47 protein-coding genes and 3 pseudogenes (1 of these 50 running past the window's edge) are annotated in these 57,671 nt (G+C 60.5%); 25 read left to right on the plus strand and 25 right to left on the minus strand.

The genetic code is table 11. From position 1 onward, the window contains the following. Positions 1–118 precede the first annotated feature (118 nt). Positions 119–910 (minus strand): substrate-binding domain-containing protein, encoded by a 792-nt coding sequence (locus AC07V9_RS25395; RefSeq protein ID WP_495018387.1) that lies wholly within the window; start codon positions 908–910, stop codon positions 119–121. A 349-nt stretch (positions 911–1,259) separates the two neighbouring features. On the opposite strand from AC07V9_RS25395, the pseudogene AC07V9_RS25400 reads away from it, so the two are divergent. Both AC07V9_RS25400 and AC07V9_RS25405 read left to right on the plus strand, forming a co-directional pair. Further along, positions 1,260–1,937: pseudogene (locus AC07V9_RS25400) on the plus strand (PAS domain-containing protein); the annotation flags it as partial. A 105-nt stretch (positions 1,938–2,042) separates the two neighbouring features. Further along, positions 2,043–2,477 (plus strand): annotated as a pseudogene (locus tag AC07V9_RS25405) (methyl-accepting chemotaxis protein); the annotation flags it as partial. A 214-nt stretch (positions 2,478–2,691) separates the two neighbouring features. On the opposite strand, the gene AC07V9_RS25410 reads toward AC07V9_RS25405, so the two are convergent. Both AC07V9_RS25410 and AC07V9_RS25415 read right to left on the minus strand, forming a co-directional pair. Continuing rightward, positions 2,692–3,555 carry a methyl-accepting chemotaxis protein gene (locus AC07V9_RS25410; protein ID WP_495018448.1) on the minus strand — a complete coding sequence of 288 codons (864 nt, stop codon included), beginning with the start codon at positions 3,553–3,555 and terminating at the stop codon, positions 2,692–2,694. 39 nt (positions 3,556–3,594) lie between these two features. Then, positions 3,595–4,614 (minus strand): annotated as a pseudogene (locus tag AC07V9_RS25415) (methyl-accepting chemotaxis protein); the annotation flags it as partial. 370 nt (positions 4,615–4,984) lie between these two features. Between AC07V9_RS25415 and AC07V9_RS25420 the strand changes: the two are divergent. After that, on the plus strand, positions 4,985–6,163 hold the full coding sequence (locus AC07V9_RS25420) for an acyltransferase family protein (RefSeq protein ID WP_495018388.1): 1,179 nt from the start codon (positions 4,985–4,987) through the stop codon (positions 6,161–6,163). A 4-nt stretch (positions 6,164–6,167) separates the two neighbouring features. Here the strand turns inward: AC07V9_RS25420 and AC07V9_RS25425 are convergent, their stop codons facing one another. Together AC07V9_RS25425 and AC07V9_RS25430 are read right to left on the minus strand one after the other, a co-directional pair. Further along, entirely contained in the window at positions 6,168–7,406 is a 1,239-nt protein-coding gene (locus tag AC07V9_RS25425) for a TIGR03862 family flavoprotein (protein WP_495018389.1), read from the minus strand. A 332-nt stretch (positions 7,407–7,738) separates the two neighbouring features. Beyond that, positions 7,739–8,656 carry a histone deacetylase family protein gene (locus AC07V9_RS25430; RefSeq protein WP_495018390.1) on the minus strand — a complete coding sequence of 306 codons (918 nt, stop codon included), beginning with the start codon at positions 8,654–8,656 and terminating at the stop codon, positions 7,739–7,741. Between the two features lie 125 nt (positions 8,657–8,781). Here AC07V9_RS25430 and AC07V9_RS25435 point away from each other — a divergent pair, with 125 nt between their 5' ends. The 3 genes from AC07V9_RS25435 (at position 8,782) to AC07V9_RS25445 (ending at position 10,933) form a co-directional block, all read left to right on the plus strand. Further along, positions 8,782–9,345 (plus strand): GNAT family N-acetyltransferase, encoded by a 564-nt coding sequence (locus AC07V9_RS25435; protein ID WP_495018391.1) that lies wholly within the window; start codon positions 8,782–8,784, stop codon positions 9,343–9,345. Between the two features lie 122 nt (positions 9,346–9,467). Continuing rightward, the gene (tesB, locus tag AC07V9_RS25440; protein ID WP_495018392.1) at positions 9,468–10,337 is read left to right on the plus strand and encodes an acyl-CoA thioesterase II; all 870 of its coding nucleotides are present in this window, start codon (positions 9,468–9,470) and stop codon (positions 10,335–10,337) included. Next, positions 10,334–10,933 carry an HAD family hydrolase gene (locus AC07V9_RS25445; protein WP_495018393.1) on the plus strand — a complete coding sequence of 200 codons (600 nt, stop codon included), beginning with the start codon at positions 10,334–10,336 and terminating at the stop codon, positions 10,931–10,933. The genes tesB and AC07V9_RS25445 overlap by 4 nt, the downstream gene beginning before the upstream one ends. A gap of 171 nt (positions 10,934–11,104) precedes the next feature. Here the strand turns inward: AC07V9_RS25445 and AC07V9_RS25450 are convergent, their stop codons facing one another. The 9 genes from AC07V9_RS25450 to ycaC form a co-directional block, all read right to left on the minus strand. After that, positions 11,105–12,094 (minus strand): alpha/beta hydrolase, encoded by a 990-nt coding sequence (locus AC07V9_RS25450; protein ID WP_495018394.1) that lies wholly within the window; start codon positions 12,092–12,094, stop codon positions 11,105–11,107. Between the two features lie 4 nt (positions 12,095–12,098). After that, the gene (gene ypfJ / locus AC07V9_RS25455) at positions 12,099–12,986 is read right to left on the minus strand and encodes a KPN_02809 family neutral zinc metallopeptidase (RefSeq protein WP_495018395.1); all 888 of its coding nucleotides are present in this window, start codon (positions 12,984–12,986) and stop codon (positions 12,099–12,101) included. A gap of 144 nt (positions 12,987–13,130) precedes the next feature. Further along, positions 13,131–13,505 carry a hypothetical protein gene (locus AC07V9_RS25460; protein ID WP_495018396.1) on the minus strand — a complete coding sequence of 125 codons (375 nt, stop codon included), beginning with the start codon at positions 13,503–13,505 and terminating at the stop codon, positions 13,131–13,133. After that, complete coding sequence (locus AC07V9_RS25465; RefSeq protein WP_495018397.1) at positions 13,502–14,473, minus strand: hypothetical protein; 972 nt, start codon at positions 14,471–14,473, stop codon at positions 13,502–13,504. The genes AC07V9_RS25460 and AC07V9_RS25465 overlap by 4 nt, the downstream gene beginning before the upstream one ends. Positions 14,474–14,592: 119 nt before the next feature. Next, the gene (locus tag AC07V9_RS25470) at positions 14,593–15,531 is read right to left on the minus strand and encodes a LysR family transcriptional regulator (protein ID WP_495018398.1); all 939 of its coding nucleotides are present in this window, start codon (positions 15,529–15,531) and stop codon (positions 14,593–14,595) included. Positions 15,532–15,602: 71 nt separating this feature from the next. Next, on the minus strand, positions 15,603–17,129 hold the full coding sequence (locus tag AC07V9_RS25475) for a tripartite tricarboxylate transporter permease (protein WP_495018399.1): 1,527 nt from the start codon (positions 17,127–17,129) through the stop codon (positions 15,603–15,605). After that, positions 17,126–17,659 carry a tripartite tricarboxylate transporter TctB family protein gene (locus tag AC07V9_RS25480; RefSeq protein WP_495018400.1) on the minus strand — a complete coding sequence of 178 codons (534 nt, stop codon included), beginning with the start codon at positions 17,657–17,659 and terminating at the stop codon, positions 17,126–17,128. Before AC07V9_RS25480 ends, AC07V9_RS25475 begins: the two co-directional genes overlap by 4 nt. Positions 17,660–17,727: 68 nt before the next feature. Then, on the minus strand, positions 17,728–18,744 hold the full coding sequence (locus AC07V9_RS25485) for a Bug family tripartite tricarboxylate transporter substrate binding protein (protein WP_495018401.1): 1,017 nt from the start codon (positions 18,742–18,744) through the stop codon (positions 17,728–17,730). A 414-nt stretch (positions 18,745–19,158) separates the two neighbouring features. After that, positions 19,159–19,785: an isochorismate family cysteine hydrolase YcaC gene (gene ycaC / locus AC07V9_RS25490; protein WP_495018402.1), complete on the minus strand. Its 627-nt coding sequence runs from the start codon at positions 19,783–19,785 to the stop codon at positions 19,159–19,161. A gap of 376 nt (positions 19,786–20,161) precedes the next feature. Here ycaC and AC07V9_RS25495 point away from each other — a divergent pair, with 376 nt between their 5' ends. From AC07V9_RS25495 to araD1, 5 genes are all read left to right on the plus strand, one after another. After that, positions 20,162–21,511: an MFS transporter gene (locus tag AC07V9_RS25495; protein ID WP_495018403.1), complete on the plus strand. Its 1,350-nt coding sequence runs from the start codon at positions 20,162–20,164 to the stop codon at positions 21,509–21,511. Continuing rightward, entirely contained in the window at positions 21,504–22,463 is a 960-nt protein-coding gene (locus AC07V9_RS25500) for an amidohydrolase family protein (protein ID WP_495018404.1), read from the plus strand. The genes AC07V9_RS25495 and AC07V9_RS25500 overlap by 8 nt, the downstream gene beginning before the upstream one ends. Then, positions 22,460–23,464 (plus strand): 4-hydroxythreonine-4-phosphate dehydrogenase PdxA, encoded by a 1,005-nt coding sequence (locus AC07V9_RS25505; RefSeq protein WP_495018405.1) that lies wholly within the window; start codon positions 22,460–22,462, stop codon positions 23,462–23,464. Before AC07V9_RS25500 ends, AC07V9_RS25505 begins: the two co-directional genes overlap by 4 nt. Before the next feature lie 553 nt (positions 23,465–24,017). Next, positions 24,018–25,193, plus strand: coding sequence for an L-rhamnonate dehydratase (locus tag AC07V9_RS25510; protein WP_495018406.1), 1,176 nt, complete (start codon positions 24,018–24,020; stop codon positions 25,191–25,193). A 180-nt stretch (positions 25,194–25,373) separates the two neighbouring features. After that, the gene (araD1, locus tag AC07V9_RS25515) at positions 25,374–26,369 is read left to right on the plus strand and encodes an AraD1 family protein (protein ID WP_495018407.1); all 996 of its coding nucleotides are present in this window, start codon (positions 25,374–25,376) and stop codon (positions 26,367–26,369) included. Between the two features lie 133 nt (positions 26,370–26,502). On the opposite strand, the gene AC07V9_RS25520 is transcribed toward araD1, so the two are convergent. From AC07V9_RS25520 to AC07V9_RS25530, 3 genes are all read right to left on the minus strand, one after another. Next, a complete protein-coding gene (locus AC07V9_RS25520; protein WP_495018408.1) occupies positions 26,503–27,795 on the minus strand; it encodes an MFS transporter in 1,293 nt (430 codons plus the stop codon). 259 nt (positions 27,796–28,054) lie between these two features. After that, positions 28,055–29,140 (minus strand): tRNA (uridine(54)-C5)-methyltransferase TrmA, encoded by a 1,086-nt coding sequence (trmA, locus tag AC07V9_RS25525; protein ID WP_495018409.1) that lies wholly within the window; start codon positions 29,138–29,140, stop codon positions 28,055–28,057. Then, positions 29,137–30,429, minus strand: coding sequence for an NCS2 family permease (locus tag AC07V9_RS25530; protein WP_495018410.1), 1,293 nt, complete (start codon positions 30,427–30,429; stop codon positions 29,137–29,139). The genes trmA and AC07V9_RS25530 overlap by 4 nt, the downstream gene beginning before the upstream one ends. A 477-nt stretch (positions 30,430–30,906) precedes the next feature. Between AC07V9_RS25530 and choX the strand changes: the two genes are divergently transcribed. The 5 genes from choX to AC07V9_RS25555 all read left to right on the plus strand — a co-directional run bounded on the left by choX (position 30,907) and on the right by AC07V9_RS25555 (position 35,856). Next, positions 30,907–31,848, plus strand: a complete 942-nt coding sequence (choX, locus tag AC07V9_RS25535) for a choline ABC transporter substrate-binding protein (protein ID WP_495018411.1) — start codon at positions 30,907–30,909, stop codon at positions 31,846–31,848. Positions 31,849–32,029: 181 nt separating this feature from the next. Next, complete coding sequence (locus tag AC07V9_RS25540; protein ID WP_495018412.1) at positions 32,030–32,965, plus strand: alpha/beta hydrolase; 936 nt, start codon at positions 32,030–32,032, stop codon at positions 32,963–32,965. A 261-nt stretch (positions 32,966–33,226) separates the two neighbouring features. After that, positions 33,227–34,666 carry a cytochrome ubiquinol oxidase subunit I gene (locus tag AC07V9_RS25545; protein ID WP_495018413.1) on the plus strand — a complete coding sequence of 480 codons (1,440 nt, stop codon included), beginning with the start codon at positions 33,227–33,229 and terminating at the stop codon, positions 34,664–34,666. 2 nt (positions 34,667–34,668) lie between these two features. Then, positions 34,669–35,676 (plus strand): cytochrome d ubiquinol oxidase subunit II, encoded by a 1,008-nt coding sequence (gene cydB, locus AC07V9_RS25550; protein WP_495018414.1) that lies wholly within the window; start codon positions 34,669–34,671, stop codon positions 35,674–35,676. Between the two features lie 12 nt (positions 35,677–35,688). Beyond that, positions 35,689–35,856 carry a DUF2474 domain-containing protein gene (locus AC07V9_RS25555; RefSeq protein WP_495018415.1) on the plus strand — a complete coding sequence of 56 codons (168 nt, stop codon included), beginning with the start codon at positions 35,689–35,691 and terminating at the stop codon, positions 35,854–35,856. A gap of 145 nt (positions 35,857–36,001) precedes the next feature. Here AC07V9_RS25555 and AC07V9_RS25560 read toward each other — a convergent pair whose 3' ends face one another. Together AC07V9_RS25560 and AC07V9_RS25565 are read right to left on the minus strand one after the other, a co-directional pair. Then, positions 36,002–37,126 (minus strand): methyltransferase, encoded by a 1,125-nt coding sequence (locus AC07V9_RS25560; protein ID WP_495018416.1) that lies wholly within the window; start codon positions 37,124–37,126, stop codon positions 36,002–36,004. Between the two features lie 158 nt (positions 37,127–37,284). Further along, positions 37,285–37,509: a helix-turn-helix domain-containing protein gene (locus tag AC07V9_RS25565; RefSeq protein ID WP_495018417.1), complete on the minus strand. Its 225-nt coding sequence runs from the start codon at positions 37,507–37,509 to the stop codon at positions 37,285–37,287. 366 nt (positions 37,510–37,875) lie between these two features. Between AC07V9_RS25565 and AC07V9_RS25570 the strand changes: the two genes are divergently transcribed. Further along, positions 37,876–38,652: a ferredoxin--NADP reductase gene (locus AC07V9_RS25570; protein WP_495018418.1), complete on the plus strand. Its 777-nt coding sequence runs from the start codon at positions 37,876–37,878 to the stop codon at positions 38,650–38,652. A 159-nt stretch (positions 38,653–38,811) separates the two neighbouring features. Here AC07V9_RS25570 and mscL read toward each other — a convergent pair whose 3' ends face one another. Next, positions 38,812–39,261 (minus strand): large-conductance mechanosensitive channel protein MscL, encoded by a 450-nt coding sequence (mscL, locus tag AC07V9_RS25575; RefSeq protein ID WP_495018419.1) that lies wholly within the window; start codon positions 39,259–39,261, stop codon positions 38,812–38,814. Between the two features lie 269 nt (positions 39,262–39,530). On the opposite strand from mscL, the gene AC07V9_RS25580 reads away from it, so the two are divergent. Further along, complete coding sequence (locus AC07V9_RS25580) at positions 39,531–41,072, plus strand: catalase (protein ID WP_495018420.1); 1,542 nt, start codon at positions 39,531–39,533, stop codon at positions 41,070–41,072. Between the two features lie 93 nt (positions 41,073–41,165). Next, positions 41,166–42,536, plus strand: coding sequence for a DNA repair protein RadA (gene radA / locus AC07V9_RS25585; protein ID WP_495018421.1), 1,371 nt, complete (start codon positions 41,166–41,168; stop codon positions 42,534–42,536). A gap of 155 nt (positions 42,537–42,691) precedes the next feature. On the opposite strand, the gene AC07V9_RS25590 is transcribed toward radA, so the two are convergent. After that, positions 42,692–43,060 carry a PilZ domain-containing protein gene (locus tag AC07V9_RS25590; RefSeq protein WP_495018422.1) on the minus strand — a complete coding sequence of 123 codons (369 nt, stop codon included), beginning with the start codon at positions 43,058–43,060 and terminating at the stop codon, positions 42,692–42,694. Between the two features lie 148 nt (positions 43,061–43,208). Here AC07V9_RS25590 and AC07V9_RS25595 point away from each other — a divergent pair, with 148 nt between their 5' ends. The 3 genes from AC07V9_RS25595 (at position 43,209) to yjiA (ending at position 46,642) form a co-directional block, all read left to right on the plus strand. After that, a complete protein-coding gene (locus AC07V9_RS25595; RefSeq protein ID WP_495018423.1) occupies positions 43,209–45,278 on the plus strand; it encodes a carbon starvation CstA family protein in 2,070 nt (689 codons plus the stop codon). A 26-nt stretch (positions 45,279–45,304) separates the two neighbouring features. Further along, positions 45,305–45,502 (plus strand): YbdD/YjiX family protein, encoded by a 198-nt coding sequence (locus tag AC07V9_RS25600; protein ID WP_495018424.1) that lies wholly within the window; start codon positions 45,305–45,307, stop codon positions 45,500–45,502. Positions 45,503–45,670: 168 nt separating this feature from the next. Next, the gene (gene yjiA, locus AC07V9_RS25605; RefSeq protein ID WP_495018425.1) at positions 45,671–46,642 is read left to right on the plus strand and encodes a GTPase; all 972 of its coding nucleotides are present in this window, start codon (positions 45,671–45,673) and stop codon (positions 46,640–46,642) included. Positions 46,643–46,862: 220 nt separating this feature from the next. On the opposite strand, the gene glyA is transcribed toward yjiA, so the two are convergent. Both glyA and AC07V9_RS25615 read right to left on the minus strand, forming a co-directional pair. Further along, the gene (glyA, locus tag AC07V9_RS25610) at positions 46,863–48,116 is read right to left on the minus strand and encodes a serine hydroxymethyltransferase (RefSeq protein ID WP_495018426.1); all 1,254 of its coding nucleotides are present in this window, start codon (positions 48,114–48,116) and stop codon (positions 46,863–46,865) included. A 257-nt stretch (positions 48,117–48,373) separates the two neighbouring features. After that, positions 48,374–52,213, minus strand: a complete 3,840-nt coding sequence (locus AC07V9_RS25615; protein ID WP_495018427.1) for a sensor domain-containing protein — start codon at positions 52,211–52,213, stop codon at positions 48,374–48,376. Positions 52,214–52,610: 397 nt separating this feature from the next. On the opposite strand from AC07V9_RS25615, the gene ettA reads away from it, so the two are divergent. Beyond that, positions 52,611–54,275: an energy-dependent translational throttle protein EttA gene (gene ettA, locus AC07V9_RS25620; protein ID WP_495018428.1), complete on the plus strand. Its 1,665-nt coding sequence runs from the start codon at positions 52,611–52,613 to the stop codon at positions 54,273–54,275. 253 nt (positions 54,276–54,528) lie between these two features. Here the strand turns inward: ettA and AC07V9_RS25625 are convergent, their stop codons facing one another. Further along, entirely contained in the window at positions 54,529–55,026 is a 498-nt protein-coding gene (locus AC07V9_RS25625; protein WP_495018429.1) for a GreA/GreB family elongation factor, read from the minus strand. A 121-nt stretch (positions 55,027–55,147) separates the two neighbouring features. Next, positions 55,148–55,507: a hypothetical protein gene (locus AC07V9_RS25630; RefSeq protein WP_495018430.1), complete on the minus strand. Its 360-nt coding sequence runs from the start codon at positions 55,505–55,507 to the stop codon at positions 55,148–55,150. 229 nt (positions 55,508–55,736) lie between these two features. Between AC07V9_RS25630 and AC07V9_RS25635 the strand changes: the two genes are divergently transcribed. Then, positions 55,737–56,945, plus strand: a complete 1,209-nt coding sequence (locus AC07V9_RS25635) for a multidrug effflux MFS transporter (RefSeq protein ID WP_495018431.1) — start codon at positions 55,737–55,739, stop codon at positions 56,943–56,945. Positions 56,946–57,583: 638 nt separating this feature from the next. Continuing rightward, on the plus strand, positions 57,584–57,671 hold the 5' portion of the coding sequence (locus AC07V9_RS25640; protein ID WP_495018432.1) for an ArsR/SmtB family transcription factor. The gene runs 605 nt beyond the window's last position; the window shows 88 of its 693 coding nt (coding positions 1–88); its start codon is at positions 57,584–57,586; its stop codon lies off the right edge, out of view.

Here is a 57,671-nt window from a genome sequence, read left to right on the forward strand (position 1 = left end):
GATTTTGCTGAAGGAAGCGCTTGGCTATGAACCTGCGCAACAATTAACGCAGACATAGCCAATGAATTCGCTCCCACAGGGGATATCACTTAAATGTTGAAAACGTTCTCGCGCTCAATCACTTCGCAATCGGGTCCAGCCCGCTGGCCTTGATGGCAGGCGCTGCCGCTGAAGAACTCAAGAATTCCAGAAACTGCTTGGCCTGCTCCGGATGCTTGCTCTTGGAGACCACGCCCGCCGAGTACAGGGTCATCTGCTGCGCCTGATCGGGGATCAGGCCGATGATGTCGATGCCGTCCACCGGCTTGAGTTCGCTCAGCTGTTGAAAGCCGATATCAGCGTCGCCACGGGCCACCACTTCACCCACCGGCTCGGCCGGAATCATGCGGCTTTTGCCCTGAATGCGCTCGGCGATGTGCATCTGATTGAACAGCACGCGGGACAGGTACACGCCGCTGGCGCTGTCGGAGTAGGCGATGCTCCTGGCGTCGAGCAGGGTCTGTTTGAAGGCGTCCATGGTGCTGATGTCCGGGTGCGGCGCGCCGTGTTTGACGGCCATGGCGATGTAGGACTTGCCCAGGTCGACGCGGGTTTTCGGATCGACCTTGCCCTCTTTGATCAGCTTGTCCAACGCCGCGCCGACCATCAGCACCACGTCAGCAGGTTCCTGCCGAGCGAGGCGGTTGGGGATGGCTTGCGGGGTCGCGCCCATGGACGGCGCGACTTCGCCTTGCAGTTTGACGCCTGCGCGTTGTTCGTAATCGGGGGTGACGGCCTTGAAGGCCCCCATGATGCCCCCGGAGCTCAACACGATCAGTTGCACAGGGGCTGCGGGTGTGGCGGCGTGGACAAATGCCGCAGGAATGAAGGTGATGGCGGCGCTCAGCAGATAAGGCAGAATTTTCTTCATGAAGATAAACCTTGGCTTGATTGAAAATGACACTGACGAAATAAAAAATGGCGCGGGCAGTATGTGGCAATTGTCGGGGGAGTAAATCCCTTTGTTGCAACCGCTGATTCACAGACGGCATTTTGCAGTGTCCGGTTCCCCGCCAGTCGGGCGGTCGAGTGAGAGGGCTCGGTGCCGCGCCGCTCAAGAAAAAACCTGCCGCGCCGATGTTCAGGGTGATCCCCTTCACCTCTCTGGAAGTTCGTCGTTCATGTTCAATAAACGTCTCAAACAAGAGTTGGCTGCCCTGCGCGAAGAGCTTTCGTCCGTAGAGCAGGTGAGGAGCAGTCTGGACAGCGAAATGCTGTGCATGCGCCTGGACGCGCAGGGTCGTATCGAGTCGGTCAACGGCAACTTTGAAAAGGAAATGCATTACCGAAGTGGTGATTTGGTAGGCCGTTCGATCGAAGAGCTGGTGCCAGCCCACGTGAAGAACCTGGATTTCCACCACCGCATGAAGGCGGCGATCAGCCGCGGCGAGCACCTGAGCGGCGCGCTGCGCCTGTTGCGCGGCAACGGCCAGGAAGCCTGGCTGCGTTCGATCGTGCAACCGGTGCGTGACAGCGGCGGGCGCGTGAAGTACTTCACCATTCACGCCAGCGATCTGACGCGCACCATCGAAAATTCCCGCGAGCACGAGAACCTGATCGAAGCGCTGCAGCGCTCCACCGCAGTGATCGAGTTCAGCCTCGATGGCCAGGTGCTGACCGCCAACGAGCGTTTCCTCAGCTCCATGGGCTATACGCTGGCGCAGATTCAGGGTCAGCACCACCGCATGTTCTGCGATCCGCAGGAAGTCTCTTCGCCGCAATACGTGGCGTTCTGGGACAAGCTGCGTCGCGGCGAATACGTGGCCGCGCGTTTCAAGCGAGTGGACAGCCGGGGCCGCGAGGTCTGGCTCGAAGCGTCCTATAACCCGATCACCGATGCCCACGATCGCCTCTACAAAGTGGTCAAATTCGCGACCATCATCACCGATCAGGTCAACCGCGAAAACGCAGTGGCAGAAGCGGCAAACATCGCCTTCAGCACCTCCCAACAGACCGACGGCAGTGCGCAAAAGGGAGCGGCTGTGGTTCAGCAGACTGTCGAGGTCATGCGCGAACTGGCCGGGCACATGGAGCAGGCCGCCGAAAGCATTACTGCGCTGGACAAGCAATCCCAGCTGATCGGCTCGATCATCCAGAGCATCAGCAGCATCGCCGACCAGACCAACCTGTTGGCGCTCAACGCCGCCATTGAAGCCGCACGCGCCGGTGAGCAGGGGCGTGGTTTTGCTGTGGTCGCCGACGAAGTTCGTCAACTCGCCTCGCGCACCAGCAAAGCCACCGAAGAAATCGTCGGTGTGGTCCAGCAGAACCAGCAACTGGCCGAACAGGCGGTGAACGTGATCATCAGCGGCAAGCAACAGGCTCAACAAGGCCTTGAACTCGCGGGCGAGGCGGGGATGGTGATCGTCGAGATCCAGGACGGCGCCCAGCGCGTGGTCAGCGCGGTGGGGCAGTTTGCCAACCAGCTTTCGAGCTGATCGAGGGCCCGTTAGAGCATTCTCGTTTAGCCCTTTGTGGGAGCGAATTTATTCGCGAAGGATCGTGCGAACCATAGAGCTGTGTCGGCCCCACGGACGCCTCGCGAATGAATTCGCTCCCGCAGGGTGGTATCAGCGCCACGTTTTCTGAGTCATTAAAAAAGCCGCGTCAGGCGCTGATCCCGACGCGGCTTTTTAATGGGTGCCAGTGCGTTTAAACCCGGAAATGGCTGACCAGCATCTGCAACTGGTTGCCCAGACGCGCCAGTTCGACGCTCGACGCGGCGGTTTCTTCGCTGGCGGCGGCGGTTTGTTCCGAGACGTCGCGCACGTTGAGGATGCTGCGGCTGATCTCCTCGGCCACCGAGCTTTGCTGTTCGGCAGCGGCGGCGATCTGCTGGTTCATCGCCTGGATGTTGGAGACGGTGTTGGTAATGCTTTCCAGCGAGGTGCCCGCCTTGCGAGTCAGGGCGACGCTGCTGTCGGTGAGGTTGCGGCTGCTGAGCATGATGTCCGAGACCTGACGGGTGCCGTTCTGCAGGGCGGCGACCAGCCCTTCGATTTCTTCGGTCGACTGCTGGGTACGTTGAGCCAGGCCACGTACTTCATCGGCCACCACGGCAAAACCACGACCGGCTTCACCGGCGCGGGCGGCCTCGATCGCAGCGTTGAGGGCCAGCAGGTTGGTCTGCTCGGCTACGGCCTTGATCACGTCCATCACCTTGCCAATCTTGTCGCTTTCCTGTTCCAGCACGCTCATGGCGTCGGTGGAACGCACCACTTCGCTGGCCAGTCTTTCGATTTGCGCGATCGCTTCGCCCACGACCTTGTCGCCGTCGCGCGCCTGCTTGTCGGCATCGGACGCCGCGACCGAGGCTTGTTCGGCGTTGCGGGCGACTTCGTGCACCGTCGCGGACATTTCGTGCATGGCGGTGGCGACCTGATCGGTCTCGACTTTCTGGCTGTTGACGCCAGCGCTGGTCTGTTCGGTGACGGCAGACAGCTCTTCGGCCGCGCTGGCGATCTGCGTGACGCTGTCGCGAATCCCGCCGATCAGGTCGCGCAGGGTCGCGCCCATGCGCTGAATACCGTTTTGCAGCACGCCCAACTCGTCCTTGCGAGTGACGATCAGGTCGTGGGTCAGATCGCCTGAGGCAATACGGTCGACCACGGCCAGGGTTTCCTGTAGCGGGCGGGTGATCTGGCGGGTAATGATCAGCGCCGCAAGCGCGCCGAAAATCAGGGCCAGCAGAGTGCCGCCGATCTGCAGGGTGCGGGCCTGACGGGTGTCGTCGGCGCCCAGCGAAGTCTGCAGGTCGATCAACTGCTGGTTCAGTTTGACGATTGCTGCGCCTTCATCGGTCATCTCCGCACGGGCGGCGTTGATGTTGTCGTTGGCGGTCTTGAACCCTTGAACCGAGGCACGATAGCCGATCAACGACGTTTCCAGCTGCTTGAGACGATCAGCCTGGGTGCCGCCGAAGGTGGCGTTGAGCTGCTCCAGACCGCTGATGGCGCTGGACAGCTGGCGGGTTGCAGCCTCTTCGGTCTTGGCGGTGACGTTACCGGTGTAGCCGCGCACTTCATAGCGCACCAGCATCACGTCTTCCTTGGCCTTGATGATGGTCTGGTACTGGGCGAAACGGCGCTCGTCGGTCGGGTCCAGCTTCATCACGTCGTCGTTGATGGCGGCGATGAGTTCGGCGGCCTTCACGGCGTCGACGCCCATGTCCGCGCGCACTTGGGCGCTGGTCCGATAGGCATCACGCATTTTGGCCAGCGAGCGTTCGTAGGCTGCGATCTGCTCGCCCAGCGCCTTGATCGGCGGCACGTTCACGGGGTTGCTGAAGGTTTTCTGCAAGAACTGTTGTTGCGCCTTGAACGCGTCGAGCGCGGTTTGCACCGTTTGCGCAGCGGCTTCATCGCCATTGCTGAGCATGTACTGCAGACGGGTGATGCGCAGGTCGGTCAGTTTGTTGCTGAGTTTGGTAATGTCCGCCACGCGGTCGCTGCGAAACGTCATGTTGCCCAGGCTGGTCCAGCCAATGAGCGCAAGCAAGGCAGTAAAAACAAGTACAACGCCGAACCCTAAGGCCAGCTTCATATTGACGCTGATGTTGGCAAACCAGCTCTTCATCGCAATTCTCCAGAATGTCCATTTTTTGAAGTCGTCAGCTGGAGAGTTGTTGTTATGAAGGCCAGCGAAACACTCAAAGGTACGAGTGCATCGGCCGAGATCCGCAAAAATTAAAAAAAATGTCAGGAAAACGCTGGAGTCCAAGAACAAGCCGCGCAAGGGCTAGCCAAATTTCTGGCGGCTATAGACTAAAAAGTCGACCTGTGACTGCTAGGTCATGAGGGGCCTTCGATGGCGTCAAAATTTGCGCCTGTCTATGTATCAGGGATGAAATATTTCAACTATCGACGGGGGAACGAACGCCCTACCTTGTACTGGCTCCAGCCTCGGCCCCGGTGGCGATTTCATAAACCAGTACGGAAGTTGCGTTATGAAACCTGTTCAGCGATTCACCACTCTCGACAGTTTCAGAGGGATTTGCGCTCTGTTGGTGGTTTTTTTCCACTTGCATGTCGTCGACTCTTTCATCACGCAACCCTTCTTTCGACGAGACGAGGTGCTGCTCAATTTCTTCTTCGTGCTCAGCGGCTTTGTTTTGGCGCACACCTACGGCATGAAGCCCAACCTCTCGTTCAAATCCTTCTTTATCTCCCGTGTGTTCCGCCTCTACCCCCTGCACCTGGTCATGCTGACGGTGTTTATCCTGTTCGAAACCGTGCGCTGGATGGCCTATAAGAAAGGCTTCTACCTGAATAACGAACCCTTCACCGGGCTGTTCGCACCCAAGGAAATCCTGCCCAACCTGTTTTTGGTGCAGGCCTGGACCACCCTGACCGAAACCATGTCGTTCAACTACCCGTCGTGGACCATCAGCATCGAGTTCTACATCTACATTCTGTTTGGCAGCTTGTGCATGCTGTCGATGAGAAACCGCTTCCTGATGTTCGCGGCTATTTCCCTGGTGGCGTTCGCGCTGATCTTTTCGGAGAACGAGCCACTGGTCGAGCGCGCCATGCTGGGGTTGTCCTGCTTCTTCGCGGGCAACATCACCTACTTGGTGTACCTGCTGATCCGCGACAAATGGGCGATGAAGCCATGGCTGATGACGGTGCTTGAGTGCGCAATGATGTACGCCACCTGGTGGATCGTGATGAACGACTTCGATTACCGCTCGCCCATCGGCAGCCTGACGTTCTGTGCGCTGGTGCTGCTCTTCGCTTTCGAGGGCGGGCTGGTCTCGACGCTGCTCAAGACCGGCGTGTTCATGCTGTTGGGCAAGCTGTCGTATTCGATCTACATGACTCACGCGGCCTTGCTGTTCTGCCTGTCGACGGTCTTCATCGTGGCGCAGAAAGTCACCGGGCTTGAGCTGGCGCCAATGATCGCCGGTCAGCGCTTCATGGACACCGGCTCGCTGCTGGGCAACAACCTTCTGGTTATCGCGGTGGCTGTGGGGTGCGTGGGGCTTGCGGCGTTGGCCCACAGGTTCATCGAGATGAAAGGCTACGAACTGGGCAAGCGCGTATTGGGTGGGTCGGGTAAGGCCAAGGCGCCCGCGGACATGGAAACCGTGCCTTCCATGAAACCTCAGATTGACCGTGTCGCCTGAGTCGTCAGGCTCGGCGCAACCACTGCGCCAAGCCCAGCCCGGCAGCGCGGCCACTGGCGAAACACGCCGTCAGCAGGTAACCCCCGGTCGGCGCTTCCCAGTCGAGCATCTCGCCTGCGCAGAATACGCCGGGCAGAGACTTGAGCATCAGGTGCTCGTCCATGGCCTCGAACGTCACGCCGCCCGCCGTGCTGATCGCTTCTTCAAGCGGGCGCGGTCTGATAAGAGGCAGCTGCAGGCATTTGACCGTGCTGGCCAGCAGATTCGGGTCGTTGAACGCCTCGGCCGGAGCCAGTTCGCGCAACAACGCCGCCTTGACCCCGTCGATCCCCAACTGGCTGTGCAGATGCTTGGACATCGAGCGTGAGCCGCGCGGTTTGGCGAGGGCTTTTTGCATGTCCGCCAGACGTTTGCCCGGCAGCAGATCAATGTCCACCGTGGCCGAGCCTTGTTGATTGATCGCCTCACGAATCTGCGCCGACAGGGCGTAAATCAGGCTGCCTTCAACGCCGGTCTTCGTCAGTACGCATTCGCCCAAGCGGGGCGTCTGGCCGTGCAGGCCAATGGCGATGTTCTTCAGTGGCGCGCCGGAGAACTTGTCGCGCAGCAGGTCGCTCCAGGCCGAGACTTCAAACCCGCAGTTGGCCGCTTGCAGGGGCGCAACGCTAACGCCACGTTGCTCCAGCAACGGCAGCCAGGCGCCATCGGAACCCAGACGCGACCAACTGGCGCCGCCCAGCGCCAGCAAGGTGGCGGCCGATTTGATTGCCCGCTCGCCTTCGGGGTGGGCGATGCGCAGGCTGTCGTCGGCATTCCAGCCCAGCCAGCGATGGCGGGTGTGGATAACCACGCCACTGTCGCGCAGGCGCTTGAGCCAAGCGCGCAGCAGCGGCGCGGCTTTCATGTCGGTGGGGAAGACGCGGCCGGAGCTGCCGACAAAGGTGTCGATGCCCAAGCCATGAATCCATTCACACAACGCCTCGGCGCCAAAGCCGCGCAGCAGCGGGGCGATCACTGGCGCGCGCTCGGCGTAGCGCGACAGAAACGCCGGGTAAGCTTCGGAATGGGTAATGTTCATGCCGCCGACGCCCGCCAGCAAAAACTTGCGCCCCACCGACGGCATGCCGTCATAGACATCGACCTTGAAACCCGCCTTGCTCAACACCTCGGCGGCCATCAGGCCTGCGGGGCCGCCTCCGATGATGGCGACTGAAGGGGCGGCGGCGCAGGTGTCTGAAGTCATGGGCAATGGCGGATCAATGAAGTGGGTCGCGCATTCTACCCGAGGCCTGTGTCAAACGAGCAGACTGTGGACAACTATTGAGCAAAAAACGTACAGGTGCCTGCGCACCTTATGGGATATGGGGTCGACAGCCTTGCACTCAGGTTATCCACAGGCCGCTCCACAGCGGATGTGGGTAAGTGAGAGATAGCGGTCTGTGGCATTACACCATTCTCTGTGGGAGCGAATTCATTCGCGAGAGGCCGGTACATCTGACATAAATCTTTCATCTGTACCGACGCATCGCGAATGAATTCGTTCCCACAGGAAGATGCACCGTGCCAGTGAATGGGCTACAGACCTTCGGACATCCACACCCGCTGCGCACTGTGATGCAAAATCCCGTGGCGCCGCGCCAGCGCCTCACGATCCTTGCTGTACCCGCCGCCGATCACCCCCATCACCGGAATGTCTCGGCCCAGGCAATGGCGCATTACCGCTTCATCCCGTCGCGCCACGCCGTCATCGGTCAATTGCAGATAACCCAACGCGTCATCCTTGTGCACATCCACACCTGCGTCGTAGAGCACCAGGTCGGGCCGATACAGCGGCAGCAGGTAATTGAGCGTGTCATCGACTACCTTCAGGTAATCGTCGTCCCCCATGCCCATCGGCAGCGGAATGTCCCAATCACTGCGGGCCTTGCGCGCGGGGAAGTTTTTTTCGCAATGCAGCGAAACGGTGATCGCGTCTTCGATGTGTTCGAGAATGCGCGCCGTGCCGTCACCCTGGTGGACATCGCAATCGAAGATCAGTACGCGGTCGACACGGCCGCTCTGCAACAGGAAATGGCTGATGATGGCCAGGTCATTGAAGATGCAGAAACCCGCGGGGTAGTCGTAATGGGCGTGATGAGTGCCGCCCGCCAGATGGCAGGCCAGGCCATGTTGCAGGGCGTGCTCAGCGGTCAGCAGCGAGCCGCCGACGGCGCGCACGGTGCGCCGGGCCAGGTCTTCGCTCCAGGGCAGGCCCAGGCGGCGTTGGTCTTCGCGGGACAACTCGCCGTCCATGTAGCGACGGATGTACGCCGGGTCGTGGGCGAGCGCAAGAATGTCGTCCGGGCAGACCTCTGGGCGCAAAAGTTGAGCATCCGTGGTCAGGCCGCTGTCGATAAGGTGGTCGCGCAGCAGCCGGAATTTGTCCATCGGGAAGCGATGGTCGGGCGGGAACGCCGGGCTGTAATCTTCGTGGTAGATAAGCGGCAGAGACATAGTGCATACGCATAGGATTTGAGGGGCAATCTTGCCAGTTATGACGTTCAGCGCACAGCCAAAGGCTGGCGTGGGCGCCGATACACGGGTGAGTCATTCGAGTGGCGGGGCAGGGGAGATGTTCGATGCAGCCGATACTTGAGCTCAACAGCGCACGCTTGTTGATGCGTCAATGGCGAGATGATGATTTGCCAGCCTTCGCGCAGATGTGCGCTGATCCACAGGTGATGCGTTACTTTCCGCAGACATTGACGCGCCTGGAAAGCGCCAAGATGATCGGCCGCATTCGGGGCCATTTCGCCGAATACGGCTTCGGCCTGTGGGCGCTGGAGCGCAAGGACACCGGCGAATTCGTCGGTTTCACCGGTTTGAATGTGGTGGGTTTTGAAGCTGCCTTCACTCCCGCCGTCGAGATCGGCTGGCGTCTGGCGCGCGAGCACTGGGGCCTGGGTTACGCCAGTGAGGCGGCCTGGACCGTGCTCGGCTGCGGCTTCGAGCACGTTGAACTGGACGAGATCGTCTCTTTCACTGCCGTCAGCAACCTGTCTTCGCAAAAGGTCATGCAGGCCATCGGCATGCAGAACAATCCCACCGACGATTTCGAGCACCCCAACCTGCCTGTCGGCCACCCACTGCGGTCCCACGTGCTGTACCGCATCAACCGCCAGCAGTGGCTGGCGACGTTGTGACGGATGTGAAGGACGCGAACCACACGGCAAAGATCTGTATCATTTCGCTCAACCTCCACGTTCGCCGCCATTGGCGACCGTGGCCGGATTTGCCTGTGATGACTGTCTGTGAGGAGCCCTGAATGAGCCACGTGCTGGATGATCTGGTGTCGCTGTTGAGCCTGGAGCCCATCGAAGAAAATCTCTTCCGTGGCCGTAGCCAGGACCTGGGCTTTCGCCAGCTGTTTGGCGGGCAAGTGCTCGGGCAGTCGCTGTCGGCGGCGAGCAAGACCGTTGAAGACGAGCGCCACGTTCATTCGCTGCACGGTTATTTTCTACGTCCGGGCGATGCGCATTTGCCGGTGGTCTATCAGGTCGACCGCGTACGCGATGGCGGCAGCTTCAGCACTCGCCGCGTGACGGCGATCCAGAAGGGCAATCCGATCTTCACCTGCAGCGCGTCCTTCCAGTACGACGAGGAAGGCTTCGAGCACCAGAGCCAGATGCCGCAAGTGGTGGGCCCGGAAAACCTGGCCTCGGAGCTTGAGCTGATGCGCCAGCGCGAGCACCTGATTCCCGATCACATGAAAGACAAGCTGCTGTGCCCGAAACCGATCGAGTTTCGCCCGGTGACGGAGTCCGACCCCTACAACCCCAAGCCGAGCGATCCGGTGAAGTACGTGTGGTTTCGCGCCGACGGCACCCTGCCGGACATCCCGGCGCTGCACAAATACATGCTCGCCTACGCCTCGGACTTCAACCTGCTGACCACCTCGCTGCTGCCCCATGGCAAGACGGTCTGGCAGAAGGACATGCAGATCGCCAGCCTCGATCACTCGTTGTGGTTCCACGGCGAACTGCGCGCTGACGACTGGCTGCTCTACGCCATGGACAGCCCATGGGCCGGCAACTCCCGCGGCTTCTCGCGGGGCAGCGTGTACAACCGCGCAGGTAAGCTGGTGGCCTCGGTCAGCCAGGAAGGCCTGATTCGCCATCGCAAGGATTGGGCATGAGCCTTTCGCAACTGCGTCACTGGGTGTTCGACATGGACGGCACCCTGACCATCGCCGTGCATGATTTTCCGGCGATCAAGCGCGCGCTGAGCATTCCACAGGAAGACGACATCCTCGGCCATCTGGCGGCGCTGCCCGCTGATGTCGCAGCGGCCAAACATGCGTGGTTGCTGGAGCATGAGCGCGAACTGGCGGTGGCGTCCAGGCCCGCCGCCGGTGCGGTTGAACTGGTGCGTGAGTTGGCAGGCAGGGGTTATCGGCTTGGCATCCTCACGCGCAACGCCCGCGAACTGGCCCATGTGACGCTGGAGGCCATCGGCATCGCCGACTGCTTTCATGTCGATGACGTGCTGGGCCGCGACGAAGCGCCGCCCAAGCCTGATCCGGGCGGGCTGCTGAAACTGGCTCAGGCCTGGAATGTCGAGCCGTCGCAGATGGTGATGGTGGGCGATTACCAGTTCGATCTGGCGTGTGGCAAGGCGGCGGGCGCGCACACCGTGCTGGTCAACCTGCCCGAGAATCCATGGCCGGAGTTGACCGATTGGCATGCCGATGATTGTGTGGCGCTGCGAGAAATGCTGGCTTCCCACCTGTAGGAACGCAGTTCGTCCTGTAGGAGACGTCGGAGGTTACGACGGCAGCGAATGCGGTATGCCAGGCGACAAATTCGTCAGAGACAGACCGCATCTTTCTGTAGCAGCACGGCTTGCCGGCGGTGGCGTCTATGAAATCGCCACCGCCGGCAAGCCGGACTGCTACAGGAGTTTTCAATTGCCCTTGAACAACGCCGCCTGCCCTTCAGGCGAGGTAAACATCGCATTGCCGTTGTGGCCCACACCCTTCACCTCGATCAGACGCTGATTCAACCCTTCCGGATGGCGCTTGGTCAGGTAATCGAAGTAGTTGTGGCCACGCACCAGCCGGAACGGCCCCTGCGCTTCGGCGCCGCAATCCTTGTCCAGAGCCGGGTGGTTCGGGTCGGTGTCCTGATCGCCCAGCAGGTACGTGACATCACGCTTCACGTAAGCCGCTTCCAGTTCCGCCGGGGTGTCCTTGCCTGCGTAAGGCGGCAGTTTGTTCATGCCGTACTTCCAGGTGTCGAACGTCGGGCAGGTCGCCGCCGTTACCGGCAATGGCCGGGTCGCGTCGAAATAGCCGTAAGACGACGGGTTGGCGATCACGTAACGCAGCTTGATGCCTTCCTTCTTCAGCAGCGCGTCTTCCTTGCCGCCGATCATCGCGTAGCGTTGCACCACCTGGGCGCCGCCGGAGTGGCCGGCGATCACGATTTCTTTCAGGTTGGGGAACAGCTTGCTGTCGGAAAGGCGCTTGAGGATGTGATCGATGACCACGAACGAGCTGATCGGCTTGGCCCCCAGGGATTTTTCCCCCGCCATCCAGTCATTGCTGTGCCAGCGCAGGATGTTCTCCGGCAGATGGTGCGCAGTGATGTCCTTCTCATCGAGGAACTGCGGCGCAATCAGCAACGTTTTGGAGCGCTGCTTGGACTGGTTCGCGGCGCGCTCGACGCTTCGCAGGTAGGTCTGGGCATTGCGCAGACGGCCGTGGAAGACGATGACCACCCGCTGGATCTGCGGGCTGGGGCGAACCCAGTTCTGGCTCAGGCCCAGCGTGGCCTGGGACGTCCCGTTGATCAGCAGCCGGTCGGGGCTGATGGATTTGACCGCCTGATCCGCAGCATGAGCGGTAACGCTCATCAGGGTGCCCAACAACAGGATCGAAAGCGGTTTCATCATGTGATCAGAGGCTCTTGGCGGCGAACGTATCGCATTGGTTGATTTGTCCCTGGGCAAAACCTGTCTTGAACCAGCGAACCCGCTGGGCAGACGTCCCGTGAGTGAACGAGTCAGGCACTACACGCCCTTGGCTTTGTTGTTGCAAACGGTCATCGCCAATGGCGTTGGCCGCAGTCAGCGCCTCTTCAATATCACCGGGTTCGAGCCAGTTCAAACGCTTTTGTGCGTTAAAGGCCCAAACACCGGCGAGGCAGTCAGCCTGCAGCTCCTGGCGCACCAGCAGACCGCTGTCACCCTCCATGCGCATTCCACGCTGGCGAGCGGCGTCAACTTTAGCTGAAACCCCCAATAAGGTCTGCACATGATGGCCAACTTCATGTGCAATCACGTACGCCTGCGCGAAATCCCCGGCGGCCTTGAAGCGCTGGCTCATCTCGCGGAAGAACTCCATGTCCAGATAAACCCGCTGATCCGCCGGGCAATAGAATGGGCCGCTCGCCGATGAAGCGAAGCCGCAGGCCGACTGCACCTGGCCGCGAAACAGGATCAGCGTGGGATTTTTGTACTGCCGACCGGCTTGCTGGAAGATCTGGCCCCAGGTGTCTTCGGTGTCGCCCAGAATCGCCCGCACGAAATCAGCCTGTTCGTCGTTGGCCGGCGGCGCCTGGCGCGTTTGCGGGTTAACCGCCGTGGTCTGCTGGGTGCCCATTTGCCCGGCGATCTGCCCGAGAATCTGCATCGGGTCCTGCCCGGTCAGCAGGCCGATCGCGACAATGATCACTATCCCGCCAAGCCCCAGGCCCTTGCCGCCGATGCGCATCCCGCCACCACCCCCGGTGTCGTCGCGCGCGTCGACGACGTTGTCACTGCGACGTCCTTTTTTCCAGAGCATGGTGGGAACCCTCTTTTAGTCGTTCAGGAAGTGTAGACGGCGGGGGAGGCCGGTCGTCTGGTTAGCCGGGAGTTAAGAGGGGGGGAGGTGAGGAATGGTTCAGGGATCTCGAGCAGTTGCCGAGCATCCCCTGACAGGAAAACGTTATCGCGCGTCTTTTATGAGGTAACACAAAACAGCCATTGCGCCTCCATTTGTGACAAGCCACCCATGAAGGCACCAGATCCACCATTTCAGGTGGTGAGGGATATTCAGCTGAGCGTCTTTCGTAATGTCGCCACGGCGGAAAAAAAATCCTGGCATATAGGTCACCATGAACACCATGTTCAGGCGCATATGCCGGCCCACTACTCCGCCTTGCCAAATGGTTCTGGTGTCAGAAACACATCGGCAGTCGGACAAACAATCCTCTAGAAAATCGAGATTTTTGTAGGTGAACCACATCAACGTGATGAGGTTGAGCCACGTAGAAACTCCTAACAGCAAGCCCCAGTGTCCGTAAGACCAAGTCTGCATCATGGCCTCCATTCGTAAATCAATTCACCAACGCTTTCACCATATATTTCCCCTGCCACACCTCCTGCATATCCGCCTATTGCCGCAGCGGCGATGCCGCAGCCGATTGCGCCCACGCCTGCGGTTGCAACTCCGAATACGATCAGGCACAGGGGGATTAACGCCGCCGAACCGATTGCGCCACCTGCCATGCCGCCGCCAACCCCTAAAACCAACTTTGTACCCTCAACATATTTCGCCTTCCTGCAGACCTCCTCCCGCCCTGTCATGCACGCCTCTTTGATCTCCAGATGCGTCGAGTAAGCGTTCAACGCAATGCCGATCGGCGTCCCTGCCTTCAACAATTTCGACGCTTTGGCAATATGATTCAAACGGTCCGTATACCCCCGAAGCTCTTGCGTATGCAGGTAACTCTTGGTCGATATCCCCAGCATCTTCTTGATCGACCCCTTGTTGTGCATCCCAGTACCCCAGCGGGCAATACCTTCCAGTTGGGTGTCGAGTTTGGCAAAAAGCACATGGCGCTGGTTGATGAACTCTTGGCGGGCGATGGGCGTGCCCCGTTTGAGCGAGAGCTGGTAGAGCCGTGCGATGTCTTTCAGCGTGTTCTCCACACTCCTGAGGTGTGCGTCCCAGCTGCCCGCGACAGAACCGATGCCTAGAGACCCGTACCCCAACATCTGCTGCAGCAAATCGTAGTTTTTGACGATTTCCCCTTCGGCCCTGGCCAGATTCTGGGTCAGGGAATGGTAGGTGCCGTAGGCCAACCGCACCATTTCGGCTTCTTGCGGCGATGTGATTCGGGTCGATTCGTCACCGACCACGATGAGCTGTCCGGGCATCACCATCCTGTTACGAATGTGCGCATTGAGCGCATCGAATTTCGCGCCACCGTTCACTTGCGACCGGATAGCTGGATAGCCCTGCGTCTGATCGTTGATGAACACATAGGCTTTGTCATTCGCTGCCATTTCCCTGTTCCTGAAAACCGTCGAGCGGGCGAGGATAGGGAAGGGGCGGCAGTCTTACGATGACGGGTAGGGTAGTTTTGAGAAATTCAGAAGAGCCCTACTCAAAGGGCTCAAAGTTCCTACAAGCCTGGTTGCTCAGCCTTCACCGACTGGATGAACGCCTGCATCGCCGAGGACTGGATGCGGTGGCGGCGGGTAATCAGCCCGTAAGGCGGCAGGCGCGCTTCGAAATCGATGGGCAGAACCGCCAGCAGGTCGCGGCCGGGGTAGTCCTCGACCACCGAAACCGGGGTCACGCCGAGCATGTCGGTCTGCTGCACCAGGGACAGCAGGGTCATGATCGAGGTGGTTTCGACGATGCTGCTGGGCACATCGACCCTGGCGTTGTGGAACACCTGATTGATGATGGCGCGCATCGGGCTTGGGTGTTGTTGCAGCACCCAGGTTTCATTCTGCAGCGTCGCCCAGCTCAGGCCTTTGGCATTGACCAGCGGGTTTTGCGCCCCGGCGATCACACACAGGGCCTCTTCACCGAGGCTGTCGAACTGCAACTCTTCAGCCCGCGCGCCACCGGGAATGCGCCCCAGCACCAAGTCGAGCTGATCCTGCAGCAGTGCCTGGACCAGTACATCGCTGGTGTCGACCTGAATGCTCATCGACAGGCGCGGATGGCTTTTCTTCAGGGTGGCGATGGTGCGGGTCAACAAGCCCGAGGCCAGCGCTGGAATTGCCCCGACCGCCACTCGCCCCAGATTGCCGGACTCCAGCGCCACCAGTTCTTCGCGCATACCGCTCAGCTCGGCGAAGACCATGCGCGCGTAATAAATGACAGTTTCGCCAAACGGGGTCGGGCGCATGCCGCGGGGGAGGCGCTCGAACAGCTCGACGCCGAGCAGGTCCTCGGCCTCGTGCAGCATTTTGGTCGCCGCCGGTTGCGTCATGCCGATGTTGTCGGCCGCCCGGCGCAGCGAGCCGAACTCCTGCAGGGCCAGCATCAGCCGCAACTGGCGCAGGCGCAGGCGGCTGTGGATAACACTGGCGTCGGGAATTCGGGTCATGTGGCTCGCTCGCATTGTTGTTTGCGACGAGCCTGACAAGAACGGCAGGGCATTGCCAGCGTTGCGTGTCATCACAGGGTTTTCACCTTGATCGAATGACGCGCGCGCCAGCCGAACGCAGCCTTGATGCCGCCCGAGATCATCGGCCAGAACAGCATCAGCAGCGCGGCGGTGGTCAGGCTGCCCACCAGCGGGTTGGACCAGAAGATTCCGAGTTGGCCATCCGAAAACAGCATCGACTGACGAAACGCATCTTCGGCCTTGTCCCCCAGCACGGCAGCCAGCACCAGCGGCGCAATCGGGTAGCCGAGCTTCTTGAACAGATACCCCAGCGCGCCGAAGCCCAGCATCAACATCACGTCGAACATCGAGTTATGCACCGAGTACGCGCCAATGGCGCAGACCATAATGATGATCGGCGCAATGATCGAGAACGGGATGCGCAGGATCGAGGCGAACAGCGGCACGGTCGCCAGCACTACCAGCAGGCTGACGACATTGCCCAAATACATGCTGGCGATCAGGCCCCAGACGAAATCATGCTGCTCGGCGAACAGCGTCGGGCCGGGGTGCAGGCCCCAGATCATCAGGCCGCCGAGCATCACCGCAGCGGTCGCCGAACCCGGAATGCCCAGGGTCAGCATCGGCAGCAGGGCGCTGGTCCCGGCGGCGTGGTCGGCGGTTTCCGGGGCGATTACGCCTTCGATCTCGCCTTTGCCGAAGTTGTCGCGATTCTTCGAGAAGCGTCGCGCGATGCTGTAGCTCATAAAAGAAGCGGCGGTCGGGCCCCCCGGCGTCACGCCCATCCAGCAGCCGACGATGGTGCTGCGCAGAAGGGTGAACCAGTAGCGCGGCAGTTTCGCCCAAGTGCGCAGAATGACCATCGGCGTGATGCGCGCGTGCTCGCCGCGAAACACCAGGCCCTCTTCGACGGTGCACAGAATCTCACCGATGCCGAACAGGCCGATCACCGCCACCTCGAAGCTGATGCCGGTCATCAGCGCCGGTTGGTCGAAGGTCAGGCGCAGGTTGCCGGAAACAGTGTCCATGCCGACCGCCGCCATGGCGAAGCCGATCATCATCGCCACCACGGTTTTCAGCGGCGGGTTCTTGCTCATGCCGATGAAGGTGCAGAAGGCCAACAGGTAGACCGCGAAGAACTCCGGTGAGCTGAAAGTCATGGCGAATTCGGCGATGCGCGTCGACAGGAACGTCAGCAACAGCACGCCCGCCAGGGCGCCGATCAATGCCGAGCTGAACGCAGCGGTCAGCGCTTCGGCGGCGCGGCCGTCGCGGGCCATCGGGTAGCCATCGAAGGTCGTCGCCACCGATGACGGCTCGCCGGGGATGTTGAACAGGATCGAAGTGATCGACCCACCGAACAGCGCCCCCCAATACATGCACGAGAGCAGGATGATTGCCGAGACCGGCGACATGGTGAAGGTGATCGGCAGCAGCAAGGCCACGCCGTTGGGAGCTCCCAGGCCCGGCAGCACGCCCACCAGAATGCCGAGCAACACGCCCACCACCATCAGTCCGATATGACCGGGCGTGAGGATCAGGTTCATGCCCTGCAGCAGAGACTCGAATTCGCTCATTTCAGCGATCTCCAGGCCGTGGTAATCCAGTTGCCCAACGGGCCTGCGTCCAGCGGCACCTTGAACCACAGATCGAAGATTAAATAGCTGGCCAGCACCGCGCCGATGGAAATGCTGGCGATCATCAACAGCCCGTAGGGTTTGGCGCGCACCTTGTCACGCCACATGAACCAGGCGATGAATACTGTCGAGGCCAGATAAATGCCGGTGAAGGGCATGGCGCAGACGAACAGCGCAATCGGGATGAACACCGACAGCACCTGACGGAATTCGCCCCGGCTGACGAAACTGATGCTCAGGAGTTTCCAGCGGATGATCGTCAGCACGCCATTGGCCAGGCTTGCGCTCGCCAGCAACAGGCCGATGTAGAACGGAAAATAGCCTGGCTCAGGGCCTGCGTCGCCCCAACCGATGCCTTGCTCGACACTGCCAGACATCACCACCGCGCCGAGCACCAGGGTAAAAAGGGCCAGGCCGAGCTCCACCCAGCGGGTGCCGATCAGCGAAGTCGAATGGGAAGAATTGGACATCACACACCTCCAGCGAGTGACTGCCGCCGACGGCCGTTTCACGTGTGAACGGCGGGCAGCAGGGCGGATCAGTTGCGCAGCCAGCCGGCTTCCTTGAACACCGGGGTCACGCGGGCGGTGTCTTTTTCAATGTAGGCGGCCAGTTGATCACCTTCCAGGAAGGTCGGCACCAGTGCGTTCTGCGTCACGTAGGCCTTGAACTCGGGTGTCTCGGCGACTTTGCGCATCAGGTCGATGTAGAACGCGCGCTGCTCGGCGCTGACGTTGCCGGGCATGAAGATCGTGCGTGGGAAACGGTACTGATCGATGCCCAGACCTGCCTCATGGCACGTAGGCACATCGGCCCAGGATTTGTCGCCGGCGACCTTGTCGGTGTAGGCCATGCGCTCCTTGCTGAAGACGCACAGCGGCTGCACCTGATCGCCGCGCCATTGGCTGATGCTTTCGGCGGGATTGTTGACGTTGGCGGCGATGTGTTTGCCCGCCAGTTGGGTGGCGGCCTCGCTGCCGCTCTTGAACGGGATGTAGACCAGCTTGGTTTTGTTGGTCTGGTTGAGCAGCAGGGTCAGGGTCTGGTCGACGTCCTTGGACTGACTGCCACCCATGCGCATGCTCGACGGGTCGGTTTTCACGGCTTCATAAAAGCCCTTGGCGTCTTTCCACGGCGCGTCTGTGTAGGTCCAGAGGATGAAGTCGTCTTCAGCGACCGCAGCGACCGGCGTCAGCTCCTGCCATTCATAGCCGAGCTTGGACACCAACGGCAGCAGGTAAATGTTGTTGGTCGCGATCACCAGCTTGTCGGCGTCACCCTTGGAGACCTTCATGTCGAGAAAGGCTTCCGCGCCATTGCCGCCGCCCTTGTTCAGGACCACGGTGTTTACATCCAGTAACTTATGCGTGCTGATGATCGATTGAATCAGCCGACCCAACTGATCGGTGCCGCCACCGGGACCACCGGCCACGACGATTTCGACGTTCTTGTCAGGTTGCCATGCCGCGAGTGCGAGGGTAGGAAGCGCTGTGGCGCACAGAAGTGTGCAGCCGAGCAGCAAACGGGACGCGCGTCGGAAAGATGCGGTTCGCATGGTGATCCTCGTTTTTGTAGTTGTTATGAGTGGTCGGCTGGGTGATCAGCCGTGCGAGGAGTGTGGGAAAGTTGCCATGTCGCGTCTACTCAAAACATCACATACACCGATAGCCTGGGGTTATCGGTAATTTGGGGATGATTGTAGGAGCACGTTGGCCCGTGATGGGATGCGCCAGACCGCAACTCTGTGCTGGATGCACCGACCTCATCGCGAGCACGCTCACTCCTGCGGGAACGCGGTACCTGCAACGAGGCTGGCGATTGGCATATGTCGACAGGTCGTGCGTCATCGCGGGCAAGCGCGCTCCTACAAAAGCAATGCAGTCCTGTAGGAGTGAGCTTGCTCGCGATCAGATTTCGGCAGAACGCAAAAAAGGGCGGGCACAATGCCCGCCCTTCGTTTTGGGGGAAATTAGTTCTTGGCAGCTGTCAGCGCGTTGTAGCCATTCATCAGGTTGCGGTAGTTCGGAATGCGCTGGGACAGCAGGTTGCCCAGGCCTTCGATGTCGTTGCGCCAGTCGCGGTGCAGCTCACAGGCCACAGCGAACCAGTTCATCAACTGCGCACCGGCGGCCGACATGCGATTCCACGCCGCCTGCTGCACGCCTTCGTTGAACGTGCCCGACGCATCGGTCACCACGAACACATCAAACCCTTCCGCCAGCGCGCTCAGCGTCGGGAACGTCACACAGACGTCAGTCACCACGCCGGCAATGATCAGCTGCTTGCGGCCGGTCGCCTTGATCGCCTTGACGAAGTCTTCGTTGTCCCAAGCGTTGATCTGGCCTGGGCGAGCGATGTACGGCGCATCGGGGAACATCTCTTTCAACTCGGGAACCAACGGGCCGTTCGGGCCGGATTCGAAGCTGGTGGTCAGGATCGTCGGCAGGTCGAAGAACTTGCCGCAATCGGCCAGGGCCAGCACGTTGTTCTTGAACTCGTTCGGCGAGAAGTCCTGCACCAGCGAGATCAAACCAGTCTGGTGGTCAATCATCAGCAGTACGGCGTCGTTCTTGTCCAAGCGCTTGTAAGTCGTCATGTGTGCATTCCTTTATCGAGTTGAGAGAGATGTGAAATCGGCGCCGGCCTTGGCGTTGTGCTCATTGGCTGCGGCATGGGGTGAACTTTAGGGGAGGTTGGATTGGCTAACAATCCAGCAGAATTCGAACTCACTGATTCCCCATTGGAGACAATCAGTCCGCTACTGTTTCACCCGGCGCGTACCGCGTGCGATGCGTCCACAGGCGATGGTCTGCGGACCCATCACCAAACCTCGCGCTTGCTATATCCTCCAGCTATCACCGTATTTCCAGCTTTGATTAGACGGTTATCGCTCACGCCTCGATAGTGGCTGCACACCGACGCTCTCGTCTGAGCCGTCGACTATAAAAACAACAACATCGAGGTACGCACCCATGGCTCGCAGCAGCGCCGACGTGCACCTGTCCGCAACAGGTGAACCGTATGCCCCTCCCGTTTCCAGCGTTGCGCGTGTGGCCAGGGCCGGCACGGTGCGGTGGCGTATCTTCGCAATCATCTTTGTACTCACGATGGTCAACCTGATCGACCGGGTTTCGCTGTCGATCGCGATGCCGACCATTGCTAGGGAATTCACCCTGTCGCCAGCGATGCAGGGGCTGATTCTCAGCAGTTTTTTCTGGGCCTACGCGCTGTTGCAGATCCCGGGCGGCTGGATGATCGACCGGTTTGGGCCGCGTCGTGTGATCACGTGGTCCACCGGTTTGTGGGGCACGTTTCAGGTGTTGGCGGGGTTTGCCACGGGCGGTGCTTCGCTGTTGTTTGCGCGGATGTTTCTCGGTGCCGCGGAAGCGCCGTTGTTCCCGTCGGGCGGCAAGCTGATTTCGTTGTGGCTGGCGCCGAGTGAGCGCAGTCGCGGTGCGGTGATGATGGACAGCGGCAGCCCGTTGGGCGTGGCGTTGGGTGGTCTGATCATCGCCTATCTGATCGTGTCGCTGGACTCGTGGCGCTCGGCATTCGTCATCGCCGGTGTGGCGACACTGCTGCTGGGTTGGGTGTCGTGGCGCTACCTGCGTGACGACCCTTCGGTACACCCGCAGGTCAACGAAGCGGAGCTTGCCAAAATCAATGCGGGCCGTGAGACGCCTGCTGCCGAAGCGGCGCGAGCCAAGGTCAAGGGGCTGGGCATCGCGGCACGCTCCTTGGTGGGCCTTTTGATCGGTCGTTCGACTTGGGCGATGGTGTATTTCGGTCTGCTGACCTGGGGCCCGAGCTACCTGGCTCAGGCGCGGGGTTTCGACATCAAGGGCATTGGCTTTGCGACTTTCGTGATCTTCATCTGCGGCTCGCTGGGCTCGCTGACTGGCGGTTTTCTTTGCGACGGCCTGATTCGCAAAGGCGTGCGTCGTGGCGTGGCGGTCAAGGGCCTGCTGACCTTCTCTGGGGTGATCGCCCTTGGCGCGCTGTTGCTGCTGCCGAACCTGAGCGACCCGATTGCGGCCGTGGCGCTGCTGGCGATGACCGCGTTTTTCCTGATGTGGGGCAGCCTGTACTGGAGCTTCCCGGCGCTGCTGGCAGCACCGGCTCGCGTTGGTTTGATCGGCGGCGTGATGAACCTGGCGGGCAGCATTGGCGGGATTTTCGTGCCGATTCTGGTGGGCCTGATCCTGCAATTTTTCGGCGGTTTCGGCGCGGTGCTGGCGTTCTTCGCGATCTGCGCGGCGCTGTTCGTGCTCGCCACGTTGCTGATTGGCCTGGATGGCAATCAGGAGGTGGGTCATGTCTGAGGAGGTCTACAGCGGGCCGATCGTCGATGCCCATCATCACTTTTGGGACCCGCAGACCAACTACCACCCCTGGCTCGCGGAAGGCGCGAACATCCCGTTTCGTTACGGCGATTACTCGGCAATCAAACGCCGTTACCTGCCGCCTGAGTACTTCGCCGACGCAGGCGAGCACAACGTGGTGCAGACCGTTTACGTCGAGACCGAATGGGACCCGAGCGACCCCCTTGGCGAGACCCGTTTCATCGAGCAGATCGCCGCGCGTTATGGCGTACCCAATGCGGTCGTCGCGCAAGCCTGGCTCGATCATCCGGATGCCATTGCGCTGCTCGTCGAACAGGCATTGTTCGCCAGCGTGCGCAGTGTGCGGCACAAGCCGGGCGGCCCGGCTTCGCCCGAGCAGGTGGGCGAACAACGTACGTTGATGAGCGACGAACACTGGCGCCGCAGCTACGCAACCTTGCATGACATGGGCCTGCACTTCGACCTGCAGACGCCTTGGTGGAACCTGCCAGAAGCCGGGTTGCTGGCGCGGGATTTCCCGCAGACCACGCTGATTCTCAATCACGCGGGGCTGCCATCGGACCGCAGCGTCGAGGGCCTCGCTGGCTGGCATGGCGCGATGGCGAAACTGGCCGAGCAGCCCAACGTGGTGGTGAAGATTTCCGGGTTGGGCCTGCGCGGTCGACGCTGGAGTGCCCAGGACAACGCCTGGATCGTGCGCGAGATCATCGCCATGTTCGGCGCCTCGCGTGCGATGTTCGCCAGCAATTTCCCGGTCGACAGCCTGTGCGGCTCGTTCGACGACATCTACAGCGGTTTCAAACACATCGTTCGTGATCTGCCCCGCGCCGATCAGGAGCGTCTTTTCTACAGCAACGCGCAGCGTATTTACCGTTGCGAGCCGTGCGTCGTGGCGCGTCCGTGGCAGGAACAGATGAGGAGTCAGGCATGAACAAAACCCGAATTGCGATGGTACTCGGTGACCCGGCGGGCATCGGCCCGGAACTGATCGCGCGGCTGCTCAGCGATGAGAAGGTGCGCAGCCAGGCTCAGGTGATTCTGATCGCCGACGAAAGCGAGATGCGTCGGGGGATGGACATCGCCGGGCTGTCGTTTCCATATCGGCAGATCGATTCGCTGGAGTCGCTGGACTTCACCGACGACACGCCGCTGTTCTACAACTTTCGCGGCGATGCCGTGGGTGACTTTCCGCGCAGCGAAGCCAGTGCCATCGGCGGGCGTTATTGCCTCGACACGCTGAAGATCGCTGTCGAACTGACTGCTGCGAAAATCACCAATGCCGTGCTGTTCGGCCCGCTGAACAAGACCTCGCTGCACATGGCCGGCATGGCCCACAACGACGAGCTGCACTGGTTCGCCGAGCAGCTGGGTTTCGATGGGCCGTTCTGCGAATTCAACGTGATGGACAGTCTTTGGACTTCGCGCGTGACGTCCCATGTGGCGTTGTCGGCGGTGCCGGGCTTGTTGAGCCAGGAGCGGGTGATCGAGGCGATCCGGCTGATCGACACCGCCCTCAAGCGCAATGGCCTGAAGGCGCCGCGCATCGGCGTGTGCGGGTTGAATCCGCACAACGGCGACAACGGCTCGTTCGGTCGGGAGGAGCTGGACATCATCGGCCCAGCAGTGAAAACCGCGCAGGCTCAGGGCATGAATGCCGATGGGCCGTATCCGGGCGACACGATTTTTCTGAAAGTGCAGGGCGATGCCAATGCCTTCGACGCGGTGGTGACGATGTACCACGACCAGGGGCAGATCGCGATCAAGCTGATGGGCTTCTCGCGCGGCGTGACGGTGCAGGGCGGCCTTCCGATTCCGATCACCACGCCCGCCCACGGCACGGCGTTCGATATTGCCGGGCAAGGCAAGGCGAATGTCGGCGCAATTCGCCAAGCGTTCGAGATTGCCTGCCGCATGGGGCAGAGCAACGTCTGACGGTTGACCCCAACAGCGACAGCCCACGTTTTGCCGCACGGTGTGATGAGCGCCGTGCGGCTTTTTTTACCTGTATTTTCTGCATCGACACTGTCCCGCTTCTGCCGAAGGCGTAGGAGCAAGCTTGCTCGCGATCTGGCGCGAAGCGGCAGCACGTTCCGGCAACTCGGTCTGTCAGGCCCGCCACAGTTGCAGGCTTTACGACTGCTTCGCAGCCGATCGCGAGCAAGCTGCGCTCCTACGGGCTGCGCTCACAATCAAAAGCCGGTTCGATGCAGCTGTGGACACCGGTGCCCAGAATCAAACGCTGGCGCGTGTCAGCTCCTATAACCCCTGCACTGACTAAGTCTTTCTACTGATCACCTCTGGCTATCACTGGATACGCATAAGTGATTAGCCGAGCTCCGGTCGCGGCTGGCTAAATTCCCCCATCGACGCGCCCCGCAAAGCCTTTGCGTTCTGCGGCTCGGGTGTTGAAGAACAATGACAAGAAGCCCTGTTTCGGTCCTCCCGAAATCCTTGGGCATAACCCGCAGTGGCAAGGACTCTTCTCATGAAAATCAAGGCAATCCGTACCCGCGTATTCGAGTGGAAAGGCAAGGTCGTCCCACCTCAGGCGCACTTCTGCACCAACGCCAGTGACATCCTTTTCGAGCGCGGCGATGCCATGGGCTCCTTTCGTTTCCATGGCTGGCTGGTGGTGGAGGTCGAGACCGACAACGGCATCGTCGGCATTGGTAACTGTGCGCTGGCGCCGCATGTGGCCAAGGAAATCATCGACACCTACCTGGCGCCGATCGCCATCGGTGAAGACCCGTTCGACAACGAATACATCTGGCAGAAGATGTACCGCCAGAGCCACGCCTGGGGCCGCAAGGGCATCGGCATGGCCGCCATCTCTGCGATCGACATCGCCATTTGGGACATCATGGGCAAGTCCGTGAACAAGCCGGTGTTCAAGCTGCTAGGCGGGCGCACCAAGGAGAAGATCTGGACTTACGCTTCCAAGCTGTACGCCAACGACAACCTGGACCTGTTCCTGGAAGAAGCCCAGGGCTACCTGAGCCAGGGCTTCACGGCGATGAAGATGCGCTTCGGCTACGGCCCGAAAGACGGTCCGGCAGGCATGCGCCGCAACATCGAACAGGTGCGTGCGCTGCGTGAACTGGCAGGCCCGGACGTCGACATCATGCTCGAGTGCTACATGGGTTGGACCCTGGAATACGCTCGCCGCATGCTGCCAAAACTGGCGGAATTCGAGCCGCGCTGGCTGGAAGAGCCGGTGATCGCCGACGACCTGGAAGGCTACATCGAGCTGAAGAAGATGGGCATCATGCCGATCTCCGGCGGCGAGCACGAGTTCACCTCCTACGGCTTCAAGGACATGCTCGAACGTCGCGCCATCGACGTGATCCAGTACGACACCAACCGCGTGGGCGGCATCACCGCAGCGCGCAAGATCAACGCCATGGCCGAAGCCTGGTCGGTACCGGTCATCCCTCACGCAGGCCAGATGCACAACTATCACCTGACCCTGTCCACCACCGCCTCGCCGATGGCCGAGTTCTTCCCGGTGTTCGATGTTGAGGTCGGCAATGAGCTGTTTTATTACGTGTTCAAGGGCGAGCCACAACCGGTCAATGGCTACATCCAGCTGGACGACCACAAGCCGGGCCTGGGGCTGGAGATCTCCGATGAGTACCTGAGCGAGTTCAACATCATCGAGTGATGAGGGATTGGTGCCCAGCCACCCAACGCGTGGCGGGCGACCCCCTGTGGGAGCGAATTCATTCGCGAGAGGCCGGTACAGCCGATAGAGATTCATCGCCAGTAATGCCATTTCGCGAATGAATTCGCTCCCACAGGTCAGTCATGTGTGTTCCGAAATTCCGAATCACGGAGATAAACCATGCGCCTGATCCAATTCGAAACCACTCACGGACAACGCCAGGTCGGCGTCGTCGAGGGTGCTCAGGTCAATGTCGTTCGCGGCACCACCAGCACCCGCGAACTGGCCCTGGCGGCCATTCGCAGCCAGCACGGCCTGAGCGCCGAAGTCGGCAAACGCGGCACCGAGCCCGGGCCTGATTACGCGGGCCTGTTGCAGCGCGGCCATGTCCTGCCGCCGCTGGACCACGATGATCCGGCCCATTGCCTGATCAGTGGCACCGGCCTGACCCACCTGGGCAGCGCTTCGGCGCGTGACAAGATGCACCAGCACGAGGGTGAAGTCGAAGCGGGCATGACCGACACCATGAAGATCTTCAAATGGGGCATCGAGGGAGGCAAGCCAGCGCAGGGGCAGGTCGGCGCCCAGCCGGAGTGGTTCTACAAGGGTGATGGCAGCATCGTCGTGCGCCCAGGCGCGGACTTCCCGGTGCCCCCATTTGCCGAAGATGCAGGCGAAGAACCCGAGCTGACCGGCCTCTATGTGATTGGCGACGACGGCCAGCCCTATCGCCTCGGCTTCGCGCTGGGCAACGAGTTTTCCGATCACGTGATGGAGCGCCGCAACTACCTGTACCTCGCTCACTCCAAGCTGCGTTATTGCGCCTACGGCCCGGAATTGCGCGTCGGCGAGCTGCCGCGTCACCTGTCCGGCATGAGCCGCATCACGCGCAAGGGCGAAGTGATCTGGGAGAAGGAATTCCTCAGCGGCGAGGACAACATGTGTCACAGCCTGGCCAACCTCGAATTTCACCACTTCAAATACGCGCAGTTCCTGCGTCCGGGTGACGTGCACATTCACTATTTCGGCACGGCAACCCTGTCGTTTGCCGACGGCGTGAAAACCCAGCCTGGCGACCGCTTCCAGATCAGCCTCGACGCATTCGGCGCGCCGTTGGAAAACGGCATTGGCGAAGGCCCGCGCCCGGTGGCCATCGGTCAGGTCAACACCTTGTGAGGCGCGTTTGATGTCATCGAACAGGGACATGAATTGATCGCCGGGCAGCGAAAGGCGCAGGCGGGAGACGGCCGGCCAATGGTGGTGTAATCCGACAATGCATTCCACAGGTGCGTGCACCTGTGGAACAGGATCACACTCGCGTCGTTTGCTTCTCGGTCACTTCAGCCGGTGAGGCATCGGCAAAGTGATTCACCTGGCGCAACGGCTTGAATGCCCACATCCAAGTGCCCACCACGCCCAGCGTGCACAACCCGCCAATCACTGCAGCAGGCACGGCGCCGAACAGCGAGGCGCTGCTGCCTGCGCGGAACTCACCCAGCTCGTTGGACGAGCCAATGAACAGCATGTTCACGGCGTTGACCCGGCCGCGCATCTCGTCCGGGGTGGAGAACTGCACCAGCGTCGAGCGGATGTAGACGCTGACCATGTCTGCAGCGCCCGCGACCATCAAGGCCAGCAGCGACAGCCAGAACAGCGTCGACAGGGCGAACACCAGGTTGGCCATACCGAACACCGCAACGGCAATGAACATCACCAGCCCCACATGGCGATCGAACGGTCGCGCAGCCAGGTACAAACCGGTAGCTACTTCTCCCAGACTCATCGCACTGCGCAACGCCCCGAGGCCTTGTGGCCCCAGGTGCAGCACTTCGTGGGCGTAAATCGGCAGCAGCGCCACCACACCGCCCAACAGCACAGCGAACAGGTCCAGGGAGATGGTGCCAAGGATGATCGGCCGCGAGCGGATGAAGGCGATGCCAGCGGTGAAGCGTTTCCAGGCGGTGGATTCGAGAATCTGCTTCTTGCCGGCGTACAGCACCTGCACGCGGCTGAGCAGCAGCACGCCCGCGATAAAGCTGGCCATGCACACGCTGTAGGTCAGCCCGCCGCCGCCCGCGGCATACAAGCCACCGCCGACCAGAGGCCCGGCGATGGTGGCGATGCGCATGATCATGCTGTTGGTGGCAATCGCCGAGGCCAGTTTTTCGCGAGGCACCACTTGCGGCAGCAGGCTTTGCAAAGACGGGCCGGTGAAGGCGCGGGCGCAGCCGAACAGGGCGAGGGTCGCGTAGATCAGCCGGGTGTCCTGGTGATGGGTGACAGAAAACAGCATCAGCATCAGGCTGCACAGGGCCTGTACGGTCCAGCTGATGGTCAGGATCAGCTTGCGGTCGTAGCGGTCGATCAGATCCCCGGCAGGCATCAGCAACAGCAGCATCGGGATGAACTGCGCCAGGCCCACGTAGGCCAGCGAGATCGGGTCGCGGGTCATGTCATAGACTTGCCAGGCGACAACCACGGCCTGGATCTGCATGGCGAAGACGGCAGCAAGACGTGCGGTCAGAAAAGCGAAGAAGCCGGGTTGCTTGAGCGCGCTCTGTGCGGCGGACTCGGCAGATGAGGCGGGCGATTCGGAACTCAAGGCAGGACATCCATCGAAGCGAAAGACGGCCGACTGTTATACACCTACAAGGAGGTATATGCCTCTTACTGTCAGAAATTTAATGATGGGTGGTCGGAGAATGGCACACACTTTGTAGGAGCGCGCTTGCCCGCGATGCGAGCTGTCTGTGCCATATCCGGCGCCTGACACGCCGCCTCGCGGGCAAGCGCGCTCCTACAAATAAAGGCAGGTGACCGTTCCTGCGCGCAGTGGGGACGATCATGTGTAACGTGTCGGCTCAGCGTCTGACCAGCAACACACCCGACTCCATATGGTGCGTATACGGAAACTGGTCGAACAGCGCGCAGCGCTCCACCCGGTGGGTGTCGTGCAGTTGAGCGATGTTGGCGGCCAGGGTTTCCGGGTTGCAGGAGATGTACAGGATGCGCTCGAAACGCCGGGTCAGCTCGCAGGTGTCCGGGTCCATGCCCGCGCGCGGCGGGTCGACGAACACGCTACCGAAGTCGTAGCTCTTGAGGTCCACGCCGGCCAGACGACGGAACGGGCGCACCTCGTTCAGCGCTTCGGTCAGCTCCTCAGCCGACAGACGCACCAGCGAGACGTTATCGACAGCGTTGTCCGCCAGATTGCTCAGGGCGGCGTTGACCGAGGTCTTGCTGATCTCGGTGGCCAGCACTTTGCGCACACGGGTTGCCAGCGGCAGGGTGAAGTTGCCGTTGCCGCAATACAGCTCCAGCAGGTCATCCTCGCGGTCGCCCAGCGCTTCATAGGCCCAGCTCAGCATCTTCTGGTTTACCGTGCCGTTGGGCTGGGTGAACGCGCCTTCCGGCTGGCGATAGCTGAAGGTTCGCCCGGCAACGTCGAGCTGTTCGGTGACGTAGTCGCGACCGATGACCAGACGCTGGCCCTTGGAGCGCCCGATCACGCTGACCTTGAGCTCGGCCGCCAGTTGCACGGCTTCCAGCTTCCAGGCGTCGTCCAGCGGGCGGTGATAGCACAGGGTGACCATGCCGTCGCCTGCCAGGGTGGTGAGGAAGTCCACCTGGAACAGCTTGTGATTGAGCGTCTTGCTGGCTTCCCAGCGTTCACGCAGCACCGGCATCAACGCGTTGATCTGTTCACTCGCGATGGGGAAATCGTTGATCAGGATCGGCGTGTGCTTGTCGCCCGGCGTGAACATCGCGTAATGACGCCGGCCCTCTTCGCGCCACAGGCGAAATTCGGCGCGCAGGCGGTAATGCTCGCGCGGCGAATCGAAGACTTGCGGCGCAGGCGCATCGAACGGCTTGAGCAGCTCGCGCAGGCGGTCGGCCTTTTCATCGAGCTGTTGGCTGTAATTGGCGGGGTCGAACGGAGCACTCATGGGTAAAAGCCCAACTTGATCACGAACAGGATCGACAGCACCACCAGCGCCGAATTCAGCTCGCGGCCGCGGCCCGACAAGAGCTTGATCACTGTCCAGGAAATGAAGCCAAACGCGATGCCGTTGGCGATGGAATAGGTGAACGGCATCGCCAGCGCGGTCAGTACCACGGGTGCTGCTTCGGTGATGTCGTCCCAGTTGATTTCCGCCAGACCCGAGGTCATCAGCACCGCAACGAACAGCAGGGCAGGGGCCGTGGCGAAGGCCGGAACGCTACCCGCCAGCGGTGCGAAGAACAGCGCCAGCAAAAACAAGACAGCCACCACGATGGCCGTCAGACCGGTACGGCCGCCGGCGCTCACGCCTGCCGCGGACTCGATGTAGCTGGTGGTGGTCGAGGTGCCCAGCAGGGAACCGGCCATGGCGGCGGTGCTGTCGGCGACCAGGGCGCGGCCCATTTTCGGCATGTGGCCGTCCTTGCCCATCAGTCCCGCACGCTTGGCAACGCCGATCAGGGTGCCGGAGTTGTCGAACAGGTCAACGAACAGGAAAGAGAAAATCACGCTGACCAGACCGATGTTCAGTGCGCCCGGAATGTCCAGTTGCAGGAAGGTCGGCGCCAGCGAAGGCGGCATCGAGACCACGCCGCCGAACGGCGAGAAGCCCATCACGATCGAGACGATGGTCACCGCCAGAATGCCGATCAGCACCGCGCCGCGCACTTTCAGGGCTTCCAGGGCCACGATCAGGACGAAACCGAGGGTCGCAAGGATCGGTGCCGGTTTGGCCAGATCGCCCAGGCCGACCATGGTGGCCGGGTTGCTGACCACGATTTCGGCGTTGTGCAGGGCGATCAGCGCCAGGAACAGGCCGATACCGGCGGCGATGGCCGAACGCAGCGGCAGCGGGATGCTGTTGATGATCCACTCGCGGATGCGAAAGATCGACAGCAGGAAGAACATCACCGCCGAGATGAATACCGCACCCAGCGCCACTTGCCAGGTGTGGCCCATGTGCAGTACCACGGTGTACGTGAAGAAGGCGTTCAGGCCCATGCCTGGCGCGAGCGCGATCGGGTAGTTGGCGATCAGGCCCATGACCGTGGAGCCGATGGCAGCAGCCAAGCAGGTGGCGACGAAAATCGCGCCCTTGTCCATGCCGGTCTCACCGAGGATGCTCGGGTTGACGAACAGGATGTAGGCCATGGCCAGGAAGGTCGTGACCCCGGCCAGGATTTCGGTACGCACATTGGTGTCATGTGCCTTAAGTTGAAACAGCCGCTCCAGCATGTGTGGCTCCCCGGTGACGCATTGCGCCATTAATGAAATCGACTAAAACAGCAAAGCACAGCAGGCGAATGAGCTCGCACAATTTCACTGCACAAATTCTGCCAGTCGCAAAAAAGCCGCGCATCATACCAGCAGCCATGCGCGATGGGGGGAGGCGCCGATGGGCAACTTTCCTGTGGGAGCGAATTCATTCGCGAGAGGCCGGTACATTCAACACATCGCTTTTGCCCGAACGATTTTTCGCGAATGAATTCGCTCCCACAGAGGGATCTCCAGCGACGCACGAAGATGATGTCAACAGGCTACTTTTGTAGATGTCGCTCCAGTGCAACCACAGGTCGCGCTGGTGCGTTTTGTCCAAAGGGCGGCTGCGTAATTTGCATCAACGCGGCAGCAATGCATTGTCGTGGGTCTTCAAGCCTTAGAAAACTGCCGAAAAGAGCTGAATAAAATAACGAGCCGACCCGAGGAGCACGCATGAAGAGATTTATTCGTCAGATCAGTTGCGGTGTGTTGATGCTGAGCAGCACCGCCTTGATGGCAGCCGAACCTGCCAAATGTCAGAGCGTACGCATGGGTGTGGTCAACTGGACTGACGTAATCGCCACCAGCGCCGTGGCCGAAGTGCTGCTGCAAAACATGGGCTACGACGTCAAGCAGACCAGCGCCGCTCAGCAGATCGTTTTCGGCGGCTTGCGCGATGATCGACTGGACGTGTTCTTGGGCTACTGGAAACCGGCGATGGACAAGAACATCGCACCGTTCGTGGCCGCCAATCAGGTCAAGGTCTTCGACACCCCGAGCATGAACGACGCCCAGGCCACCCTGGCGGTGCCTCAATACGTTGCCGATGGCGGCCTGAAAACCTTTGCCGACATCGCCAAGTTCAAGGACAAGTTGGGCGGCAAGATCTACGGCATCGAACCCGGCACCGGCGCCAACGCCAATATCAAGGGCATGATCGAGAAGAACCAGTTCGGTCTGGGCGGCTTCCAGCTGGTCGAGTCGGGTGAGGCCGGCATGCTCGCCGCGGTACAGCGCGCGACCAAACGTAATGAATGGGTGGTATTCGTCGGCTGGACGCCGCACCCGATGAACATCAACATGAAAATCGCCTACCTGACCGGCAGCGAAGATGTGTTCGGACCGGGTGAGGGGGCTGCGACCGTGTCGGTGGTGACCGCGCCGGATTACGCCACCCGCTGCCCGAACGTCAACAAGCTGATGAGCAACCTCAAGTTCACCGCGGCCCAGGAAAGCCAGATGATGGTGCCGATCATGGACCGCAAGGCCCCGACCGATGTGGCCAAACAGTGGCTCAAGGATCACCCGGAAGACACCAAGCGCTGGCTTGAAGGCGTGACCACCTTTGATGGCAAGGATGCAGCGACGGCTGTGCAGGTGGCGGTGAACAAGTAAGCGGCGCCAAGGTCGCATCGATACCCTGTGGGAGCGAATTCATTCGCGATGCGGTGGTGCAGCCGATATAAATGCGTCGGATGCACTGACCCATCGCGAATGAATTCGCTCCTACAGGTTTGTGTCCGCTCCAATGATTTAGAACCCTCGATCCCGGCGTTCAGGCGGGCTGGAGCAGCAAATGCCCACTCAATACCCTCTCTCGCCCGAAATGGCGCTGTTCATCGAGAAATCCCTGAGTTTCAGCGTTGATTCATCGGAGATCGCTGTGCAGCGGCGTTCTTACTCTCGCCTGTGCGAAGCCTTTACCCCGAAGCGCCCCGCCGATCTCGAGGTCAAGGATTTCAGGCTGGCAGATGTGCCTGTTCGCAGCTATCGACCCGATCACCTTTCCCTCGAACACCCTGCGCCCTACGTGCTGTACCTGCATGGCGGTGGTTGGGTGGTCGGGGATCTGGACTCCCATGATTTCCTGACCGCGTCGCTGGCTATTGATCTCAATGCCGTGGTCATCGCCGTGGATTACCGGTTGGCCCCCGAACACCCATTCCCTGCGGGTTTCGGCGATTGTCTGGCGGTCTGGCATGCTTTGCAGATTCAGGCTCAGCGGCTGGACATCGATCCCTACCGCATTGCCATCGCCGGTGACAGCGCCGGAGGCAACCTGGCGGCGGCGGTCTGCCTGGCCCTGCGTGAAGCGGGCGAGCGGCAGCCGGTGGGGCAGGCGCTGGTCTACCCGGCCCTTGGCGGCGCCGATGATCTGCCGTCGCGCAGCGAATGTTTCGACGCACCGCTGCTCAGTACCGCAGACCTGGGGTTCTATGGGCAGTTGTATATGAAGGAAGGCGAGCGCTCGCCTTATGCGATGCCGCTCAATGCCACTGACTTTCGCGGCCTGGCCCCGGCCTTTATCGCCGTAGCGCAATTCGACCCTCTGCGCGATGACGGCGTCTGTTACGAACGCGCCTTGCGCGAAGCCGGCGTGACCACCGAGTTCTACCCAGGCAATGGGCTGGTGCACGGCAGCCTGCGCGGGAGGGGGCAGGTGCCGGAGGTGGATGCGCTGTATCAGCGCTTGGTGACGGCATTACTGGGATTCTTACGCCGCTCGCTGTAAACGCGGGTACGCGACGTTCCTACGGCCTCTGGCCAGAAATCAAGAGCGGATCGAAGCACGGCATCATTGGGCATTGCTCTGATCCGCTTTTCTCCACCTGCTCTGCATCAGAGGGTGAGGCAACTCGTCACGCGACAAAAGGCCACGCGGATCATGTGCCAAAATGGGACTACTCTTTCAACGTTGATTGATCTGTGTCAATGAACCGCTGCGCTCTGATTTACCGGTCGGCAGCCAGTGTCACCTGATAGAGGAAGACCTATGTTCGGTTTAGAGGCTCTCGATCTCGCCCGAATCCAGTTCGCGTTCACTGTTTCATTTCACATCCTGTTCCCTGCCATCACCATTGGTCTGGCGAGTTTCCTCGCTGTGCTCGAAGGCCTGTGGCTCAAGACCCACGACAACACCTACCGCGACCTCTATCACTTCTGGTCGAAGATCTTTGCCGTCAACTTCGGCATGGGGGTGGTCTCGGGGCTGGTCATGGCGTACGAGTTCGGCACCAACTGGAGCCGATTCTCCGACTTCGCCGGTGCGGTCACCGGGCCCTTGCTGACCTACGAAGTGCTCACCGCCTTCTTCCTCGAAGCAGGTTTCCTGGGTGTCATGCTGTTCGGCTGGAACCGTGTGGGCCGTGGCCTGCACTTCTTCGCGACGGTCATGGTGGCCGTTGGCACGCTGATTTCCACCTTCTGGATTCTGGCGTCCAACAGCTGGATGCAGACCCCGCAAGGTTTTGAAATCGTCGATGGCCGAGTGATTCCGGTGGACTGGCTGGCGGTGATCTTCAACCCGTCATTCCCCTACCGTCTGACGCACATGGCGATTGCCGCGTTCGTCGCCACGGCCTTCTTCGTCGGCGCCTCGGCGGCTTGGCATCTGCTGCGCGGTCGCGACAACCCGGCGATCCGTCGCATGTTGTCGATGGCCATGTGGATGGCGCTGATCGTCGCGCCGATTCAGGCGGTGGTCGGCGATGCCCATGGTTTGAACACCTTGGAGCATCAGCCTGCCAAGATCGCGGCCATCGAAGGGCACTGGGAAAACGTCGGCAACGAGCCGACCCCGCTGATCCTGTTCGGCATCCCCGACATGAAGGAAGAACGCACCAAATACGCGATCGAAATCCCGTATCTGGGCAGCCTGATCCTGACCCACAGCCTGGACAAACAGATTCCGGCGCTCAAATCGTTCCCGCCTGAGGACCGCCCCAATTCCACGATCATCTTCTGGTCGTTTCGCATCATGGTGGCGCTGGGCATGCTGATGATTTTCGTCGGCCTGTGGAGTGCCTGGCTGCGCTGGCGCGGCGGGCTGTATAGCAACCGCCTGTTCCTGAGGCTGGTCATGTGCATGGGCCCGGCGGGCCTGATCGCGATGCTGGCGGGTTGGTTTACCACGGAAATCGGGCGTCAACCCTGGGTGGTCTACGGGCTGATGCGCACGGCCAACGCGTCTTCGAACCACAGCGTGGCGCAGTTGACCATCACCCTGGTGCTGTTCGTCGTGGTGTATTTCATGCTGTTCGGCGCAGGCTTCGGCTACATGATGCGTCTGGTGCGCAAAGGGCCGAAAACCCACGAAGGCGATGACACGCCCCACGGTGGTCCCGGTCAGAAACGCACTCCAGCACGTCCTCTCTCCGCTGCCGACGAAGGCAGCGAAGAAGGCCACAAAGACAGCCTGCGTGAGGTGAACTGAGCATGGGTATCGATCTTCCACTGATCTGGGCCGTGATCATCATCTTCGGCATCATGATGTACGTCGTCATGGACGGCTTCGACCTGGGCATCGGCATTCTTTTCCCGTTCATCAAGGGTAAATCCGACCGCGACGTGATGATGAACACCGTCGCGCCGGTCTGGGACGGCAACGAAACCTGGCTGGTCCTGGGCGGCGCCGCGCTGTTCGGTGCCTTCCCGCTGGCTTACTCGGTGGTGCTGGAGGCGCTGTACCTGCCGCTGATCTTCATGCTCATCGGCCTGATCTTCCGTGGCGTGGCCTTCGAGTTCCGCTTCAAGGCCACCGACGCCAAGCGTCACCTCTGGGACAAGGCGTTCATCGGCGGTTCGCTGGTGGCGACGTTCTTCCAGGGCGTGGCACTGGGCGCGTTCATCGACGGCATTCCGGTGGTCAACCGCGCTTACGCGGGCGGCGGGCTGGACTGGCTGACGCCGTTCTCGCTGTTCTGCGGCCTGGCACTGATCGTGGCGTACGCCTTGCTCGGCTGCACCTGGCTGATCATGAAAACCGAGGGCGGCTTGCAAAAAGCCATGCACGATCTGGCACGTCCATTGGCGCTTGCGACGCTGGTGGTGATGGGGATCGTCAGCTTGTGGACACCGCTGGCGCACCCCGACATCGCCGACCGCTGGTTCAGCCCGGCCAACCTGATCTGGTTCATGCCGGTGCCGGCGCTGGTGCTGGTGACCCTGTACGGGCTGTTCAAGGCGGTGGAACGCAATGCGCATTACACGCCGTTCCTGCTGACACTGGTGCTGATCTTCCTGGGCTACAGTGGTTTGGGTATCAGCTTGTGGCCGAACATCATTCCGCCGTCGATCTCGATCTGGGATGCCGCGTCGCCGCCGCAGAGCCAGGGCTTCATTCTGGTGGGCACGCTGTTCATCATCCCGTTCATCCTGGGTTACACCTTCTGGAGCTACTACGTATTCCGCGGCAAGGTCACCCACGAAGACGGCTACCACTAAGAGGGCATGGCGATGACCGGCAAGGATTCTCTGAGCGAAGACGACGGAGCGGTGAAAAAGCCGCTCTGGCAGCGACTCGGCTGGCTGGTGGTGATCTGGTCAGGCAGCGTGCTGGCGCTGTTTGTCGTTGCCACCCTGTTGCGCATGTTCATGACTGCGGCGGGGATGAAGACTCACTGATCGTGCCTGGCAGCACGGTCCCGTTCCTGTAGGAGCCAATTCATTCTCGAAAGGCCGGTACGGATCACACATCTGTATCGGCTGAACCATTTTTCGCGAATGAATTCGCTCCCACAGGGGGGACTTCATCAGGCCTGGACGCGATTTATTTCCGAGCCTTGAGAATCACGAACTTCGGCGTCGCCGCCACCTGTTCCACGCCTCGGAACAGCCGCGCCAGCTTGGCGTGATAGCCCAGGTGCCGATTACCGACGATGTACAACGCGCCGCCCGTCACCAGTGCCGAGCGCGCCTGCTGGAACATCCGCCAGGCGAGAAAGTCTCCCACCACCTGCTGCTGATGGAACGGCGGATTGCACAGCACCACGTCCAGCGAATCCGGCTCTTGCCCGGCCAGGCCGTCTGCTGCGCGAATCTGCACGGCGCGATCGCCCAACGCCAGCTGCCAGTTTTCCTGCGCCGATTGCACGGCCATGTAGGATTCATCCACCAGCGTGTACTGCGCGTCCGGGTTGGCCAGGGCGCTGGCAATCGCCAACACGCCATTGCCGCAGCCCAGATCCGCGACCCGCGCGTTACCGAGGTTTTTCGGCAGATGAGGCAAAAACGCCCGAGTGCCGATGTCCAGGCCGTCGCGGCAGAACACGTTGGCGTGGTTGATCAGCTCAATCTTCGGCTCATCGAGGGTGTAGCGGGTGGGGAAGGGCGAGGGCTGAAAGGCTTTTGCTTCGGGCGTGCAGAACAACAATCGCGCTTTCTTCACCGCCAACGAAGCCTGCACCGGGCCGATGTAGTCTTCCATCAGTTCACCGGCCGAACGGGGCAAGTGTTTGATCATGCCCGCTGCCACCACTTTGGCACCCGGCGCCAACTGGCCCTGCAGGCGAATAAGCTGTTCTTCCAACAAGGCCAAGGTTTTCGGCACGCGAATCAGCACCCAGTCGAAGGGGCCGGTCAGCGGTTCGCTCGCCGGAATCACCGGCACGGCGTCATAGGCCTGGCCGTTGCGCGCCAGGTTCTTTTCCAGCGCCTGAACACCGAGAAATGAATCGCTGCTGCTGAACACCGCTGCATGGGGCGCAAGGCTTGCGGCCAGTGCGCCAAAGCTGTCGTTGAGAATCAGCACGCGGGTCTGCAGGGTCAGCCCGTGCTCGGCCACATGGTTGAGCAGGTATTCGTCGGCGGCATCGAAGGCCTGCAGCGGTTCATCCGACTGCTCCGGCTGGCGGATCAGGTCGAGCTGGGCGAAAGGCGTGGTAAGCAGGGGCATGTGCTGGGAAATTCCATTCGGTGACGACGCTATCGGGCGCTCGGCGGTTGTCATGTAAGCGCCGTTGCAACCGGACTCACGAAATCAGCGATTTTACGTGTTTTTTGCCCGTACGCACCTGAGGTTTGCATCTCCTCCACTCGCTTCCAAGATTTGCGCTATGACTGAAAAACCCCATGAAGCGCCGCCTGCACCACCGCCGACATCTTGTTGTTGACCCCCATTTTGCGAATCGCGCTGCTGATGTGGAAATTCACCGTGCGTATCTTCACGTCGAGAATCATCGCCACTTCAGCCGCTGTCTTTCCTTCAGCGGACCATTTGAGCACTTCGATTTCCCGAAGTGTCAGGCCGCTGTGCACGAGTGGGGCGGCCTTGGCCATCTGTAGCAAATCCAGTCTCATGTATTCCATTACAAGCCTCCATGCCCGTTGTTTGCTGACTGCCGTTTTGATTGAAGTCTAGGAAAGGAATCTTCAGGCAGATCAATGCAGGGCGCAGGTTGCGGACAGGCGGTAAGCGGCGATTTTTTTAGATGTAAAAAAGTCTATTTAAATCAGCTTCTTACGCGTTTCGCGCGGCAGACTTTTTATCTCTCGCGATAAACCTCATCGCGAAATGCTCTAAAAAAGGCGCGTTGGCTTACACGTCCGGTCGATGGATACCACTACAAACCCGCAGTGTTTATCGGCTGCAGTTTGCGGGAAACTGTGCGCTACCCCATGAGTGACAGGAGCCAAGAGCGCCCCATGACTGCCAGTGCAGAGAAATTCACCCGGCAAACGCTGCTGGACGTCACCCCGCTGACACCCAGCCTGTTCACCCTGCGCACCACTCGCGACCCCGGGTTTCGCTTCACGGCGGGGCAGTTCGTGCGCCTGGGCGTGACCAAGGCGGACGGCAGTACGGTGTGGCGGGCGTATTCGGTGGTGTCTTCACCGTTCGACGAATTTCTCGAGTTCTTCTCCATCGTCGTGCCGGGGGGCGAATTCACCAGTGAACTGAATCGTCTGCGTGAAGGCGACACCTTGATGGTGGAAAAACAGGCCACTGGCTACCTGACACTCGATCGGTTCAACGACGGCCGCGACCTTTGGATGTTGTCCACCGGCACGGGCGTTGCGCCGTTTCTATCGATTCTGCAGAACTTCGAGGTCTGGGAGAAATTCGAGCGCATCATCCTGGTGTACAGCGTTCGCGAGGCGAGAGAGCTGGCGTATCAGCAAATGATCGCTGAACTCACTCAACGGGAGTACCTGGCCGAATACGCGGACAAGTTCACGTTCATCGCCACGGTCACCCGCGAAGACCATCCGGGTGCACTGCACGGGCGCATCACGACCTTGATCGAAAATGGCGAACTGGAAAAGGCGGCGGGCGTCGAGCTGTCCCCAGAGCATTCGCGGGTGATGATCTGCGGCAACCCACAGATGATCGAAGACACCCGCGCCGTGCTCAAAACCCGCGACATGCGCCTGGCCCTGACCCGTAAGCCGGGCCAGGTGGCGGTGGAAAATTATTGGTAGCAATGGCGCCACGATCTTCGATGTGAACGATGATCTGTGGGAGTGAGCTTGTTCACAAAGGCTCTATCCCGGCCGCTGCATATCTGGCGGATGTAACAGCCCCTTCGTGAGCAAGCTCACTCCCACAGGGGCCAGCATACGACGGGAAACAGTGCGGTATTAAACCAACCGATCAGGATTCACCGGCAATGGCGCCGCCGGTTTGTTGTTCTGCTCTTTGAGCAGGTCGCGGATCTCGGTCAGCAGCGTTTCCTGTGGCGTCGGCGTGGGTGGTACGGAAGGTGCCTTGGCCTCTTCACGCTTCAAACGGTTGATCGCCTTCACACCCATAAAGATCGCAAAGGCCACGATGATGAAGTCGACCACCGTCTGAATGAACTTGCCGTAGGCCAGCACGACAGCCGGTGCCGTGCCTTCGGCACCTCTGAGGGTAATGGCCAGATCACTGAAGTCCACGCCGCCAATCAGCAGTCCCAGCGGCGGCATGATTACATCGCCGACGAACGACGAAACGATCTTGCCGAATGCCGCGCCAATGATGATCCCGACAGCCATGTCGACGACGTTTCCTTTGACGGCAAAGGCTTTGAACTCGCTTAGTACGCTCATGATGTATTCCTTTGTTACAGATGAGGGTGGTGGATGCAGTGTATGTCAGCTACACGCATCTCGCGTAATCCATTCAATCGACCGGATCGAGTCGCGTTAGTTTTGCCGAAAGTGTCAGGTTGTTCGTTTGTTAACTGCAACCATCTGATTTAAAAGGTTTTATTGGTATGTATTTCTACGGGTGACGATTGCGGATTAATCCATGGGAGTTGTTTTAGCCTTCCCGGGTGCCTTTGAGGGCGCTCAGAAACCCAAATGGAAGTGAATCTATGCAAGCCATCATTGCCTCAACCGTACTGTCGAGGGCGACCTGCCTCACCCTAATCGCCACCAGCCTGTTTTCAGCCTCTGTGTCGGCGCAAATCCTCACTCGCGACAACGGCGCCGCCGTCGGCGACAACCAGAATTCACAAACCGCAGGTCCCACTGGCCCGGTGCTGTTGCAAGACGTCCAGTTGATTCAGAAACTGCAACGCTTTGACCGCGAGCGTATTCCGGAGCGTGTCGTTCACGCTCGCGGCACCGGTGCCTATGGTCAGTTCACCGTGACCGACGACCTCAGCGACCTGAGCAAGGCGCAGGTCTTCCGAGCGGGCGAAGTCACTCCGGTTTTCGTGCGTTTCTCCTCCGTGGTGCACGGCAATCACTCACCCGAAACCCTGCGCGACCCGAGAGGGTTCGCCACGCGGTTCTACACCCGTGATGGCAACTGGGATCTGGTGGGCAACAACATCCCTACGTTCTTCATTCGCGATGCGATCAAGTTTCCCGACATGGTCCACGCCTTCAAACCCGACCCACGTAACAACCTGGACAACGATGCGCGGCGCTTCGACTTCCTGTCCCATGTGCCCGAGGCCACGCGCACCCTGACCGAGCTGTATTCCAACTATGGCACGCCGGCGAGCTACCGGGAGATGGACGGCAACAGCGTGCACGCTTACAAATTGATCAACGCCAGCGGCCAGGTTCACTACGTGAAGTTTCAGTGGAAAAGCCTGCAAGGCATCAAGAACCTGCGCCCCGCCGAAAGCGCGAAGGTCCAGGGAACGGACTTCAGCCACATGACCCGCGACCTGGTCAGTCAGATCCGCCAGGGCAATCACCCCAAGTGGGACTTGTACGTGCAGGTGCTCAAGCCTGAAGACTTGCCGACGTTCGATTTCGACCCCCTCGATGCCACCAAGATCTGGCCAGCCGTTGCTTCACGCAAAGTCGGCCAGATGGTGCTCAACCGCAACCCCACCAATGTCTTCCAGGAGACCGAGCAAGTGGCGATGGCGCCGTCTAACCTGGTGCCGGGCATTGAGCCTTCGGAAGATCGTCTGCTGCAGGGGCGGGTATTTTCCTATGCCGACACCCAGCTCCACCGTCTGGGCGCGAACGCACGGCAGTTACCGATCAATGCGCCGAGGGTCCAGGTCAACAACGGCAATCAGGATGGGGCCCTCAACAGCGGCCGTACCGTTTCCGGTGTGAACTACCAGCCAAGCCGCCTGCACCCTCGGGAAGAACAACCCCAGGCGCGTTACAGCCAGTTGCCCCTCGAAGGCCAGACCCAGCAAGCGAGAATCCAGCGCGAGCAGAACTTCAAACAGGCCGGTGAGCTGTACCGCTCTTTCAGCAAGCAGGAACGCAAGGACCTGATTCAGAGCTTTGGTGCGTCCCTGGCCACTGCCGATGAGGTGAGCAAGCACATCATCCTGTCTTTTCTGTACAAGGCTGATCCGTCCTACGGCGAGGGCGTGACCAAAGTGGCGCGGGGCGATCTTGTCCACGTCAAACGCCTGGCCAGCCAGCTCTCGGACTGACCTGGGCATCGCGGCGCGGCGGCCTTGATCAGCGACGTACTGGCGCTCACAAACTGCGTTATGATTGCCGACTTTTGATCATCGGGAGGGGTTATGGCCAAGGCCAAACGCATGTATGGCTGCACCGAGTGCGGCGCGACCTTTCCCAAGTGGGCCGGGCAATGCGGCGAATGCGGCGCCTGGAACACGCTGACCGAAACCATGATCGAAAGCGGCAGCGCAGCGGCGCCCGCAGGTCGTGGCGGCTGGGCGGGGCAGCAGGCGCAGATCAAGACGCTGGCTGAAGTCAGCATCGAAGAGATCCCGCGCTTTTCCACCAACTCGGCCGAGCTGGACCGCGTGCTTGGTGGCGGTCTGGTGGATGGCTCGGTGGTGCTGATCGGCGGTGACCCTGGCATCGGCAAATCGACGATTCTGTTGCAGACCCTTTGCGCCATTGCCGAACGTATGCCCGCGCTGTATGTCACCGGCGAAGAATCCCAACAGCAGGTTGCTATGCGCGCCCGTCGCCTCAGCTTGCCTCAGGACAAGCTGCGGGTCATGACCGAAACCAGCATCGAAACCATCATCGCCACCGCCCGCATCGAGCAGCCGAAAGTCATGGTGATCGACTCGATCCAGACCATCTTCACCGAACAGCTGCAATCGGCGCCCGGTGGCGTGTCTCAGGTGCGCGAGAGTGCCGCCCTGCTGGTGCGCTACGCCAAACAGAGCGGTACGGCGATCTTTCTCGTCGGTCACGTGACCAAGGAGGGCGCGCTGGCCGGGCCTCGCGTGCTCGAGCACATGGTCGACACCGTGCTGTATTTCGAAGGCGAATCGGACGGTCGTCTGCGTTTGCTGCGTGCGGTGAAGAATCGCTTTGGCGCGGTCAATGAGCTGGGTGTGTTCGGCATGACCGACAAAGGCCTGAAAGAAGTCTCCAACCCCTCGGCGATTTTTCTGACGCGCGCCCAGGAAGCGGTCGCCGGCAGCGTGGTCATGGCGACGTGGGAAGGTACCCGGCCCATGCTGGTCGAAGTGCAGGCGCTGGTGGATGACAGCCATTTATCAAACCCTCGCCGCGTGACCCTGGGGCTGGATCAGAACCGGCTTTCCATGCTGCTGGCGGTGCTGCATCGCCATGGCGGCATTCCGACGCATGATCAGGACGTGTTCCTCAACGTTGTGGGCGGGGTCAAGGTGCTGGAAACCGCGTCAGACCTGGCCTTGATGGCCGCGGTCATGTCGAGCCTGCGCAACCGTCCGCTGCCGGGGGATCTGCTGGTGTTCGGCGAGGTGGGGTTGTCTGGCGAAGTACGCCCGGTGCCAAGTGGCCAGGAGCGACTGAAAGAGGCCGCCAAGCACGGTTTTAAACGGGCCATCGTGCCCAAGGGCAACGCGCCGAAAGAGCCGCCACCGGGGTTGACCGTTGTTGCCGTAACCCGACTGGATCAGGCGCTGGATGCGTTGTTTGAGGAGTAAGGGACGATCAATCCAACTCGTCAGACGTAGGTAAACCTGTGGGAGCGAATTCATTCGCGAGACATCGGTGCAATCGATAGAAATGTGTCGAATGTACCGACCAGTCGCGAATGAATTCGCTCCCACAGGTTCAAGGTTATTCAGGTCCGGCAGCGTCAAACCTCTATCAACGCCGCCAACTCCCGCTCCAGCTCGTCATGATCGGCCAGGTTCAGCTCGATCAGCCGGCGCAGGTGCGTCACCGATTCCAGCCCGATGTGTTCGCAGACAAAGCCCAGATGATTGTGATCGTCGTGGGTCAGCCGGACTTCCATCTGCACATCGATATCGACGTTCAAATGAATATCCACAGTGAATGGCTGGTCGGGATCGCCGAGCCAGGGCTGCGGTTTCTCGATCAGCAAGCCTTTTAGTGACAGGTCGATCAGATGAACAGGCCAGCTTTTGGGCCCCTGAGTCAGCTCGGTCTTGGCATCGAACGAGATACGTTTAAAGCGGCGACGGTCTTCGTGGGAATCTGTCATGACTCGACTTCTCCTGGGCCGTATGGCGGTAACTGCGTTGACTATAGGACAAATCCCGCGCTAGACCATTTTGGGGGGTGGCCTTTCGCTTCAGCGGCGCTAAACTCAAGGCGCTGCTCAAACAAGTCCACTCAGCTGGAAACAAAAAATGAAAAATAATAATAGTCTGCTGCGCCACGTGCCCTGGCTGATTGTTGCGATTCTTGGGGCCTGGGCCCTGGGAGTGGTTGCATTGCGTCGGGGAGAAGCAATCAACGCACTCTGGATCGTCGTCGCCGCGGTCGCCATTTATCTGGTCGCTTATCGCTACTACAGCCTGTTCATCGCCAGTCGCGTCATGCAACTGGACCCGACCCGGGCCACGCCTGCGGTGCTGAACAACGACGGGCTCGATTACGTCCCAACCAACAAGCACATCCTTTTTGGTCACCACTTTGCCGCCATCGCCGGCGCAGGCCCGCTGGTGGGGCCTGTGCTCGCCGCGCAAATGGGTTACCTGCCCGGCACCCTCTGGCTGATCGCCGGTGTGGTTCTGGCCGGTGCCGTTCAGGACTTCATGATCCTGTTCCTCTCGACCCGCCGTAACGGCCGCTCGCTGGGCGATATGGTCCGTGAGGAAATGGGCCGCGTTCCCGGCACCATCGCCTTGTTCGGCTGCTTTTTGATCATGATCATCATCCTCGCGGTGTTGGCGCTGATCGTGGTCAAAGCCCTGGCCGAGAGCCCGTGGGGCATGTTCACAGTCATGGCAACCATCCCAATTGCGATGTTCATGGGCATCTACATGCGCTTCATCCGTCCCGGCCGCATTGGCGAGATCTCGGTCATTGGCGTGGTGCTGTTGCTGCTGTCCATCTGGGTCGGCGGTCAAGTGGCTGCCAGCCCGGAGTGGGCGCCGCTGTTCACCTTCACGGGCGTGCAGATCACCTGGATGCTGGTGGGCTACGGTTTTGTTGCTGCCATGCTGCCGGTGTGGCTGGTGCTGGCACCGCGTGACTACCTGTCGACCTTCCTGAAGATCGGCACCATCATCGCGCTCGCCATCGGCATTCTGATTCTGGCGCCTGAGCTGAAAATGCCGGCCCTGACCCAGTTCACCGACGGTTCTGGACCGGTCTGGAAAGGCACCCTGTTCCCGTTCCTGTTCATCACCATTGCCTGTGGTGCGGTATCGGGCTTCCACGCCCTGATCTCCTCGGGCACTACGCCGAAACTGCTGGATAACGAAGTCAACGCCCGTTACATCGGTTACGGCGGCATGCTGATGGAATCCTTCGTGGCGATTATGGCCATGGTCGCCGCGTCGGTGATCGAGCCCGGCGTTTATTTCGCCATGAACAGTCCGGCAGCGATCGTCGGCACTGACGTCAACGCCGTTGCGCAGATGGTCAGCAGCTGGGGCTTCGTGATTACCCCGGATCAGCTGGTGGCGACCGCCAAAGACATCGGCGAGAACACCATTCTGGCCCGTGCCGGTGGTGCGCCGACCCTGGCCGTCGGTATCGCGCAGATCCTGCACCAGGCGTTCCCTGGCCAGAACACCATGGCGTTCTGGTACCACTTCGCGATCCTGTTCGAAGCGCTGTTCATCCTGACGGCCGTTGACGCCGGTACTCGCGCCGGTCGCTTCATGCTGCAGGACCTGCTGGGCAGCTTCGTGCCCGCCCTGAAACGCACCGAGTCCTGGACCGCCAACGCCATCGGCACCGGTGGTTGCGTGGCGCTGTGGGGTTACCTGCTGTACCAAGGCGTGATCGATCCGCTGGGTGGCATCAACACCCTGTGGCCGCTGTTCGGCATCTCCAACCAGATGCTGGCGGGTATCGCACTGATGCTGGCGACGGTCGTGCTGATCAAGATGAAACGTCAGCAGTACGCCTGGGTGACGATTCTGCCAGCCTCCTGGCTGCTGATCTGCACCGTGACGGCGGGCTTCATCAAGCTGTTCGACCCGAGCCCTGCGGTGGGCTTCCTGGCCCTGGCCAAGAAATACAGCGCAGCGGCGGATGCCGGACAAATCCTCGCACCGGCCAAGAGTGTCGAACAAATGCAGCACGTGATCTTCAACGCGTACACCAACGCGGCGCTGACCACGCTGTTCCTGTTCGTGGTGCTGAGTATCCTGTTCTACGCGATCAAGGTCGGTCGCGCAGCGTGGGTCAAGCAAGAGCGTACCGACAAGGAAGCGCCCTTCCAGGCCTTCCCGAAAACCCACTGAGTGCGCTGTGAAGCGAGGAGCTGTGTATGTTCAATGACCTGAGTCGTCTGGGTAAGTATCTGGGTCAGGCCGCGCGCCTGATGGTCGGCATGCCGGACTACGACACCTACGTCGAACATATGCAGGCCAAGCATCCCGACAAGCCGGTGATGTCGTATGAGGCGTTCTTTCGGGAACGCCAGGACGCGCGTTACGGCGGCAAAGGCGGACCGAAGTGCTGTTGACCCGTTAGAGAGCCGGGCCGAAGTGCTGTTGAGTGTATAGGATGTCGGGTTTAGCCCTTGTAGGAGTGAGCTTGCTCGCGATGTGGTGGGTCAGTCGCCAATGTGGTCTCTGACCTGCGCATCGCGAGCAAGCTCACTCCTACAGTCATTTTTGAGCTGGAGATTTTTGTGTTCACACCCATCCCCGTCACCGTACTGAGCGGCTTTCTCGGCGCGGGCAAGACCACGTTGCTGCGTCACCTGCTCAAGGAAGAGCACGGCTTGAAAATCGCCGTGATCGAAAACGAATTCAGCGACGCCGGCGTCGACACCCAGCTACTCGGCAGCGAGCCGGTACAGGTGATGACCCTGTCCAATGGCTGCGTGTGCTGCACCATTCACACTGACCTGACCAAGGCGCTGGTCCTGCTGCTGGAGCGGCTGGACAGCGGCGAGATCACGTTCGATCGGCTGGTGATCGAGTGCACCGGCCTGGCTGACCCTGCGCCCGTTGCGCAGACCTTCTTCATCGACGAAGAACTGCGCGAGCGCTACATCCTCGACGGCATCATCACGCTGGTAGACGCCGCCCACGCCGACACCCACCTGCAACAGACCATCGCCCAGGCCCAGATCGGTTTCGCCGACCGCCTGCTGGTGAGCAAGACCGATCTGGTGGACGAAGCCACGTTCAAGGCCTTGAGCGAGCGCCTGACCCGCATCAACCGCCGCGCACCGATCCGGGTGGTCGAGCACGGCAAGATCGATCTGGCCGAACTGCTGGATGTGCGTGGCTTCAACCTCAACGCCGATGTGGACGGCATGGTCCTGCGTCCGACAGCACCCGCAGGGCGTGGTATCGATCGCATCAGCAGTCTGGTGCTGCGCAGCGACAAGGCGCTGGATATCGACAAACTCAGCGAGTTCATGAACGAGCTGCTGGAAGACCACGGCAAGCAACTGCTGCGCTACAAAGGCGTGCTGAACATCGCCGGTGAGGACCGCAAGCTGGTGTTCCAGGGGGTGTTGAAGCTGTACGGCTTTGACTTCGACGTGGAGTGGGCCGAAGGCGAGGTGCGTGAAAGCGTGATCGTGTTCATTGCCGACGATTTGCCGGAAGAGAAGATCCGGGAAGGGTTTGCGAAGGTCGCAGCGGGTTGATTGTTGACGCCGCGTAACAGCGGCTTTGGTCACACCGCTTAATCGTTGTAGGAGAGATACCTCCTGTGGGAGCGAATTCATTCGCGAGAGGGCCTACATTCGAAACAGATCTATCGGCTGTACCACCGCATCGCGAATGAATTCGCTCCCACAGTTGGGAGTCCTACAGACACAAAAAAGCCCGGCTCAAGAGCCGGGCTTTCACATCACGCAACCGCTATCAAGCGCCGTAAACCGGCAGCTTGGCGCAGATGGCTTTGACTTTCTCACGAACGCCGTCGATGACCGCTTCGTTGTTCAGGTCAGCCAGGATGTCGCAGATCCAGCCAGCCAGTTCCTTGCACTCTGCTTCCTTGAAGCCGCGAGTGGTCACAGCCGGGGTGCCGAAGCGCAGGCCCGAGGTGACGAACGGGGAGCGTGGATCGTTTGGCACGGAGTTCTTGTTCACGGTGATGAACGCGCGACCCAGAGCGGCGTCAGCGTCTTTACCGGAGATGTCCTGTTTGATCAGGGACAGCAGGAACAGGTGGTTCTCGGTACCGCCGGATACCACGTCGAAACCGCGCTCGATGAACACAGCGGCCATGGCCTTGGCGTTCTTGACCACTTGTTGCTGATAGGTCTTGAACTCAGGCTGCAGGGCTTCCTTGAAGCAGATCGCTTTAGCGGCGATGACGTGCTCCAGAGGGCCGCCCTGGCCACCCGGGAATACAGCGGAGTTCAGCTTCTTCTCGATCTCGGCATTGGCGCGCGCCAGGATCAGGCCGCCACGTGGACCGCGCAGGGTCTTGTGGGTGGTGGTGGTGACGACGTCGGCGAAAGGAACCGGGTTCGGGTAGACGCCAGCGGCGACCAGACCGGCCACGTGAGCCATGTCGACGAACAGGTAGGCGCCGACCTTGTCAGCGATGGCGCGGAAACGGGCGAAGTCCAGCACCTGCGAGTAAGCCGAGAAACCGGCCACGATCATCTTTGGCTTGTGCTCGACCGCCAGACGCTCGACTTCGTCGTAGTCGATCAGGCCGTTGCCGTCGATGCCGTACTGAACAGCGTTGTACAGCTTGCCGGACGAAGACACGCTGGCGCCGTGGGTCAGGTGACCGCCGTGGGCCAGGCTCATGCCCAGAATGGTGTCACCGGCGTTCAGCAGGGCCAGGTAAACGGCACTGTTGGCCTGCGAGCCTGCGTGTGGCTGGACGTTGGCGTAGTCGGCACCGAACAGCTCTTTGGCGCGATCGATGGCCAGTTGCTCGACGATGTCGACGTACTCGCAACCACCGTAGTAACGCTTGCCCGGGTAACCTTCAGCGTACTTGTTGGTCAGCACCGAGCCCTGGGCTTCCATGACGGCCGGGCTGGTGTAGTTTTCCGAGGCGATCAGCTCGATGTGCTCCTCCTGACGCTTGGCTTCCTGTTCCATAGCGGCATACAGGTCGGAGTCGTACTTGGCGATAGTCAAATTACGGCTGAACATGGCGGTCCTCGGGGATCGGGCAATAGAAAAGGGGAGCATTCTACAACATCGCGTTTTATCTGGCATATGAAAGCGGGTCATGTCCCTGATGAGCGGAATGCAGCTTCAAGCTTTGAGCCATAAGCCACAAGCTGATCGCGTAACGGCTTCTGTTTTTGCCACGTGCTTTTATTTGCTCTGACCTTCAAGCACATTTAGTGCGAGCACCGCAGACCTGCTTCTGCTCGCAGCTTGAAGCTCAAAACTCGAAGCTGCTTCTAATCGAGCATGAACAGCGCATCATTGCTGAACTGCGCCTCGAACCGCTGCGCTGGCATCGGTCGGCCGAACAGATACCCCTGCACCTCGTCACAGCCATGCTCACGAAGGAATTCCAGCTGCTCATGGGTCTCCACGCCTTCCGCGATCACCGCCAGATTGAGGCTGTGGGCCATTGCGATGATGGCGCGGGCGATCTGCGCGTCCTGCTCGCCAGAGGGCAGGCCGTCGACGAAGGTGCGGTCGATCTTCAGCACGTCGATAGGGAATTGCTTGAGGTAGTTGAGCGACGAATAGCCGGTACCGAAGTCGTCGACCGCGATGCTCAGGCCCAGACGCTTGAGGCCATCGAGAATCTGCATTGCCTCGCTGACTTCGCGCATCAGGATACTTTCGGTCAATTCCAGCTCCAGACAGGCGGGCGGCAGGCCGGTTTCCTGAAGGATGTTGGCGATGCGCATGCCCAACTGGCCATCAGAGAACTGCCGCGCGGAGATGTTCACCGAGACCTTGGGCACGCGCACCTTGGCCTGATGCCATTCGCGCAGTTGGCGGCAGGCCTCCTTGAGCACCCACTCGCCGACTTCCACCACCAGGCCCAGCTCTTCGAGCACGGGAATGAAATCCCCCGGCGGCACCAGACCGCGGCGCGGATGACGCCAGCGCAGCAGGGCTTCGGTGCCGGTCAAACGCTTGCCGTCGCCACTGAACTGCGGCTGGTAGAACAGCGTGAATTCTTGTTGCTCCAGGGCATGGCGCAGGTCGCTCTCCAGCTCCAGACGCTCCAGGGCGCTGGCGTTCATGTCGGCCTGGTAGAACTGGAAGTTGTTCTTGCCGCGCTCCTTGGCGTGATACATCGCGGTGTCGGCGTTCTTCATCAGTTGGCTCAGCTCATGGCCGTCCTGCGGGCTCAGGGCGATACCGATACTTGCCGTGACGAAAAACTCGCGGCCTTCCAGCACGAACGGTTTCACCAGGCTGGCGAGGATCTGCTCGGCCACATGAATGGCGCGGGTCAGCGCCGCCTGTTGCGAAGCGCCGGGTTGAAGCAGCAGGGTGAATTCGTCGCCGCCCATGCGCGCCACGGTGTCGTCTTCGGCAACACACCCCAGCAGGCGCGAGGCCATTTCCTTGAGCATGCGGTCGCCCGCAGCGTGGCCCAAGGAGTCGTTGATCGGCTTGAACCGGTCAAGGTCCAGGAACATCAGCACCACCCAGGCGTTTTGACGCTCGGCGTGCTGCAAGGCGGTATGCAGACGATCCTGGAACAGCGTGCGGTTGGGCAGGTGGGTCAGGGCGTCGTAGTAGGCCAGGCGGTGAATGCGCTGCTCGCTGGCCTTGCGCTCGCTGATGTCGCTGAAGAAACACACATAGCTCGCCAGATCGCCTTCATCGTCGAACACCGCTGTAATGCCGACCCACGCCGGATAGTGTTCGCCGTCCCGACGCTTGAGCCACAACTCACCCTCCCAGCTGCCGCGCTGGTGCAACTGCTTGAGGATGTAGCCCATGTGGGCTTCCTGCTGGTCTTCGACGGTCAGCATCATGGGCAGTTGATCGAGCACCTGCGCCACGGCATAGCCGCTGACCCGGCTGAATGCGTCGTTGGCCTGCACGATGTAGCCCGCAGGGTCGGTGATCAGGATCGCCGAGGTCGAGTGTTCGAATACCGTCGCGGCCATGCGCAGGTCTTTTTCCGCGCGCCGCTGCTGACTGATATCACGGCCCACGCCGAGAATGCCCTCAAACTCGCCAGACTCATCCCATACCAGCACCAGACGCAGCTCCACGGGGATCTTGCGACCGTCAGCACGCAAGCAGTCGAACAGGAACAGCTGCGTCGGTACTTCGCTGCGCAGTTGCGACAGGGTTTCCGGCTTGTTCAGGGCCCTGCCGACCCGGTGCAGCAGGGCTTGCAGGCCTGACAACTGCTGAGGGTTGGCGATGATCGAATTCCAGCCGTTCTCCAGAATCCACTCGGCGCTGTAACCCAGCACGGCGTTGACCGAGGGGCTGACGTAATTGGGACGCAATCTGGCGTCGGTGGAGAAGATCACGTCGCTGATGCTTTCGGCCAGCATGCGATAGCGCTGCTCGCTGTCGCGCAGGGACTGGCTGGCTTCGACCTGTTCGGTGATGTCCTTGGCCACGCCGATGATGCGGGTGATGCGCCCGTTCTTGTCCCTCGCCAGGGCCTGCTCGCGGATGTCGAAACGCCGCCAGCGCCCGCGATGGTCACGGAAGCGCAACTGGCATTCGGTCAGGTCGCTGCAGTTCTCTTCGCTGCGCATCAGGCGCAATTGTTCGTAGGGATCGGTGTCGTCCGGGTGCAGGAGAATTTCCCAGAAGTACTCACCCATCTCCTGCAGGTCTTCTTTGCTGTAGCCCAGCGTCTGCCCCAGATGATGGTTGCTGTAGATCATGCGGCGGGTCGCGACGTCCTGAACGTAGAGGTGATCAGGCACGGTCTGCACCACATCCGACCAGAAACTCTCACGCTCCTGCAGCGCCAGCTCGGTCTCTTTGCGGTTGGTGATGTCGTTGATGTTGAGGATGACGGCGTTGAAGTCCTCAGGCTGCTCGGGCAGGCGCACCACCAGCCACAGGTGCTGATCCTGGCCTTGGGCGTCGGGCAGCACGATTTCCAGTTCCAGCTGGCGCTGGCCGTCGAGCACTGCGCCGATCAGCTTCACGCCGATGCCTTGACGCGAGCGCGGGCAGCCCTCTATCAGCTGCCGCCAGACCTGCTCGGCGGACTCGGCGCGCAACAGGCCCGATGCCACCTGATTGACCTCGGTGATGCGCAACTGGTGCAGCAGGCCCTTGAGCTGGTCCGGGTGATTGATCAGGCGCTTTTCCAGCTCTTCGCTGCTGCCCAGTTGCAGGTGGTTGAGGTATTCGGGCAGGGCCGACAGGTCGAGCACGCACAGCGCGACGCCGGTGCCTTCGAAGATATCCTTGTAGCGGCGTCGACTCTCGTGCAACTGCATCTGACGACGACGCAGGCTGCGCAAGGCCAGCAGGGGCACGATCGAGCAGAGCAGGGCGATCAGGCATTTGACGATCAGCGGAGCGATGAGCGCCTGGCGGGCCTTGCTGGCATCGAACAGGCCGCGCAGCTGCCAGTCACTGTTGCTCAGAGGTTCGAGCAGGACGGTCTGGATATCGCTGCTGTCGGCCTCATCAGTGTCGGCGTCGCCGCGGTAGATCAGGCGCTGGGTCGCGCGGTTTTCCAGCTGCCAGGCGGCCTTGTAGTCCTGATCGCTTTGCTGCGTGAGGGTTTTCAGGGCTTGCGGGCTGAGGCGAATGGCCCAGTAGCGCGCGTTGTCGCTCCCTGGCTGACGCACGAACAGATAGAACAGCGAGCCATCCGGCGCGTCGGCGTAATAGTAGGTGCGACCGTCGATCACTGACCATTGCTGAGCCAAAAAACCGGCATCTGTGCTGTTCGGGGCGCTGTCGTTGACCAGAGCGGCGTCGCTGTCGAGCCAGGCGACGCTTTGCAGCCCCGGCATCGCCTGGCGCAGTCGATTCAGGATCGTGACCTGTTGTTCGGCGGTTTGGGCACGGCCTTTGGCCTCGTCCAGCACGTTAAGCGCCACCTGCGCATTGAGCGCCATGTTCAGGCTCAGGCGTTCGGCCAGTTGAATGCTGTAATCGACACTGCGTTGATGCTGGCGCTCCTGGGTCTGCTGGAACTGTTCAAACAGTTGCCATAACAGCAGGACGAGCATCAGCAGCACCAGCACTGCCAGCGCGCCTTTGGGCGAGCCTCGGGAAGGCACGGCCGTCGCGCTTTGGGTTGAGCGCAAAGGAGTATTGGGTGTTGGTGTGGACAAACTTTGATCCTGACTACTGGACTGAATCAGCGTGTGCGAAATGCACTATAAGCTCGGCGCCCAAAGGGCGGCTAGCATGCCTTGACTTGTGGCTAAGTGCCAGCCCCATTGGGCCGCACCGTTTGCCCTGTCGACTGCATTCGGGTAGCTTTGCGCCACGCGCGACGTGCCCGATTTCTGCGTCTTTGTGCAAGATTGCCGCAATGCTTGCAAACATTGCTCCAGCTTCAATACCGATACTCGGAAGTTTTCTGTCGCCGCTTGTCTGGCCTAGCCTTGATCAATTCAAGGCCCGGAACCGGCCGACGGCAAGTTACGAGGATAAATAAAAGCAATTTTTGCGACAGAGCACTAAGCTCGCGCCTTTATTCACCGTCTTACTCCAGGTTTTCATTCCATGGCTCAATACGTCTTCACCATGCATCGGCTGAGCAAGGTTGTTCCGCCGAAGCGGGAAATCCTGAAAAACATCTCCCTGTCGTTCTTCCCCGGCGCCAAGATCGGCGTACTCGGCCTCAACGGCTCGGGTAAATCCACCCTGCTGAAAATCATGGCCGGTGTCGACACCGAATTCGACGGCGAAGCGCGCCCGATGCCGGAACTCAACGTCGGTTACCTGCCGCAGGAACCGCAGCTGGACCCGACCAAAACCGTACGTGAAGTGGTCGAGGAAGCGGTCAGCGTGATCAAGGACGCCCAGGCGCGTCTGGACGAGGTCTACGCGGCCTACGCCGAACCGGACGCCGACTTCGACAAGCTGGCCGCCGAACAGGCCAAGCTTGAAGCCATCCTGCAAGCCAGCGACGGCCACAACCTGGAACGTCAACTGGAAGTCGCCGCCGATGCGCTGCGTCTGCCGGCCTGGGACGCCAAGGTCGAACACCTGTCCGGTGGTGAGAAGCGCCGCGTGGCCCTGTGCCGCCTGCTGCTGTCGGCCCCTGACATGCTGCTGCTCGACGAGCCGACCAACCACCTGGACGCCGATTCCGTTGCCTGGCTCGAACACTTCTTGCACGACTTCCCAGGCACTGTGGTCGCGATCACGCACGACCGTTACTTCCTGGACAACGTCGCTGGCTGGATTCTGGAACTCGACCGCGGTGCCGGTATTCCGTACGAGGGCAACTATTCGGGCTGGCTGGAAGCCAAGTCCGAGCGTCTGGCTCAGGAGTCCAAGCAGCAGTCAGCCCACGAAAAGGCCATGAAAGAAGAACTGGAATGGGTGCGCAAAGGCGCCAAGGCCCGTCAGTCCAAATCCAAGGCCCGTCTGCAACGCTTTGAAGAAATGCAGTCGCAGGAATTCCAGAAGCGCAGCGAGACCAACGAGATCTACATCCCGGCCGGTCCGCGCCTGGGCGACAAGGTTATCGAATTCAAGAACGTCACCAAGGGCTACGGCGATCGCGTGCTGATCGACAACCTGTCGTTCTCCATGCCTAAAGGCGCCATCGTCGGCGTGATCGGCGGTAACGGTGCCGGTAAGTCGACCCTGTTCCGCATGCTGATGGGCAAGGAACAACCGGATTCGGGTTCCATCGAAATCGGTGAAACCGTGCAACTGGCCTGCGTCGACCAGAGCCGCGATGACCTGGACGGCAGCAAGACCGTATTCGCCCAGATCTCCGACGGCTCCGATCAGATCAAGATCGGCAACTACGAGATTCCGTCGCGTACGTATGTAGGCCGTTTCAACTTCAAAGGCGGCGATCAGCAGAAGTTCGTGAAGGATCTGTCCGGCGGTGAGCGGGGTCGTCTGCACCTGGCGCTAACCCTGAAGGAAGGCGGCAACGTCCTGCTGCTCGACGAACCGTCCAACGACCTCGACGTTGAAACCCTGCGTTCCCTGGAAGAAGCCCTGCTGGACTTCCCCGGCGCTGCCATTGTGATCTCTCACGATCGGTGGTTCCTGGACCGCGTGGCGACTCACATCCTGGCGTACGAAGACGACTCCCAAGCTGTGTTCTTCGAAGGCAACTACACCGAGTACGAAGCCGATCGCAAGAAACGTCTGGGTGAAGCCGCAGCCCAGCCGCACCGCGTGCGTCACAAGAAGCTGGCCTGATTCAGGTCCGCGCCATGAGAAACGGAGCCTTCGGGCTCCGTTTTTTCATTTCAAGTATTACCCCTGTAGCAGCACGGCTTACCGGCGGCAGCGACTGTCGGGACGCCACTTTCTTCGGCACCTGATGAGATTCCCTGTGGGAGCGAATTCATTCGCGAGAGGCCATCTCAGTCGACACATTTCTGTCGGCTCTACCACCGAATCGCGAATGAATTCGCTCCCACAGAGTTAGCCAGCCGATGCAGAGTCACTGTCAACCATCCGCCTCGATCTGCACCACCTCGATCACCTGATCCCCCGCCGGGCGTTTCCACGTCACCTCATCGCCCACCTGTGCGCCCAACAAGGCCTTGCCTAAGGGCGAGCCCCAGTTGATCAGCCCCATCGCCGCGTCAGCCTGATCTTCGCCCACCAGTTGCATGCGCTGCTGATGGTCGTCTTCGTCGGCAAAGGTCACCCAGCTGCCGATCTGCACCTTGTCGGTGGACGACGCAGGGGGCACCACTTGAGCGCTGTGAAGGCGTTGGTTGAAATAGCGCAGGTCGCGCTCGATATCGGCCAGGCGTTGTTTGTCGGCGCTGTCACCGCGCGCCGATTGCTCGCTGTGTTGCGCCTGCAACGTCGCCACTTGAGCCTGTAACTGCGCAAGTCCGCTGACCGTGACGTAATTGGGTTGTGCGCTGACCTGCCGCTCCACCGGCTGGCTGGCCTGTGCGGCGGCATGGTCTTCGTTGACGAAGGCCCGACTCATGGCGTGCTCCCTGTTCATGGACATAGGGTTTGGGCCATGTTTGCCGTTCAGAAGTTTCGACGGATGTCTCGCCGCGACCTGTTATCGGGCTGAAGCGCTGAATCGGCGAAAGCGACTCTGCTCAGTGAGAGCGATAGGCTTTGGCGGCGTCCTGCGTCTTCTGCTGTTCCCAGGCGCGGTCACGATCGTTCCAGATGCTGTCTCGGCCCTGATCCTGAACGTTCTTGTTTTGCAGTTGGGCCTGACATTGGCGAAAACCGTCGCCCCAGCCCTGCGCATAAATCGTGTCGCGCAAATAACGCGGCACATCTTTTTTATACTGTCCTTTGATCGCATCGATCGATTGCCGACCACTGCCGCAGCCATCCTGAAAGCCGTCCGCAAATGCCGGCGGGTAACCTTCGGCCAACAATTGGTCGTGGGTGGACTGACATCCGGCGACCACCAAACAGCACCACAGCACAACCCAACGCGTGTTCATTTCCGTTTCCCTCGACTTATGTGAAAAGTCTAGAAGCGGATCTGTAAGTTATTTGTAAAAGAGGTGTGAGAAATCCATTAACCGATGCCCGGTCGCTTAAAAATAGTTCCGGAATTCCGCCTGACGGCCGGGTTTCCTGAAAAAACTTTTAGTAATTTTCTGGTCGACGTCCTGAGAACATTCAGGGTTGTTAAACTATCGAGCTGCGCGAAACAGCTTAGGAAAATGAATGAACCTGCGAACGATCCTGATTCTTGGCGCCCTTAGCGCCTTTGGCCCTTTGGCCATCGACTTCTATTTACCCGGCTTTCCGGCCATCGCGCTGGCGTTCGGCACGGACGAAAAACACGTGCAGATGACCTTGGCGTCCTACTTTTTGGGCTTGAGCATCGGTCAACTGGCGTACGGTCCGGTTGCCGACCGCTTCGGCCGACGTATCCCGCTGCTGTTCGGCGTTGGGCTGTTCACCCTCGCATCGCTGGCCTGTGCGTTCGCGCCGAGCCTGGAATGGCTGATCGTCGCGCGCTTCGTTCAGGCATTGGGCGGTTGTGCGGGCATGGTGCTGTCGCGAGCGATCGTCAGTGACAAATGCTCCCCGGTCGAGTCAGCCAAAGTGTTCTCCCAGCTCATGCTGGTCATGGGCCTGGCGCCGATTCTGGCGCCGATGCTCGGCGGCCTGTTGGTCAACGTCTGGGGTTGGCAGACTATTTTCATGACCCTGACCCTGTTCAGCGCGCTCACCGCTGCGGCGGTCTTCATGGGGCTGCCGGAAAGCATGCCGGCCGGCCACCCGCGTCCACCTTTGTCCGGTGCGCTGGGGTCGTACGTGAGACTGTTTGGCGACCGCATCTTCCTCGGCCATGCGCTGACCGGCGGCATCGCCATGGCCGGGATGTTTTCCTACATCGCGGGATCGCCGTTCGTATTCATCAAGCTGTACGGCGTCCCGGCCGAGCACTATGGCTGGCTGTTCGGCACCAACGCGGCGGGGTTCATTCTGGTGGCGCAGGTCAACGCGCGGCTGGTCGGCCGCTTTGGTCCGGCGTGGCTGCTGTCTCGGGCGGTGTGGCTCTACTTGGCCGCAGCGGTGATGCTGCTGGGCATTGCTTCGCTGCACACGGAAAAGCTCTGGCCGCTGCTGATTCCACTGTTCGTCTACATCGCCAGTCTGGGTTGCATCATCCCCAACGCGTCAGCCTGTGCGATGGCAGGCCAGGGCAAACGCGCCGGCAGCGCATCGGCGTTGCTGGGCTGCCTGCAGTTCAGCGTTGCTGCAGGCGCGGCAGCGCTGGTGGGCGTGTTGCACGATGGCACCGCGGTGCCGATGGCGACGGTCATCACCCTTTGCGGTGTGCTGGCGGCCGGGCTTGCAACCATCACCCGTCGGGCGCAGAAGAAGCGCGACGCGCAAGTCCCCCACGCAGATGTGCGTATCTGATGCCTGAGGGCGCTGCGCTCAACCGGGCGCAGCGGTATAAGGCTGTACAGAGAATCGAACTTTCAAGCTCAGACGTTATTGTTTACTACTTGAAAAGTAGACTTTTCTTACAGCAAGTTCCTGCATGTTGATGCCGCGAAGGCGTTGCCTCGCCTCGGAGTCCACTGAGTGGCGTTATACCGGAGATTTTTTTCTTGAGAGTTTTTGGAGTTTTTGTTGTAGGCAATTGCCTCGGTGCGAAGAAAGTTTCCGCTGCCTGATCCATCGGAGGGCCCGCTATTCAGCGCCTTCTCCGCACGCATCAATTCTCGCTTGGAAGTTGTAACGGCGGCGACCTTTGCTCACTGTTGTACCGGACAGGCTGACAGCGCGCTTACTGGAATCGCGGGAAGCAGGCTCGGTAAGGGGGTGCAGCGCTTATACTAGGCGGTCTAGGTATAGCGAGTTAACGGCACGGTGTTGGAACTGTCATGGCTGCGCAATCTGATCTGTATTGCCCCATGACTTTCGTTACATAGAGTTTCCATGAAGTGATGTAGATCAAGGCCATCGCAGGTTCGTGGCAACAATGTTGGCTGCATGCCGTTTATGGCGGCCCGTTATCGTATTTGACGAATGTTTCAACAGGGAGTGAAAGCATGGAACAGGCACCTTGCATCAGTCAGATTGCGGCGCTGCTGGCCGATCCCAAGCGCAGCGCAATGATGTGGGCGTTGATGGATGGCG

The sequence above is a fragment of the Pseudomonas sp. GW821-FHT02A11 genome (assembly GCF_059421985.1).

Excerpts from the sequence above, each read along its gene's own strand:
- AC07V9_RS25395 (WP_495018387.1), bottom strand. The coding sequence starts at position 910 with ATGAAGAAAATTCTGCCTTATCTGCTGAGCGCCGCCATCACCTTCATT.
- AC07V9_RS25410 (WP_495018448.1), bottom strand. The coding sequence starts at position 3,555 with ATGGGCGCGACCCTGCGCGACCTGATCGGCGGGATTCGCGACAGCGTC.
- AC07V9_RS25420 (WP_495018388.1), top strand. The coding sequence starts at position 4,985 with ATGAAACCTGTTCAGCGATTCACCACTCTCGACAGTTTCAGAGGGATT.
- AC07V9_RS25425 (WP_495018389.1), bottom strand. The coding sequence starts at position 7,406 with ATGACTTCAGACACCTGCGCCGCCGCCCCTTCAGTCGCCATCATCGGA.
- AC07V9_RS25430 (WP_495018390.1), bottom strand. The coding sequence starts at position 8,656 with ATGTCTCTGCCGCTTATCTACCACGAAGATTACAGCCCGGCGTTCCCG.
- AC07V9_RS25435 (WP_495018391.1), top strand. The coding sequence starts at position 8,782 with ATGCAGCCGATACTTGAGCTCAACAGCGCACGCTTGTTGATGCGTCAA.
- tesB (WP_495018392.1), top strand. The coding sequence starts at position 9,468 with ATGAGCCACGTGCTGGATGATCTGGTGTCGCTGTTGAGCCTGGAGCCC.
- AC07V9_RS25445 (WP_495018393.1), top strand. The coding sequence starts at position 10,334 with ATGAGCCTTTCGCAACTGCGTCACTGGGTGTTCGACATGGACGGCACC.
- AC07V9_RS25450 (WP_495018394.1), bottom strand. The coding sequence starts at position 12,094 with ATGATGAAACCGCTTTCGATCCTGTTGTTGGGCACCCTGATGAGCGTT.
- ypfJ (WP_495018395.1), bottom strand. The coding sequence starts at position 12,986 with ATGCTCTGGAAAAAAGGACGTCGCAGTGACAACGTCGTCGACGCGCGC.
- AC07V9_RS25460 (WP_495018396.1), bottom strand. The coding sequence starts at position 13,505 with ATGATGCAGACTTGGTCTTACGGACACTGGGGCTTGCTGTTAGGAGTT.
- AC07V9_RS25465 (WP_495018397.1), bottom strand. The coding sequence starts at position 14,473 with ATGGCAGCGAATGACAAAGCCTATGTGTTCATCAACGATCAGACGCAG.
- AC07V9_RS25470 (WP_495018398.1), bottom strand. The coding sequence starts at position 15,531 with ATGACCCGAATTCCCGACGCCAGTGTTATCCACAGCCGCCTGCGCCTG.
- AC07V9_RS25475 (WP_495018399.1), bottom strand. The coding sequence starts at position 17,129 with ATGAGCGAATTCGAGTCTCTGCTGCAGGGCATGAACCTGATCCTCACG.
- AC07V9_RS25480 (WP_495018400.1), bottom strand. The coding sequence starts at position 17,659 with ATGTCCAATTCTTCCCATTCGACTTCGCTGATCGGCACCCGCTGGGTG.
- AC07V9_RS25485 (WP_495018401.1), bottom strand. The coding sequence starts at position 18,744 with ATGCGAACCGCATCTTTCCGACGCGCGTCCCGTTTGCTGCTCGGCTGC.
- ycaC (WP_495018402.1), bottom strand. The coding sequence starts at position 19,785 with ATGACGACTTACAAGCGCTTGGACAAGAACGACGCCGTACTGCTGATG.
- AC07V9_RS25495 (WP_495018403.1), top strand. The coding sequence starts at position 20,162 with ATGGCTCGCAGCAGCGCCGACGTGCACCTGTCCGCAACAGGTGAACCG.
- AC07V9_RS25500 (WP_495018404.1), top strand. The coding sequence starts at position 21,504 with ATGTCTGAGGAGGTCTACAGCGGGCCGATCGTCGATGCCCATCATCAC.
- AC07V9_RS25505 (WP_495018405.1), top strand. The coding sequence starts at position 22,460 with ATGAACAAAACCCGAATTGCGATGGTACTCGGTGACCCGGCGGGCATC.
- AC07V9_RS25510 (WP_495018406.1), top strand. The coding sequence starts at position 24,018 with ATGAAAATCAAGGCAATCCGTACCCGCGTATTCGAGTGGAAAGGCAAG.
- araD1 (WP_495018407.1), top strand. The coding sequence starts at position 25,374 with ATGCGCCTGATCCAATTCGAAACCACTCACGGACAACGCCAGGTCGGC.
- trmA (WP_495018409.1), bottom strand. The coding sequence starts at position 29,140 with ATGAGTGCTCCGTTCGACCCCGCCAATTACAGCCAACAGCTCGATGAA.
- AC07V9_RS25530 (WP_495018410.1), bottom strand. The coding sequence starts at position 30,429 with ATGCTGGAGCGGCTGTTTCAACTTAAGGCACATGACACCAATGTGCGT.
- choX (WP_495018411.1), top strand. The coding sequence starts at position 30,907 with ATGAAGAGATTTATTCGTCAGATCAGTTGCGGTGTGTTGATGCTGAGC.
- AC07V9_RS25540 (WP_495018412.1), top strand. The coding sequence starts at position 32,030 with ATGCCCACTCAATACCCTCTCTCGCCCGAAATGGCGCTGTTCATCGAG.
- AC07V9_RS25545 (WP_495018413.1), top strand. The coding sequence starts at position 33,227 with ATGTTCGGTTTAGAGGCTCTCGATCTCGCCCGAATCCAGTTCGCGTTC.
- cydB (WP_495018414.1), top strand. The coding sequence starts at position 34,669 with ATGGGTATCGATCTTCCACTGATCTGGGCCGTGATCATCATCTTCGGC.
- AC07V9_RS25555 (WP_495018415.1), top strand. The coding sequence starts at position 35,689 with ATGACCGGCAAGGATTCTCTGAGCGAAGACGACGGAGCGGTGAAAAAG.
- AC07V9_RS25560 (WP_495018416.1), bottom strand. The coding sequence starts at position 37,126 with ATGCCCCTGCTTACCACGCCTTTCGCCCAGCTCGACCTGATCCGCCAG.
- AC07V9_RS25565 (WP_495018417.1), bottom strand. The coding sequence starts at position 37,509 with ATGGCCAAGGCCGCCCCACTCGTGCACAGCGGCCTGACACTTCGGGAA.
- AC07V9_RS25570 (WP_495018418.1), top strand. The coding sequence starts at position 37,876 with ATGACTGCCAGTGCAGAGAAATTCACCCGGCAAACGCTGCTGGACGTC.
- mscL (WP_495018419.1), bottom strand. The coding sequence starts at position 39,261 with ATGAGCGTACTAAGCGAGTTCAAAGCCTTTGCCGTCAAAGGAAACGTC.
- AC07V9_RS25580 (WP_495018420.1), top strand. The coding sequence starts at position 39,531 with ATGCAAGCCATCATTGCCTCAACCGTACTGTCGAGGGCGACCTGCCTC.
- radA (WP_495018421.1), top strand. The coding sequence starts at position 41,166 with ATGGCCAAGGCCAAACGCATGTATGGCTGCACCGAGTGCGGCGCGACC.
- AC07V9_RS25590 (WP_495018422.1), bottom strand. The coding sequence starts at position 43,060 with ATGACAGATTCCCACGAAGACCGTCGCCGCTTTAAACGTATCTCGTTC.
- AC07V9_RS25595 (WP_495018423.1), top strand. The coding sequence starts at position 43,209 with ATGAAAAATAATAATAGTCTGCTGCGCCACGTGCCCTGGCTGATTGTT.
- AC07V9_RS25600 (WP_495018424.1), top strand. The coding sequence starts at position 45,305 with ATGTTCAATGACCTGAGTCGTCTGGGTAAGTATCTGGGTCAGGCCGCG.
- glyA (WP_495018426.1), bottom strand. The coding sequence starts at position 48,116 with ATGTTCAGCCGTAATTTGACTATCGCCAAGTACGACTCCGACCTGTAT.
- ettA (WP_495018428.1), top strand. The coding sequence starts at position 52,611 with ATGGCTCAATACGTCTTCACCATGCATCGGCTGAGCAAGGTTGTTCCG.
- AC07V9_RS25625 (WP_495018429.1), bottom strand. The coding sequence starts at position 55,026 with ATGAGTCGGGCCTTCGTCAACGAAGACCATGCCGCCGCACAGGCCAGC.
- AC07V9_RS25630 (WP_495018430.1), bottom strand. The coding sequence starts at position 55,507 with ATGAACACGCGTTGGGTTGTGCTGTGGTGCTGTTTGGTGGTCGCCGGA.
- AC07V9_RS25635 (WP_495018431.1), top strand. The coding sequence starts at position 55,737 with ATGAACCTGCGAACGATCCTGATTCTTGGCGCCCTTAGCGCCTTTGGC.